General features: G+C 57.4%; 42 protein-coding genes, 1 tRNA gene, 2 pseudogenes and 1 riboswitch (1 of these 46 only partly in view). Of the genes and pseudogenes, 27 read left to right on the top strand and 18 right to left on the bottom strand.

The window, feature by feature from the left end:
• The 4 genes and pseudogenes from AC3WRD_RS17350 to AC3WRD_RS17335 all read right to left on the bottom strand — a co-directional run.
• Positions 1 to 212, bottom strand: a pseudogene (locus AC3WRD_RS17350) (methyl-accepting chemotaxis protein) (its annotated part extends 226 nt beyond the left edge of the window); the annotation flags it as partial.
• A gap of 108 nt (positions 213 to 320) precedes the next feature.
• Positions 321 to 1004 (bottom strand): annotated as a pseudogene (locus AC3WRD_RS17345) (PAS domain-containing protein); the annotation flags it as partial.
• Positions 1005 to 1278: 274 nt separating this feature from the next.
• Positions 1279 to 2331 carry a diguanylate cyclase gene (locus AC3WRD_RS17340; RefSeq protein ID WP_102621066.1) on the bottom strand — a complete coding sequence of 351 codons (1053 nt, stop codon included), beginning with the start codon at positions 2329 to 2331 and terminating at the stop codon, positions 1279 to 1281.
• A gap of 147 nt (positions 2332 to 2478) precedes the next feature.
• Positions 2479 to 3087 (bottom strand): TetR/AcrR family transcriptional regulator, encoded by a 609-nt coding sequence (locus AC3WRD_RS17335; protein WP_102621054.1) that lies wholly within the window; start codon positions 3085 to 3087, stop codon positions 2479 to 2481.
• A 214-nt stretch (positions 3088 to 3301) separates the two neighbouring features.
• Here AC3WRD_RS17335 and AC3WRD_RS17330 point away from each other — a divergent pair, with 214 nt between their 5' ends.
• Positions 3302 to 4375 carry an MBL fold metallo-hydrolase gene (locus tag AC3WRD_RS17330; RefSeq protein ID WP_102621053.1) on the top strand — a complete coding sequence of 358 codons (1074 nt, stop codon included), beginning with the start codon at positions 3302 to 3304 and terminating at the stop codon, positions 4373 to 4375.
• A gap of 112 nt (positions 4376 to 4487) precedes the next feature.
• Positions 4488 to 6005 carry an amidase family protein gene (locus AC3WRD_RS17325; protein WP_102621052.1) on the top strand — a complete coding sequence of 506 codons (1518 nt, stop codon included), beginning with the start codon at positions 4488 to 4490 and terminating at the stop codon, positions 6003 to 6005.
• A 49-nt stretch (positions 6006 to 6054) separates the two neighbouring features.
• Here AC3WRD_RS17325 and AC3WRD_RS17320 read toward each other — a convergent pair whose 3' ends face one another.
• The 4 genes from AC3WRD_RS17320 to AC3WRD_RS17305 all read right to left on the bottom strand — a co-directional run bounded on the left by AC3WRD_RS17320 (position 6055) and on the right by AC3WRD_RS17305 (position 7952).
• Positions 6055 to 6375 carry a helix-turn-helix domain-containing protein gene (locus AC3WRD_RS17320; RefSeq protein WP_102621051.1) on the bottom strand — a complete coding sequence of 107 codons (321 nt, stop codon included), beginning with the start codon at positions 6373 to 6375 and terminating at the stop codon, positions 6055 to 6057.
• A gap of 2 nt (positions 6376 to 6377) precedes the next feature.
• Positions 6378 to 6731 carry a type II toxin-antitoxin system RelE/ParE family toxin gene (locus AC3WRD_RS17315; RefSeq protein ID WP_102621050.1) on the bottom strand — a complete coding sequence of 118 codons (354 nt, stop codon included), beginning with the start codon at positions 6729 to 6731 and terminating at the stop codon, positions 6378 to 6380.
• 42 nt (positions 6732 to 6773) lie between these two features.
• Entirely contained in the window at positions 6774 to 7091 is a 318-nt protein-coding gene (locus AC3WRD_RS17310; RefSeq protein WP_102621049.1) for a helix-turn-helix domain-containing protein, read from the bottom strand.
• 93 nt (positions 7092 to 7184) lie between these two features.
• Positions 7185 to 7952 (bottom strand): AraC family transcriptional regulator, encoded by a 768-nt coding sequence (locus AC3WRD_RS17305; RefSeq protein ID WP_102621048.1) that lies wholly within the window; start codon positions 7950 to 7952, stop codon positions 7185 to 7187.
• Between the two features lie 112 nt (positions 7953 to 8064).
• Between AC3WRD_RS17305 and AC3WRD_RS17300 the strand changes: the two genes are divergently transcribed.
• The 3 genes from AC3WRD_RS17300 to AC3WRD_RS17290 all read left to right on the top strand — a co-directional run bounded on the left by AC3WRD_RS17300 (position 8065) and on the right by AC3WRD_RS17290 (position 11435).
• A complete protein-coding gene (locus tag AC3WRD_RS17300; protein WP_102621047.1) occupies positions 8065 to 8880 on the top strand; it encodes a sulfite exporter TauE/SafE family protein in 816 nt (271 codons plus the stop codon).
• The gene (locus AC3WRD_RS17295; RefSeq protein WP_256580629.1) at positions 8868 to 10118 is read left to right on the top strand and encodes a hypothetical protein; all 1251 of its coding nucleotides are present in this window, start codon (positions 8868 to 8870) and stop codon (positions 10116 to 10118) included. Before AC3WRD_RS17300 ends, AC3WRD_RS17295 begins: the two co-directional genes overlap by 13 nt.
• A gap of 126 nt (positions 10119 to 10244) precedes the next feature.
• Positions 10245 to 11435 (top strand): hypothetical protein, encoded by a 1191-nt coding sequence (locus AC3WRD_RS17290; RefSeq protein ID WP_102621045.1) that lies wholly within the window; start codon positions 10245 to 10247, stop codon positions 11433 to 11435.
• A 3-nt stretch (positions 11436 to 11438) separates the two neighbouring features.
• Here the strand turns inward: AC3WRD_RS17290 and AC3WRD_RS17285 are convergent, their stop codons facing one another.
• The 6 genes from AC3WRD_RS17285 to AC3WRD_RS17260 form a co-directional block, all read right to left on the bottom strand.
• The gene (locus AC3WRD_RS17285; protein ID WP_102621044.1) at positions 11439 to 12425 is read right to left on the bottom strand and encodes a hypothetical protein; all 987 of its coding nucleotides are present in this window, start codon (positions 12423 to 12425) and stop codon (positions 11439 to 11441) included.
• 133 nt (positions 12426 to 12558) lie between these two features.
• Positions 12559 to 14634 carry an AIPR family protein gene (locus tag AC3WRD_RS17280; protein ID WP_102621043.1) on the bottom strand — a complete coding sequence of 692 codons (2076 nt, stop codon included), beginning with the start codon at positions 14632 to 14634 and terminating at the stop codon, positions 12559 to 12561.
• On the bottom strand, positions 14631 to 15614 hold the full coding sequence (locus AC3WRD_RS17275; protein ID WP_158243862.1) for a PD-(D/E)XK motif protein: 984 nt from the start codon (positions 15612 to 15614) through the stop codon (positions 14631 to 14633). The genes AC3WRD_RS17280 and AC3WRD_RS17275 overlap by 4 nt, the downstream gene beginning before the upstream one ends.
• Positions 15604 to 18294, bottom strand: coding sequence for a Z1 domain-containing protein (locus AC3WRD_RS17270; RefSeq protein ID WP_102621041.1), 2691 nt, complete (start codon positions 18292 to 18294; stop codon positions 15604 to 15606). Before AC3WRD_RS17270 ends, AC3WRD_RS17275 begins: the two co-directional genes overlap by 11 nt.
• Before the next feature lie 3 nt (positions 18295 to 18297).
• The gene (locus AC3WRD_RS17265) at positions 18298 to 19752 is read right to left on the bottom strand and encodes an ATP-binding protein (protein WP_158243861.1); all 1455 of its coding nucleotides are present in this window, start codon (positions 19750 to 19752) and stop codon (positions 18298 to 18300) included.
• Between the two features lie 369 nt (positions 19753 to 20121).
• The gene (locus tag AC3WRD_RS17260) at positions 20122 to 20631 is read right to left on the bottom strand and encodes a BRO-N domain-containing protein (RefSeq protein WP_102621039.1); all 510 of its coding nucleotides are present in this window, start codon (positions 20629 to 20631) and stop codon (positions 20122 to 20124) included.
• A gap of 574 nt (positions 20632 to 21205) precedes the next feature.
• On the opposite strand from AC3WRD_RS17260, the gene dcm reads away from it, so the two are divergent.
• The 3 genes from dcm (at position 21206) to AC3WRD_RS17245 (ending at position 24588) form a co-directional block, all read left to right on the top strand.
• Positions 21206 to 22642 (top strand): DNA (cytosine-5-)-methyltransferase, encoded by a 1437-nt coding sequence (dcm, locus tag AC3WRD_RS17255; RefSeq protein WP_102621038.1) that lies wholly within the window; start codon positions 21206 to 21208, stop codon positions 22640 to 22642.
• Between the two features lie 54 nt (positions 22643 to 22696).
• On the top strand, positions 22697 to 23188 hold the full coding sequence (locus AC3WRD_RS17250; protein WP_102621037.1) for a very short patch repair endonuclease: 492 nt from the start codon (positions 22697 to 22699) through the stop codon (positions 23186 to 23188).
• A 71-nt stretch (positions 23189 to 23259) separates the two neighbouring features.
• Positions 23260 to 24588, top strand: coding sequence for a type II restriction endonuclease (locus AC3WRD_RS17245; RefSeq protein ID WP_102621036.1), 1329 nt, complete (start codon positions 23260 to 23262; stop codon positions 24586 to 24588).
• 95 nt (positions 24589 to 24683) lie between these two features.
• Here AC3WRD_RS17245 and AC3WRD_RS17240 read toward each other — a convergent pair whose 3' ends face one another.
• Both AC3WRD_RS17240 and AC3WRD_RS17235 read right to left on the bottom strand, forming a co-directional pair.
• On the bottom strand, positions 24684 to 25931 hold the full coding sequence (locus AC3WRD_RS17240; protein ID WP_096818122.1) for a ribonucleotide-diphosphate reductase subunit beta: 1248 nt from the start codon (positions 25929 to 25931) through the stop codon (positions 24684 to 24686).
• Between the two features lie 561 nt (positions 25932 to 26492).
• Positions 26493 to 26753: a DUF2790 domain-containing protein gene (locus AC3WRD_RS17235; RefSeq protein ID WP_102621035.1), complete on the bottom strand. Its 261-nt coding sequence runs from the start codon at positions 26751 to 26753 to the stop codon at positions 26493 to 26495.
• 463 nt (positions 26754 to 27216) lie between these two features.
• Between AC3WRD_RS17235 and acs the strand changes: the two genes are divergently transcribed.
• The 7 genes from acs (at position 27217) to argR (ending at position 35133) form a co-directional block, all read left to right on the top strand.
• Positions 27217 to 29172: an acetate--CoA ligase gene (acs, locus tag AC3WRD_RS17230; protein WP_102621034.1), complete on the top strand. Its 1956-nt coding sequence runs from the start codon at positions 27217 to 27219 to the stop codon at positions 29170 to 29172.
• A gap of 717 nt (positions 29173 to 29889) precedes the next feature.
• Complete coding sequence (locus AC3WRD_RS17225) at positions 29890 to 30663, top strand: ABC transporter substrate-binding protein (protein ID WP_096818116.1); 774 nt, start codon at positions 29890 to 29892, stop codon at positions 30661 to 30663.
• A 91-nt stretch (positions 30664 to 30754) separates the two neighbouring features.
• A complete protein-coding gene (locus AC3WRD_RS17220) occupies positions 30755 to 31444 on the top strand; it encodes an ABC transporter permease (RefSeq protein WP_096818114.1) in 690 nt (229 codons plus the stop codon).
• Entirely contained in the window at positions 31441 to 32139 is a 699-nt protein-coding gene (locus tag AC3WRD_RS17215; RefSeq protein WP_102621033.1) for an ABC transporter permease, read from the top strand. Before AC3WRD_RS17220 ends, AC3WRD_RS17215 begins: the two co-directional genes overlap by 4 nt.
• A 1-nt stretch (position 32140) precedes the next feature.
• Positions 32141 to 33253, top strand: coding sequence for a succinylglutamate desuccinylase/aspartoacylase family protein (locus tag AC3WRD_RS17210; protein WP_102621032.1), 1113 nt, complete (start codon positions 32141 to 32143; stop codon positions 33251 to 33253).
• A gap of 23 nt (positions 33254 to 33276) precedes the next feature.
• Complete coding sequence (locus AC3WRD_RS17205) at positions 33277 to 34041, top strand: ABC transporter ATP-binding protein (protein WP_003227281.1); 765 nt, start codon at positions 33277 to 33279, stop codon at positions 34039 to 34041.
• A 111-nt stretch (positions 34042 to 34152) separates the two neighbouring features.
• Positions 34153 to 35133: a transcriptional regulator ArgR gene (argR, locus tag AC3WRD_RS17200; protein WP_102621031.1), complete on the top strand. Its 981-nt coding sequence runs from the start codon at positions 34153 to 34155 to the stop codon at positions 35131 to 35133.
• A 48-nt stretch (positions 35134 to 35181) separates the two neighbouring features.
• Here the strand turns inward: argR and AC3WRD_RS17195 are convergent, their stop codons facing one another.
• Positions 35182 to 42888 carry a dermonecrotic toxin domain-containing protein gene (locus AC3WRD_RS17195; RefSeq protein WP_102621030.1) on the bottom strand — a complete coding sequence of 2569 codons (7707 nt, stop codon included), beginning with the start codon at positions 42886 to 42888 and terminating at the stop codon, positions 35182 to 35184.
• 307 nt (positions 42889 to 43195) lie between these two features.
• Here AC3WRD_RS17195 and AC3WRD_RS17190 point away from each other — a divergent pair, with 307 nt between their 5' ends.
• The 7 genes from AC3WRD_RS17190 to astE all read left to right on the top strand — a co-directional run bounded on the left by AC3WRD_RS17190 (position 43196) and on the right by astE (position 50906).
• Positions 43196 to 44416, top strand: coding sequence for an aspartate aminotransferase family protein (locus AC3WRD_RS17190; RefSeq protein ID WP_102621029.1), 1221 nt, complete (start codon positions 43196 to 43198; stop codon positions 44414 to 44416).
• Between the two features lie 131 nt (positions 44417 to 44547).
• On the top strand, positions 44548 to 45567 hold the full coding sequence (aruF, locus tag AC3WRD_RS17185) for an arginine/ornithine succinyltransferase subunit alpha (RefSeq protein ID WP_096818103.1): 1020 nt from the start codon (positions 44548 to 44550) through the stop codon (positions 45565 to 45567).
• 51 nt (positions 45568 to 45618) lie between these two features.
• Positions 45619 to 46644 (top strand): arginine N-succinyltransferase, encoded by a 1026-nt coding sequence (gene astA, locus AC3WRD_RS17180; RefSeq protein ID WP_096818101.1) that lies wholly within the window; start codon positions 45619 to 45621, stop codon positions 46642 to 46644.
• Positions 46641 to 48110, top strand: coding sequence for a succinylglutamate-semialdehyde dehydrogenase (gene astD / locus AC3WRD_RS17175; protein WP_173861371.1), 1470 nt, complete (start codon positions 46641 to 46643; stop codon positions 48108 to 48110). The genes astA and astD overlap by 4 nt, the downstream gene beginning before the upstream one ends.
• Before the next feature lie 73 nt (positions 48111 to 48183).
• Positions 48184 to 49530, top strand: coding sequence for an N-succinylarginine dihydrolase (astB, locus tag AC3WRD_RS17170; protein ID WP_096818097.1), 1347 nt, complete (start codon positions 48184 to 48186; stop codon positions 49528 to 49530).
• A 62-nt stretch (positions 49531 to 49592) separates the two neighbouring features.
• A complete protein-coding gene (locus tag AC3WRD_RS17165; protein ID WP_102621065.1) occupies positions 49593 to 49883 on the top strand; it encodes a topoisomerase II in 291 nt (96 codons plus the stop codon).
• Positions 49884 to 49895: 12 nt separating this feature from the next.
• Entirely contained in the window at positions 49896 to 50906 is a 1011-nt protein-coding gene (gene astE, locus AC3WRD_RS17160) for a succinylglutamate desuccinylase (protein ID WP_102621027.1), read from the top strand.
• Positions 50907 to 50951: 45 nt separating this feature from the next.
• On the opposite strand, the gene AC3WRD_RS17155 is transcribed toward astE, so the two are convergent.
• Positions 50952 to 51461 (bottom strand): 6,7-dimethyl-8-ribityllumazine synthase, encoded by a 510-nt coding sequence (locus AC3WRD_RS17155; protein ID WP_102621026.1) that lies wholly within the window; start codon positions 51459 to 51461, stop codon positions 50952 to 50954.
• Between the two features lie 102 nt (positions 51462 to 51563).
• A riboswitch (FMN riboswitch) is annotated at positions 51564 to 51735 on the bottom strand.
• 197 nt (positions 51736 to 51932) lie between these two features.
• Here AC3WRD_RS17155 and ltaE point away from each other — a divergent pair.
• The 5 genes from ltaE to AC3WRD_RS17130 all read left to right on the top strand — a co-directional run bounded on the left by ltaE (position 51933) and on the right by AC3WRD_RS17130 (position 57563).
• Positions 51933 to 52937 (top strand): low-specificity L-threonine aldolase, encoded by a 1005-nt coding sequence (gene ltaE / locus AC3WRD_RS17150; protein ID WP_102621025.1) that lies wholly within the window; start codon positions 51933 to 51935, stop codon positions 52935 to 52937.
• Positions 52938 to 53083: 146 nt separating this feature from the next.
• On the top strand, positions 53084 to 55702 hold the full coding sequence (alaS, locus tag AC3WRD_RS17145; protein ID WP_102621024.1) for an alanine--tRNA ligase: 2619 nt from the start codon (positions 53084 to 53086) through the stop codon (positions 55700 to 55702).
• Positions 55703 to 55792: 90 nt separating this feature from the next.
• Entirely contained in the window at positions 55793 to 57034 is a 1242-nt protein-coding gene (locus AC3WRD_RS17140; RefSeq protein WP_096818090.1) for an aspartate kinase, read from the top strand.
• 187 nt (positions 57035 to 57221) lie between these two features.
• Positions 57222 to 57410 (top strand): carbon storage regulator CsrA, encoded by a 189-nt coding sequence (gene csrA / locus AC3WRD_RS17135; protein ID WP_002554426.1) that lies wholly within the window; start codon positions 57222 to 57224, stop codon positions 57408 to 57410.
• Between the two features lie 62 nt (positions 57411 to 57472).
• Positions 57473 to 57563, top strand: a tRNA-Ser gene (locus tag AC3WRD_RS17130).
• Positions 57564 to 57671: the final 108 nt, after the last annotated feature.

Here is a 57671-nt window from a genome sequence, read left to right as displayed (position 1 = left end):
AGTTGCCGCACTTCATCGGCCACTACGGCAAAACCGCGACCTTGCTCGCCGGCCCGTGCCGCTTCGATCGCGGCGTTCAGGGCCAGCAGATTGGTCTGATCGGCAATCGCACGGATGGTGTTGACGATGGTGGTGATCTGTTCGGAGCGCTCGCCGAGTTGTGCGATCAGGTTCGAAGATTCGGCGATGTCATCGGCGATCTCGCGCATTTCGCTGGCCGTTTGCTGGATCACTTGCGTGCCTTGCTCGGCGACTTTTCGGGTGGCGACAGAGATGTGATAAGCGGCGCTGGCACTGCGTGCATCCTGCTCGTGCTGCTCGACCCGGGCGGTGACGTCCGAGGCAAACTTCACCACTTTGCACAAGCGGCCGGCGGCGTCGTAGACCGGGTTGTAGTTGGCTTCCAACCAAACGGTTTGCCCGCGCTTGTCGACGCGTTCGAACTGTCCGTGGAAGAACTCACCCTGATTGAGCCGGCGCCAGAAGTCATCATAAGCACTGCTGTTGACCAGCTCTGCAGTGCAGAACAAGCGGTGATGTTTACCTTTGAGTTCGGCGAGCGTGTAACCCATGCGTGTCAGAAAATTCTGATTGGCTGTAAGAACATTGCCATTGAGGTCGAACTCAATCACCGCCATGGCACGGTCGATGGCTTGCAGTTTGGCGTTGGCTTCACTTTCTTGCTGCACCTTGGCGGTGACGTCCATGGCGTACTTGACCACTTTCACCACACGACCCGAAGCATCCTTGATCGGGTTGTAACTGGCTTCGAGCCAGATCGGCCGGCCCTGGCTGTCGACGCGCTCGAAGGTGCCGGACTGGAACTGACCGTTTTTCAGCTTCGACCAAAGCTCGGTGTACTGGCTGCTGCGGGCAAATTCCGGTGGGCAGAACTGGCGGTGGGACTGGCCGATCACCTGTTCGGCGGTATAGCCCGTGGTCTTGAGAAAGTTGTCATTGGCGCGCAACACCACCGCGTCGAGATTGAATTCGATCACCGCCATGGAGCGGTCGATGGCTTCGAGCAGGCCGGTTTGCTGGGCGAGGGTGTGTTGCAGGTCGTCGACAACAGACTTCTGGCGATTGAAAAACATGCTGGGTGCGCTCCGGAAATAGGGCTAGAGGTGTTGTCCCTGTTCCCGCGGCGGCAGGCCGAAGATGCTGGCGACGTTCGGCGTTGACTTCATAGTGCCAGCATCCAGGCTGACAGCTCGATCTTATACAAAGTTTATAAAGTTGTACAAGAAAGTGGTTGATCCGGATCTTGTACAACGCTTGTCAGGCGCTGGAACGGCTCAACGCTACGCTGATCGTGTTACGGCCCGTGTGCTTGGCGGTGTACAACGCTTTGTCGGCGTCATCCAGCCAGTCGAGGGCGTCCGGGCAGGTCAGTTGGAAACGCGCCAGTCCGATGCTCAGGCTGACCCGCAACTCGGGCACCTCGGGATGGCGGTACTGATGCAGAGCCCGGCGCAGTTGCTCCATCAGGGCTTCGGCTTTGCTCAGCGGCAGGTTGGGCAGGATCACACAGAATTCGTCGCCGCCGTAACGCCCGGCCAGCTCACTTTCACCCAGCACGGATTTCAGTTCGCGACTCAGTTGTTGCAGCACCGCGTCGCCGACGATGTGCCCGTAACTGTCATTGATCACCTTGAAATGATCGATGTCGATCAGTGCCAGGGTGGCTTGGCTGTTGTGGTCGCGGCACTGCTGGAACTTGAGGTGCAACAGGTCTTTCCAGGCGCCGTGGTTGAGCAGGCCGGTGAGGCTGTCGGTGCGGCTCAGGGCGCTCAAGGTGCGTTTGTGTTCGGCGAGTTTGATCGCCAGTTGGTAACAGACCATCCCCAGTGCAAGCGGATAAAGAGTGAGCATCGGCAGGCACGCCCAGACCTGGGTTTGCGTGGTGGTCAGGTTGAACTTGACCCCGAACACTGACCAGCCCAACAGCACGCCGATCACCTGGGCGAGGGCGCCGAGCAGGAACAGCCGCCGGCCACCGGCGGCCACATTGTTCATGGTCATCATCGACAGAATGGTCACGGCGGTCAGCGGGTTGAACTGGAAACACGCGGTCCAGAAGCCGCCGCATACCGAGTCGTAAAGCAGGTTGCGACGTTCGGCGCGGTAGGGGAAGGCCGAACGGGTCGACCATTGATAGGCGACGTGGGGCCAGAGAAATCCATTGAACAGCAACAGCGCCCAGAGCCAGGTCGGCATGTTCAACGGATACAGCGCGGCGCCGACACTGAAGAAACCGACGCCCAAACCGATGGCACGTGGCAGGTAAATGCGTCTGGCGAATGACAAGCCTTTGCCGCGTTGGTTATCCATGAGGTTCTTCGCCAGATTCATTCTGAAACACTTTCCAGTGTAATTCTTCAGAGCGACCGTTCATCGGTCAATGACAGATATTGTCATTTATTCCAGCGGGAAAATTCAGTGTCCTTGTGAGCCATTTAATCGTGGCGCAGGCTCGATCTAGAGCTGATAACAGGCCAGGAACATGTCCAGCGCCGATTCGACCACGGCATTTTGCGTTGCGTTGTCGAGCGCCGGCTGGCCCATGGAAATCTGTGGCCAGAAGGCGAAAGACTTGAGCAGGCCCTGTACCTGATGCGCGGCGAATTCCGGGTCGACCGGTTTCAGCCGACCGTCTGCCTGAGCGGCGCGAATCCACACGGTCACGCTTTCCTCACGCTCGCCCATGCGCGCCACCATGTTCTGTGCGCGTTCGGGCGAGTGGATCGCGGCGGCGATGGCGACACGGGCCAGATTCATGAAATTGTCGTCAGCCATCATCTGCAGTTTGGCCAGCAGCATCGTTCGCAATTGATCGCGCAAGGGTTGATCAGGCTGATACGACACGGCTTGCTCGGTGCTGATTCGTGCCCACAACTGGTTGAGAATTTCGGCGAACAGCTCTTCCTTGCTCGGAAAATGGTTGTACACCGTGCGCTTCGACACCCCGGCAGTGGCCGCGATCTTGTCCATGCTGGTGACTTCGAAACCGTTGGCACGGAATTCGGTGATGGCCGCCAGGATGATGGCTTCGCGTTTGCGGTCGGTGAGGCGCGTTGGAGCTGTCATAAATTCGATTCGGCAGGAAATAGATGAAATTACACTCGGCAGTTTACTTGTCATCCGGTTTGATGCAACCTAGAAAGTACACCGATCAGTGTAATGTTGCGTTAATCGGTGCAACCTAAAACCAGATGTCCGGCTGATGCGTGCGTGCCTTGGCCATTTATCGTCCCACCGTGGAAAACCGTGAATTGCGCGGTTTTTCTGGAGTCATTCAGTCATGGCCAAATCAATTTCTTCCGCGGTCAGTCCTGTACCTGAAGCTTCGCGCCAGGCAGAAGGGACGTTCCGTAACCACGCTCCAGTGCAACGTGAAGGTGTGCGCAAGATGCTGCGCATCATGTGGAACATGATCTTCCACAAACCGCGCAATACCCGTCCGGCGTCGGCCATTCCGGTGCAGCCGCTGACCCGTGCCGACCTGATCGCCGCCCCCAATCACAGCGTCTTTCGCCTCGGTCACTCGACCTTGCTGCTGAAGCTGCAAGACAAATTCTGGATCACCGACCCGGTGTTCGCCGAGCGCGCCTCGCCCGTGCAATGGGCCGGCCCGAAACGCTTCCACCAGCCACCGATCAGCATCGACGAGTTGCCACCGATCGAAGCGGTGATTCTGTCGCACAACCATTACGACCATCTCGACTACGAAGCGGTGTTGAAACTGGCGGACAAGGTCAACGTGTTCCTGACCCCGCTGGGCGTCGGTGACACGCTGGTCAAATGGGGCATCGATGCCAGCAAGATCCGCCAGTTCGACTGGTGGAAGGGCACCGAAGTCGCCGGCATCCGCTTCATCGCCACCCCGTCGCAGCACTTCTCCGGCCGTGGCCTGTTTGACGGCAACCAGACCCTTTGGGCTTCGTGGGTCATCATCGATGGCGATACACGAATCTTCTTCAGCGGCGACAGCGGCTACTTCGACGGCTTCAAACGCATCGGCGAACAATACGGCCCGTTCGACCTGACCCTGATGGAAACCGGCGCCTACAACGTCGAATGGCCCCACGTGCACATGCAACCGGAAGAAACCCTGCAAGCCCACATCGACCTCAAGGGTCGCTGGTTATTCCCGATCCACAACGGCACGTTCGACCTGGCGATGCATGCGTGGCATGAACCGTTTGATCGCATTCTTGCACTGGCCTGGGAGCGCAGTGTTTCCATTACCACGCCGCAAATGGGCGAGGCGTTTAACCTGATGCAACCGCAACGTGGGGACGCATGGTGGTTGGAAGTGGAACAAGAGGTGTCAGAAAAAGGGCGTGTTGCCTGTAGCAGCTACAAGGCTGGGTGAGTTTTCCTACCAGCTCTGGTTCTTGTTGCTGACAGCCGTTTCCTGCGGCTTCGGTAGGCTTGGTCGCGAGTGAAATGACTCACTCGTGATTGGCTTAAACAAGGATTGGAAAATGAAATACCGCTTTAAACGCAACATGAATACGCTGGCGCAGGCCATCGTGTTTTCGCTGAGCAGCGGCGTCGCCCTCGCGGCACCCTCCAGTGCAGCACTTGAATACGCAAGCGCCAGCGAGCTGAGTGCGATGATGGTCAGCAACGAACTGACATCGGTCGCGCTGGTTCAACACCTCATCACGCGCATAGCGGATCTGGACAAGCAAGGTCCGACCCTCAACGCCATCATTGAAATGAATCCCCAGGCCCTCGACATCGCGACTGCGATGGACGAAGAGCGTGCGCAAGGCAACATCCGTGGCCCGCTGCACGGAATTCCGGTCCTGTTGAAGGACAACTTCGATACCGCTGACAGCCTGCAAACCAGTGCCGGGTCACTGGCCATGGTCGGGCAGCCGGCGGCTCAAGATGCTTTTACGGTTAAACAACTGCGCGATGCCGGCGCCATCCTGCTGGGCAAAGCCAACATGAGCGAATGGTCGGGCATGCGTGATATGTCTCTGCCATTGGGGTGGAGCGGGCGCGGCGGCCAAGGTAAAAATCCTCATGTACTGAGTGAAAGCACCTGTGGTTCCAGCTCCGGCCCGGCGGTAGCGGTAGCCGCAGGCTTCACACCGCTGGCCGTGGGGACTGAAACCAATGGCTCGATCACTTGCCCGGCGTCGGCCAACGGCGTGGTTGGCGTCAAACCGACGCTGGGGTTGTTCAGTCGCTCCGGCATTGTGCCGATCACTCGATTGCAAGACACCCCAGGTACGCTTACCCGCACCGTGCGGGATGCCGCGCTGCTGTTCAACGTCATGCAAGGCACCGATGCTTCGGACAGCGCCACTGCCAACGCTCCTACAGGCGTTGACTACACCGCATTGCTTGCCAATGAAGCCTTGCAAGGCAAACGGATCGGTTATCCGATCGCGTACACAGGGTCCCACGATACGGTATTGAACCCGAGTCTGGAGATGCTTGCCGCAATGGCCACCCTGGAAGAGCAGGGCGCTACGCTGGTCCCGTTGACTGTTCGTCTGCCGGACATCGATGACTACGTTAACGGCCTGATGGGCGGGATGAAGCATGAACTGCCCGAATATCTCGCCAGTCGCCAGGGCTTGCCGATCAATTCATTGCAGGCCCTGATCGACTTCAACCGGGCCAACCCCGGTGAGGAGCAACACGGCCAGCAGATGCTGGAGGCTATCAACGCGTCGGCGCTTTCCCATCAGGAGGCGAGCGCACTGATTACAACCATCAGCCAGAACTTCAAAGGCGCTATCGATGAGCAGGTGCGTGAGCACAATCTGGATGCCCTGTTCGCCGAGTCGGATGGCTTTTCCCAGTTCTCCGCTGCGGCCGCAGGCTACCCGGCAATCACCTTGCCCTCGGGCATGAGCGATGACGACACGCCGACCTCCGTGTTCTTTTACGGCCAGCAGTGGAGCGAGCCTCAGTTGTTTGCGATGGCATACAGCTACGAACAGGCTTCGATGGAATTGCGGCATCCAGGGTTCAAGGATTAAACACCTTGTTGGCACTGCGTTGTCTTCGACTATTTGATGCACTGCCGTATCACGCGAACACCACCTCAATTCGGCCCTCTTTGCGAGAGCGGGGGGCCGGTTTGACCACAATCTGCACATCTCGGCCGAGGTGGGAAAGGCATTCCATCATCTTGGCTTCACTGATGCCGCGGAATTTTCCTCTCAGCATTTCGGACAGCTTGGGTTGTGATAGCCCCAAGATTTCAGAAGCTTGAGATTGAGTGAGATGACGCGCTTTGATGATTTCACCGATCTTTGCGGCGAGTTGAGACTTGACCTGCATTTCACTGGCGTTGGGCAAGCCGAGGTCTTGATAGACGTTGCCGCTGCCTTCTTCGATTTCAATCATTTCTAAGTTCCTTTCGCATGGTCCTGAGCGGCTTGAAGTCTCTTTCGGATCAGATCGACATCGCACTGCGCGGTTTTTATGCCCGTGGTCGACTTTTTCTGAAAACAATGCAGGACGTAAATCGCATTGCCAAAACGGACCGTGTAAACGGCGCGGTAGGTATTCGTATCAAAGTCCTCAATCAACTCGAGGACGCCCGCGCCTCCAAACCCCTTCAGAGGTTTTGCATCTGGATGTCTGAGACCGCTTTGGGCCAAATCCATTGCGTAACCAAAAACATCCTGTACATCAGTGGGCATCTGCTTGAGATCTTTCTTGCTACTGCTAACCCACAGGAGTGGCTTCCTTGTACTCATGCGAAAAATATACCTATATTGGGATAATCTCAATCAATTGGTTCAGTCAGCCATCGCATAATCTCCATGAATCGCTGATTCCGGCATCGCACCTCTGACATTCCCCCCACGCCCCGGCGCAAACCCCGGAAAGAACACCAGCCCCTGCGCCTCAAACCGATAGGTCAACGCCAGCCGCGCCGAATCCGCCACTTCCTGTTGCGCCTCGAATCGCTGAATATCGTCTACCGAAACCCCTGCCTCCCGCGACAGCTGTTCCACGCTCCAGCCCAACATCCCTCGGGCCTGGGCGCAATGCGTCGGGGTGAACTGGAAAAGGGCGATACGTTCGAGGATGAGGTTCATCGCTGAAGAGGCCATGGTGTGCTCCGGGCTCGAGAGTGCTGATGGAAAATACACTGTGTTTTTGTACAGTTGTTTTCGGCCGGGATCAAACGCATTTTTTGATTTGCCCTAGCTCGCCGCCTCCAACCAGACGGACGGTGCCTGACCGAGGATCCGACGAAACATCGTCGAGAACGCCGCCGGGCTGTCATAGCCGAAGTCCAGGGCAATCCGCGTCACCGCCTCACCCGCCGCCAGCCGTGCCAGCGCCAGTACCACGCAGGCGCGCTGGCGCCATTGACTGAAACTCAGGCCGGTCTGCTGACGGAACAGTCTGTTGAAGGTGCGCAAGCTTACGTGCAGCTGATCGGCCCATTGCAGGGGCGACTGGTGGGCGTTCGGCTGATGCAGAAAGGTCTGACACAGTTCGAGCAGTCTTCCGTCAGACGGCAGCGGTATATGCAACGGCAGCGGTGCACTGCGCACCAATTCATGCAGCAACAAATCGATCAGCACGCCGTCACGCCCGGCAAGGTCATAGGTCAGCGGCAGCTCCACCGCCTCCATCAGCAAATGCCGCATCAACGGCGACACACTGATCACCTGACAACGCTCACCCAGATCCACCGCCCCCGGCTCGATATACAAACTGCGAGTGCTGACTCCCAGCATCAACACCTCATGCGCCACCCCCGGCGGAATCCATACCGCCCGCTGCGGCGGCACCACCCAGTTGCCATCGTGAGTGCTGACCTGCATCACCCCGGTCGCGCCGTACAACAATTGCGCCCGCCGATGCGTATGACGTGGCAACAGATAGCCGTGGGAATAATCCGTACCGATCGCCACCACCGGGCGCGGCGTGTCATCCAGCAGGTTGATCGAAACATTGCGCATCGAGCGGCATCCAGCGATTGGCGTAAACGCAAACATTATTGGCTGACTTGCTGAGGCAGGCCAAGCGCCGCCGCTCTATCGTCGAACGCTCCCAAGCAACGGACGACGCGCCATGTTCTACCTCCTGCTGACACTCTTCGGCTGCCTGACAGGCGTCACCGCCGTGCTCTTCGGCTTCGGGGGCGGCTTCGTCGTCGTGCCGTTGCTGTACCGCATGCTCACCGCCAGCCACGGCGTCGACGACCCCGTCGGTCAATCGGCCATGCACATCGCCGTCGCCACCTCGACCTGCGTGATGATCGTCAACGCCCTGATTGCTGCCGACAAACACCGCCGCGCCGGCAACCTGATCCGGGATTACCTGTGGCCCTTGGGCGGGTTCATCGGGTTGGGCGCTATCGTCGGCGCAATGGCGGCGGTATGGGGCAGTGGCGAAGTCATTCGCTATGCCTTCATCGCCTACCTCGGCGTGACGATTGTCGATTGCCTGCTGCGACGCGGCTTTCTCACACAGTCCGAAGGCGTCATCCCACGGCGATTGGGAACGGTGGAAACGTCCGGCGGTGGTGTAGGCATTGGCGCCATCGCGACCTTTCTCGGCGTAGGAGGAAGCGTCATGACCGTGCCGTTATTGCGGCGTTGCGGGTTGAGCATGTCGCAGGCGACGTCGATGGCGAATCCATTGAGCGTGCCGGTGGCGCTGGCGGGAACGCTGACGTACATGGTGATGGCGAGGTTCAGCGAGACAACATTCGGGCCATGGTTTATCGGGTATGTGGATCTGTTGGCGTTTGCGGTGCTGACGCTGGGCTCGATGCTGGGGATTCGACTGGCCACGCCGTGGATCGGGCGGATACCGGATCGGGTGCATGCTTGGGTGTATATCGGGTTGCTGGTGATTGTGATGATCAGTATGTGCGTGAGTTGATCCCGACTAAGCTCGATTCCCCGCTACAACATCGACATAATCCGCGGTCACTTTTTGCGGCATTTGCCCGCTTGCTCAAGGAAGAATTGATGTTTCACGGATTGTTGCGCCTTTCCGGCATTTTGGTACTCGCCGTTTTTTTCCATCCCCTGGCATGGGCGGAAAACGCTACGCAGGTTTACACGGGAACGTTGGGCAAGACGGCGATCGTTCTGGAGATGAATACCCGAACGGGAGAGGGGCGTTACTTCTACCAGAAGTACCGCAAGGATCTGGAGCTCGAAGGTTCCAGGGATGGGGACACGCTCGAACTCCGCGAAGGTTCGATGATGGACGGGGACTCCCGTCCAACGCTTCGTTTACAGGCGATCGGGAGCAATTGGTCCGGTGAGTGGAGTAATCCGGCCGGGAAAACCCTCAAGGTTGAGTTGCAGCCTGCAATGATTCCGCAAGCCCCCGTCGACTCATTGCCCAATATCGTCAGCCTGCGTGAGAAGGCTCCTTACGAGTATCTGCGGCTGCAAGGAATGAAACTGCAAAAGGGCAAAACCGAAACTTTCATGGGCTACACACTGCAATGGTGGAGCGAGCCCAAATCACAAGCTTCGCTTTTTGAAGTGGTGTCCGGTTATTCCCCGCAAGTACTTCAACGTATCAACCAACAATTGATGGGCCGATTGTGGGGGGAGGTAATGGCTTATTTCAGTTGCTCGGGTGACTACTCTCAATCCAGCCAACCTCTGTGGATGACGCCTTCGGTAATGAGTGTGCGGATTTCAACGGATTATTACTGTGGCGGCGCCTACCCGGACCAAAGCAACGACGCGCTCAACTTCGATGCCACAACCGGTCAGGCACTGACGCTCGAGGACGTCTTGTGGGTAGGGCAAGGTCAGCCGCTGCACTATGAACAACACGATGATTTCAATGCAGGTTCACCCGGTTCTTCTGATGCCTGGTCGAAATACCGGACTACAGAGTTGGCACCCTGGCTGGTCGCACAGCTGCTGAAACTGTATCCCCGGCAAATGACCGTCACCGCAGAGGGCGATAACGACTGTCACTACGACGAGAGCGATCCCTGGCAATTCATGGGTTGGTACTTCACTGAGCAGGGCATCAAGTTTGATCCGTCGTATCCGCATGTCGCGGCAGTATGCGGATTCGTCGACTGGAGTGTTCTGCCATACAGCGTCGTCAAACAGCATCCGGGTGGTGTTGCGCTGCAACTGCCATGACGCATCGTTGCATCTCGACTTACATTTCTCGATTACAGTGCTCAACCTCGCCATAATCCACCGCGAACTTTTCAGCGCCGGCAATCAATGTCCGGCGCAACTTCCGACTCATTCAGGGAATGATCCATGCTCAAGGGACTGTTACGCCTGGCGCCATATGCCGTGGCGTTGTTCACACTGATTTCCACTGCCCATGCCGAAGATGGTCGGCGCGTGTTCACCGGCAAGCTGGGCAAAACGCCGATTGTGGTTGAGCTCAATACCCAGCAACCGGATGAAGTGACCGGTCGTTACTTCTACGAAAAATACCATCGGGACCTGCCCCTCAGCGGGTCATTGCAGGACAGCACCCTGACGCTGGTTGAAGGCAACAATCGCTACGGTGACGACAAGCCACTGCCAACTTTGAAACTGGAAGAAACTGCCACTGGCTGGCAGGGCGAGTGGCAAAGTCCGAAGGGCAAGAAGCTTACAGTGCAACTTTCCGAGGCCAGGCTTCCAGCGCCGACAACTTCTACGCTGCCCTTCATCGCCGCGTTGCCAAACGGCGAGCCGTATGAGTATTTGCGACTACAGGGACTCAAGCTCAAACCGCTGAAGAAACAAGACTTCATGGGTTACACCCTGCAATGGTGGATAGAGCCGGAGTCGAAGATTTCGCTGTTCAGCGTAGAGTCCGGTCTGCCAAAAAATGATCTGCAACGGGTTAACCAGCAGTTGCTTGGGCGATTGTGGAATGAAGTCATCCGCTATCACGGTTGCCAACTACAGGGCGGGGAAAACGTCGACTTCATGCAGGACGCAGAGCCCAAAATGATTTCGCCGGCCGTGGTCAGCCTGAACATCTCGACCAGCTATTTCTGCGGTGGCGCGCATCCGGACTTCGGTGATTCGCCCCTTAACATTGATGTAAGCACAGGCCATCCGTTGTCGCTCGAAGATGTGCTGTGGGTAGGTGAGGGCAAGCCACTTCTGCATGCCGAACGAGACAGCCTGGGTGACAAGCCTTTGAGCCCGGCTGAAAGTAACGCGCGTTATCAGTATGAAAACAAGGAGCTGGTGCCTTGGCTGATCAGGCAATTCACTGCCCTGTACCCCGCAGAAATGAAGAAGCCGACGCAAGATGATGATTGCGACTTCACGGAAGAAAGCGTTTGGGGTTCTTCGCCGTGGTACTTCACTGCGAAAGGCTTATACCTGGGCGCTTACTTCGCCCGCGTACAACGTTCTTGCGATAGACCAGACTGGTCGATTCTGCCGTACTCTCTGATCAAACAACACCCCGGCGCCGTCAAACTGCAACTGCCCCAGGGCTGACCATCACGCCAGACCCGGCGCTTCACGAATGATGAAGTGATCCAGGTTCTCAATATTGGCATTGAAGACCTCGAAAGGTTTTTCGGGGTTCTTCTTGCCCGGCACCTGCTTCAACTCCGGCGTCACACCGTAGAAGAAGCAGAACAACTCCTTGTCGCTGTCGACCGCGTGCTTGATCTCTTCCAGAAACGCCTTGCGCTTGCGGTAGTTGTCGATCAGCTTTTTGTTGAGATAAACACTGACCGGATAAGGCTTCTTCTTGCTGTCATCCGGCTTCTTGAACCAGACCTTGTCCTCGAAATCGATCCGGAAACTGGCACTGTGAAAGTCCTCGATCTTCTTGATCCGGCCCCAGTAAATCAGCCCCTTGTTGTCCATCAAGTACTCGATCTTCTTGAAGAACGAACTGTACGGCGCCGTATGCTCGCCAATCTTCAACGGCATGCGCTTGAGCAAATCCTTGTCCGCGAAGTTCGACACAAAACACTCCACGGGATGGGCGAAGACACTGGTCTTGTCCGGCGCCGTCTCACGACTCGGCGATTCTTTTGAGGGAGAAGTCGCCACCCGCACCGGATCATCCCGCAACACATCCGCCGCCCCCGCGGGCGCAGCAGGCTTGCGCACATACTCACGGCGCGTCAGCAACAACTCCGACGGGAAATGCTCCTCCCGACCGTCATCCGATTCCCCCTCCGCCGCCTCAACCCCCGACGCCGACGTCTTCAAACTCACATACGGACAACCCGCCACATGCTGCGTACCGGGCAGATTCTTGAAGTGCGGCGTGCGCACGTAATTCACGTTCTTGGCGTTGAACGTACCCAACTCGTTGGAGGCATCGAACGCCGCACGACAGGCGTCGTTGGGGCACTGGAAGTGTTCCTTCGCGGAGTCGAACGCCACCGTCTCATCGAAATTGAGATCGCGAACGTCATAGATCGACAACTTGTCGTCGAGGCTGAGGCAGTAGGCGAGATCGAATTTCATGGTGGGGCTCGGGTCCTTGAGAGAAAGAGGGAGTATTTGTAGTGGTAGGTGGGTTGCGATTAGTTGCGACATATGTTCAACAATTACAGAAGCCATTTTTCCTTCTCGGCTGAATACCTAAGCGTTCGCCTTTCTATATGTCTTCGACTGGTATCCCTTCTTCCGCCATTCGCTTCACAAGCAGCTTAACGGCATTTTTATCCGGTCTTGCTAAGTTGATGTTTCCTGATCCTAGCTTTTTGAGGGCAATGTCAGCCTTTGGCGACAAAAAACGGCGCTGCTCGGCAGTTCGCCGGATAATTTCAGCCTTGGGCGCGAGCATGAGAAGGAGCAAATCGAAGTCAATTTCACGGTCAATCCTTGCCGAAGACTTAGCTTCTTTTTTATCTTGTGTTATCTCATTTGCATCGAGTAACAAATGATCAGGGATGGCTGGTACACTGAATTTTGCAGCTTTAATGTTTTCCCAGCAAAGCTCCAGCTTGCAGTACTCACCGACGTTCCGGACATTTGTCGAAGTATTTCTAAAAACGGCAGCAACCTGCGGAGTAATAAAGGCAATAAGCTCTTGAAGTTCGTCAGGTACAGATTGAGTGTTCCAAATTTGAATCCAGTTTAGGCTTGCTTTTCCTTTACGAACGATCTCCTCGGAAATCCAGGATAGCGCATAAGCAACTGTCTGGGATTTATAGCCGCGGTCCAGCTTGTACCATTCGGAACCAGCAACATGCTTGTCGGTCCAGCGGAATATCAGCCCCATTGCGCAGACGTTTCTATACCAACCTTCGTTAAATTGGGTAGGTGAGGATTTCCAAGCCTTTGCAGTTTGATCTGCGAAGGCCATAAACGCTTTTTGCGCTCCCCTGGATACAATGTAAGGCTTTCTTTCAAAGCTCAGGAAAAATTTCGCAAGGTCGGTCTTTTCGATAAGCTTATCCCTCGGATACTCCAGCTGATACTTTCTCTTCTCCGCGACGGATGCGTACGCCATGCCGTCACGGTACTGTCCTCGTGAACGCTCATAGAACCACTTATCACCCGTCATCGCACCACCCTGAGGCGGTGCGGCTATCATCCGGGAGTAACGTTCCATTTGCAGGTGGAACGGATGACTCGAGAAGAAGTCTGCCTCTGATATACGATTCTGAGTATTGGCGTACCGAGAAATTTTTGGTACGACTTGCTCGATATGGGTAGATGGAACTACGGAAAGTTTCATTTGCACATGGACACGCTCGAGCGGCGCGTCTGCGACATCCTTGGCATATAAGATAGATGCTGTTGTTTGGCCACCATTCACGATCTGAAGATTATGAATTGCTGCGATTCCAATTTGCCCGTCTTCGAGTGTTTCGAGCTCAACTGCCGATGCGGTTGCGGTTAAGCCATTGTTGTAAGCAAAAAACATCTCTGGTGTCTTCTTGATTGTTTCCAGAATCCCTTTGTTCACCTTTGTCTTAGCTTGGAGATAGGTTCGGACGTTTTGTTCGAGCAGTCGCGCCCCGTATAAACCATAGATTTCAGCAAGCACTGGGCCAGGAATGGCAAGAAGGTAGGATTGATGCTCCTCGGTGCTTGTCGAGGCTTTGAGGCAAGCAACGGGCGCTCCGGCAATGCCTGCGATATTGACTTCAATAGACTCTGGAGTTCGAAAGCTTTTCTGTATTTCGAAATAGCGAGTCGCGTCAAGAACGCTATAAACAATCGGCAGTTGACCTAAGTACTCGCCCAGCTGCGGCGGACGTTTGGTAGCCAAACGGGCATTGGAAAAAAGGATGATGCGAACTCTCTTGATGAGATCACGTGCTGAGTAGATGGGATAAGCAGCGGCAAACGCTGGGCTAGTTTCTTCGATTGAATTGATAAACTCTGATGAACAGGCATTCTCGAAGAAGGCGGTGGCCTGCTTAAATGCTGCAGTCAGACGGTCATTATGTAGAGGTTCCAGTATCGTTCCGTCTCGGTAATCGCTGACAGCGAGATAAATCGTTCCCCGATCAGAATCCAGTCCATATCCGTCGATTCGGTATGGCTTTCTTCCACCCTCCTTGTGACTGTGGGTGTATTCCAAGTCGATGGTGTCACCGTTGTCTGATGCCGCTGCTGCATAGAGCTCAAAAAAAGCCTCTTGTTGGAAGATTCCCCGTGCCTCCGCTTCTAAAAGAATATCTTCTCGTAGGGCTTCGAATGTTTGCTGCAAATCGCTCATATTTCGACTCCCTCGAATGCCTCATCATGGCTGATGATGAAGGGAACGCAATCACTCACACGAATGCTGTAGCTAACCTTCTCTATACCGGGGCGGAGGTCACTACGCTCAATACGAGGAAATTCGCTAGACACTTCATAGAAAATGCGGTCAACGAGAACCCAGCTTTCCTCGTTATATTCTGGCTCTTCCTGATATCCCACCTCTAGTAGAGCGATCTCAAAGAGTTCCAACGCTCCTGCGCCAGCCTTGTCAAACGCGTTTCGAATCTCTGAAACAATCGTGTTGAGCGTCCGAGCTGTAGTGATGGAAGCTGGTAGCGGTGCAATTCCCTGATTGCAGAGGAGGATGCGGCCCTGAACCGCATCGAGTTGATCTTCGGAAGAAATCCGGATTCGCCGGTCGGCAGTCACTACCTGCGTCTTAACCTCAAAGATATTGCCGGCGACGACAAAATCCTGCTCATGACCACTTGGACCATTCCAGCTTTTGATGGCGGCGTTCCAGCCGATGCGGTTACCTAGGATATCTCGCAGAAATAATAGTTCGCCAACTAAGCCAATCCGTTCGCTTTTGGATAGTAAGTGGTTAGCTCTATGCCGCAGCATCTGCTGCCAACGGTGAACCTCTTTGATGGCTTGCTGCAGACCTTTTTCGGACTGTGTCGGTGCGAGCTTGTCGGTCGCAAGCATAAGGCTCTTGCACATAAGGGCGAAATTTTGGAAGTTGGCAGCGTCACTCAGACTTAGCACTAATCTTGAACGCCCAGAGGTCAATTGATGGAGCTCACAGGTCACTGCCGACATCTTTGGCAGGTCGAGTATCTTAGGCTCCGCGCATTCGACATCAAGCTGGAAGATGAAATATCCGTGAAAGTCGCGACCGATTCTGAAATCGAGCGGGTGGCTACTGTCAGCAAGTCGAATGTTGCAATAACCTGGGTCACTAGGCGCCACGATCGCCTTCCATTCACTCAACATCCTGGGCCCCCATAATCGCTTCGGAGTCATCGTCTGCTTCTGCGGCAAATTGCTCAAGTTGCTGCCGATACACCGCATTTACTTGGTAGGTTCTCTCCTTGGCTGGTTTACCAGTCTCGGGCATGCAAAAGGACAGCGTGACGATGCTATCGTCAAGTTTGAGGTCATCATCGCAGTCGACTCGATCGTCGCGCAGATTCGCATTGAAGACATGTACTAACATCATTGGTCGTTCACGAACAGAGCAAGCGGCGCGTTCTTTCTTGTAAATTTCAGCCTGATAGGCAGCATCCGCTTCCGCGATTTGTAAGTTGGACAGACCGATCTGCGCGTCACCGGGGTCGGCGACACGGTTCTTGCTGCCATATACTCGATAAGTGCCTTTCTGAATTGTTCCTTGATTCCGAGACCTCAGATTTACTTTCTGGCCTGCGAATGTACTAGAGTCGCCCGACTGGCGCATGGGAAGTACCACGTCCCAATTCTCGAGCTCGTCCGTGACGCGGTCCTGAATATAGTCCGCGAGAAGAGATGTATCAGAAATTTTCGATAGATCGGGGTGATCTACGAACTGGAATTCGAGCATGAGACCAAGTATGTCTCGACCATCTGCGGCCCAGCGAATGTAGTCCTTTTTTACGTCAATAGGGTTGCCGAGCTCGATGAGAAACTGTTCCACCGCATTACGATGTTTCTGTCCAATAACTGAGTTATTAGGAAGTGCGAAACCTTCGATGTGACGGGCGGAATAGTCCTGAGCAATTTTGAGCTTCTCGGCCGTCCTCATTTTGTTTGCTGCTGTTACCCGAATTGCGAGCGGGCTCTGCCGGACTTTGAGGCCAAAATCACGCGGTGTGCGGCCTGCGGCCTTCATACGTTTGATCTCGCTCCTCAACTCTTCGGTCGCCTCGTCTACAAACTCGTAATGGTCGAAGGACACCTGCGGCAGATAGAGGCGGCAATATTCCTCATATCCCGGTCGGTAGCCAAACCAGCGCGCCATCTGCATAAGTGTGTCGCTTGCAGTAGCGTTTCGTAAGAGATAGGAGACCGTGAGGCCTTCGAGAGTCAGGCCGCGTGAAAGCGCCAGCCCGCCGATGGCAATAACATGCAAACCTTCTGATTTGCGCAGTGAATAATCTAGCTTGCCACCTCGCATATTGACAGTGCGGACATCAATGGACTGGACACCTTCATTTAGGACAGTCAGTAAGTTGTGCCAATTGAGGCCGGTCCTACCGAACTCGACCATGAAGCTATTTTTGAGATCATCCATGATCTCATCGTTTATCTGATCAATCGGCAGGGATGCATGGACCGAGGCCGCATCTTTGATTTCCGTTAGATATTCGAAAACTAGTCCGAGAATTTTTTCCTGAATGGTATTGAATCGACTGACATTGATCATCATCGAACAGTGTGTTTTGCCCTTTCCTTGGAATACTCTTATTGCCCTCGTTATGCAAAACACACGAATCGCGTGGCGGAGACTGTCGGGTAGGTCGGTAACATTATCGACACTCTTGTGTTTTAGCGGAAGTTGCGTTTGATAGTCATCGATGACCCTAACCATGCTCGGACGTAAGTCGCCTCCCTCGCGGAAAATTCGATGCGAACCTGCATAATTGGTAGGTGGATCAAGTGCCTTAATAAAGTTCCCGGGGAAAAGGTCATCGGTCTCCATTTCCTCCGTCGTTTCCGGGTCGATGAAAATATTGGCAAACGGTGTAGCGGTATAACCGATATATGCGGAGCGCGGAAAACGCGAAAGAATTTGTCGAATGACGCCGTTGATAGCGCTAGTCCGTTTGGGGTCAACGGCCGTATTGATAGACGCATTGTCTGCTTCATCATCGATCAGCAGAAGTGGTAGGTCATAGCCGCCAGTTTCGCCCTGTTTTTCTATCCAGTGTGCGAGACGTTCCAGGATGGATTTGTTTTTTTTGGTTATGAAGATCATCGGTTCCTGATGACCTGCGAGGCCGAAATAAATTCCATCGGTGCCGCTCGAGAAGTCCGCTACCCTAGTTGTGCCGTAAGAGGGGATTCGCCGTGTCTCTGCATAATTCTGAATTGGCAATGACTGCTGTGCAGCCGCGCCAAACATCGATACTTTGCCAATAAATGTCTCGTCAATTCGTTCCTGCGTCTGCGCACGCAATGAGTTGGTTATACCTGCCAGCAGGATGATGACGCGGTAGCCCGCGTCGGCTGCCTTGCATATCAGAGCAGAGTAATTGGTGGTCTTGCCCGACTGGACATTTCCCATGACCATTCCGCGAACTGCGCCATAGCGTTCATCTTTCGGGTTGCCGCATTGGTCGAGGATCTCATCTGTGTCGGAGTTGAGGGTAGCAAGTACTGGCGACGGAAGAGCTCCCGTCTCGAGATAGTATTTGCGTAAGCGGTTCCAGTAAAAGAAATCCAACCCCGGTCGTGTTGTTGCAAGCCAAGGTCGGTGGTCCTTTGTAATAACCGCTCCCCGCTTCTGAGTTACGATAAAATTCGCTTCCAGTTCTCGGATAATCGCGATGATCGCTAATTCATCAAGGTGTTGAAATGGTCCATTGCGAACTATTGTAGTGATTGCACCTTCAGGCAGTCCTTGTCCTAGAGTAATGTCTTCGCCATATTGCTCGTTGATAATTGAACGGAAATACGCAAGTTCGCTATGAAACATTTATTACCACCTTTTGTCCTTGAGGTGTTTTACAACGAGGTCGGCTTGACTAGCCCACGGTTCAGTTGAAGCAAGAAGTTCACGCAGCGCTTTCATGTCGCCGGCTGTGCGGAGTAGTAGTGAGGGGAGGGCAGTCTCGAGCTTGTCGAGGAATCTCTCCTTGTCTAGTACGCCTTGGCTCATCATTTCCGGGCGAGACGAATAGTCCTCGCCGATGCTTACGATTGGGAAACAGTCCTCGATGATTCCAAGCGCTGCGGCGAAGGCTTTACCTCTGTCTCTATCCTCGTCTTCTAGCATGCCGGCAATCAAGGGGTGCTCACGGTTGACGTAATAGCGAACCTCACCGTTTCGCACGTATTTTGCCCAGACCGAGGTTTTTCTTTCGCCTTCGCGAACTAGCCCGCCTCTTGACTGAAATACCTTTCCCGATCTGCTCTTGAGCCCAACTACGATGTCCTTCAAACGACTCTTAAGTCCTGAAGGCAACTGTGCGTCTGCCTTGTCGAGCGTGATCTTCCATATTGCATCAAGCGAGTTTGGAATGTTGACGGCAATTCTCACAAGTTGCGATAGCTCGCCGTGCCTTACTAGGCGAAACCAAGTCCCGTGTATGATGAGTCGGTGCTGCCGATAGACATAAAATCCTTGATTTCGAACAAATCCTTCTTCGCCGCTTAGCTGGTCATGCTCACCGCAAGACAACTTCGAATAGTGCGGTAGAATGAATGACTGCATTTCAATCGGCTGGCCATCGAGATTAAGGGTTTCTTTTGGCTGGGCCTGCGTCGCAGCGTGGTTGCGTAGAAAAGGATCTATCGGCTTCAGCGCACTCCCGTTGAAGCCGATCCTGAGCTTCCGAAGGCCTTCCTCGCCACTCAAATACCGATGGAAAATAAGTGAAAGTTGCTTTTGGGCATGCGCGACTAGATCATTGAATCCCTTGCCGCCAACTTGACCATATTCGGACAGACGATCGCATCTGCTCCAGATGATTTCGGTCCCGTCGCGCTCAAGCAGCCGGTGATCGACCTGAGCTTCAATCTCATCGAGCTCAAGGATCCCCATTTTCCAATCGGCGATATCATCCAGATTCCAAGAGGCGCCGGTAAGAACGCCATCCTGTCTCGTGATGACTGTCAAATGCCGGCATTGGGAAAGTGATGCCGATTTCATTCCCCACCCGAAGCGACCAAGGTCATCATGGGCCCGCGCCTCATCAGGATTGGAGCTGGCGGGTCTCATCGCCTTATGAAGCTCGACGGTCGTCATTCCTGATCCATCGTCTAGTATCCGGACCTCGGGCCCATCACCCTTCCGGATGCATTTGATATCGATACTATGGGCTTTTGCCTTGATGCTATTATCGACAATATCGGCAAGTGCACTCGACAGATCGTAATTCCCAAAGCTACGCGCTGACGTCATCAGCGCAGACGCGTCAGGAGGATTATTCATATGCCGCATATATCCCCCCCACTCAATTCGTCACCCAAAGCTGGGGAAAGTCCCACAACTTAAATATTTTTTTCTTTGAAAGCTCGATTCGATCAGAAACGTGACTGGTATCGAGAGCCCTCGAATGTAGCACCTGTCATTCAAAATCCGACTATGACTATAGTAGCGAATTGCCTTTTTTGCCGTTTGAGGGCACAAGCGGGCTCGACGGATTGAGAAAGCAGGGCGGAAGACATTCGGGTGTTGGTTTTTCAGGTACAGAGTTGGGGGATTCGATTTTTGTGGAGTGGCGATTGAGGAACCGCCACTAGCACAGAAAATCCGCTGCTTTTAAAGCCAAGAAGCGGATCGTTTGATGACATTAAATATTCAAAGTCCGCGTAGAAAACATGACGTCTTTCGCCACCAGGGCTTCTGACGATTGAGCAGATCCTCCGACAGCAAACACGGCATATCCCGTAACCGAATCCACGGCTCATCCTGCCAGTGCAGCGTGCTCAACGACATCTTCGGCCAACTCAAAACACTCAATGTCGGTCGCTCAATCGAACGTGTCGGACGGGCATCTCGCAGAGCAGGTACAACCTGATGTGTCACCCACTCACGAAGCTGCCGATACTCGGGACAGTAGTGATAGATAAGCAGCGCATACACACCTGACTCGCTCACCATCAGATGTTCTCCGGGCTCGCCGTAGGTCTCCACGCACATCATCTGCCGCTGATCGGCGTCGAGTTTGCGCAGCTGTCGCTCATCCAGATATTTGCCCATCAGGCGCCCCAGTTCATGAACGCAGAACCAGGCCTGGTTCTCCACCAGAAGGGCGTGCAGGTGGGTTTTGTTACGGACAAATCGAGTTGGAATAAGTGGTTCAGACATGGCGTGCCTCCCGAGTCGGAAGAACGGGATTCAAACGGCGGGTACAGCGATTCGCCTTCATCATGAAGGCTGAGTGGTCAGGCATTTCCATTTACCTCTGGCTGCTTTCTTAGGGCATTCGTTAAGGGTGTCGGGAGCTAAGAAACCCACCAGAGACGGGCCGGACATATTCCCCTTTCGGGTCTTGTATTCGCCCACTCCCGACATAACGGGACTTTTCGCAGGCGTAGAGAAACCGCAGACGAAAAAAAGCCGCATGACTGTCGGGTGCGGAGGACCGCTCTGGTTTGTAGAGTTTCTTAGGCTCGGAGTTGAGGGTAGGGGGATCAGGGATGGTCGTCAACCAGCGACTTTTCCTACCGATCGTGAGGCAAAACGAAATCTGGACAATGGCGTGGAGTAAATTATGCTGTGTTTATATCCAGTATATGGTCGCCGCTGTTCTTCCAATTCTCCCAGCCCGTATTGCCATGACTGATCTCACGGATTACGGGAAATTTCATTTACTTTGAAGTTTTCAGGGCTAGAATGGTGACCATTCGTCACAGCTTTGACCCAGAGGAATTTCCGGCTCATGAATCTTTTTGAAACAGCATCTTTTGAATCCTTGAGCGAAACGACCTCGGATTTTTATGAGCCTGATACCCATCCTGTTACCGACCTTGCGTTACTGCACAAGCTGTTGGAGATCTACGACCAAGGGCAGTTGGCCGAAATTCTCAACGATGTGAGCCCGAGCCACTGGTGCCGTGAAACCATCAATCGATGGATCAAGGGCAAGGCTTCGCCGAAGCTCTCCCACATTGAGTTCACCCGCCTCAAGGATCTGCTGCCCAAGCGTTTGAACCATAAACCTTCATTTACCTTTATCGATCTCTTTGCCGGTATCGGCGGTATCAGAAAAGGGTTTGAAGCCATCGGCGGCGAGTGTCTGTTCACCTCCGAATGGAACAAATACGCGGTCAAGACCTACAAGGCCAACCACTTTTGCGATCCGGCTCGTCACCGCTTCAATCTCGACATCCGTTCGGTCACTCTTTCAGACAAGTCCGAAATCAGCGACGAAGAAGCCTACAAGAACATTGATCGCGAAATTCCTGATCACGACGTCCTGTTGGCAGGTTTCCCATGTCAGCCGTTCTCGCTTGCAGGTGTTTCCAAGAAGAACTCTCTGGGGCGCAAGCACGGTTTCGAGTGCGAGACCCAGGGCACCCTGTTCTTCGACGTGGCGCGGATTATTGCCGCGAAACGCCCGGCTGCATTCTTGCTTGAGAACGTCAAAAACCTGAAAAGCCATGACAAGGGCAATACGTTCCGGATCATTTGCGAAGCGTTGGATGAGCTGGGTTATGAGGTTGCAGACGTGAATGCACCGAAAGGCTCAGACCCGAAGGTCATCGATGCCAAGCACTTTGTCCCTCAGCATCGTGAGCGAATTGTGCTGGTCGGTTTCCGTCGTGACTTGAATGTTCACCAAGGGTTCACCCTGCGTGACATCAGCAAGCACATACCAAAACAGCGACCTAGCTTCGGTGATCTGCTCGATAAGGATGTGGATGAAAAATACATTCTTACTCCAAAGCTCTGGGATTACCTCTATCGGTATGCAGAGAAGCATCGTGAGAAAGGCAATGGTTTTGGCTTTGGTCTGACTCGTCCAAACGACGTTGCTCGTACGCTTTCGGCGAGATATCACAAGGATGGTTCGGAAATCCTGGTTGATCGTGGATTTGTGGATACTTTGGATTTCAATAGTGAGTTGAATCAGCTCAATCGCCCGCGCCGACTGACACCCCATGAGTGCTCGCGCCTGATGGGTTTTGACAAGCCGGGGGAAAGCAAATTTGTGATTCCTGTGTCAGATACCCAAGCTTATCGACAGTTTGGTAACTCAGTGGCCGTTCCCGTGTTTGAGGCGGTGGCTCGGTTGATGAAGGACCGCATTCTGAAAGCTAAAGAGAAAATGGCCGATAGCGGACAGCCGCAGTTGGAGTTTGCGCTTCCAGTCTGATGATGGAGCTTAGCCCTATCTAGCGCTTCAGTTTTTAGGGGGGGGGGAGGCGATATGACTGATGTTGTGGATGTTGCTACTCGCTCAAAAATGATGGCTGGAATTCGGGGTAAAAATACCAAGCCTGAAATTTTGATCCGCAAAGCCCTGCATGCGCAGGGCTTCCGCTTCCGTCTACATGTTAAAGACCTTCCCGGTACTCCTGATCTGGTGTTGCCGAAATATCGTGCTGTTATTTTTATACATGGTTGTTTTTGGCACGGACATGCATGTCGATACTTCAAGGTGCCTCAGACCCGCCCCGAGTTCTGGTTAGAAAAAATCGGAAAAAATCAAAGACGTGACAACCAGCAGGAAGATGCTCTCGAGGCGATGGGGTGGAGAGTGCTTGTCCTTTGGGAGTGCGCTATACGGTCGATAAGAAAAGAAAAGCCTTCATTACTTGTTGACCAGATTGCAGGATGGCTAAAAAATGGATCGAAATATTTCGAGATCGACGAAAGTACGCTGGTCTTGGGAGAGAGATCCTCACATAAGGCGGGCTGAGGCTGATTGGCGATTTTCGCTAAACGACAGGATCCGCACTGCAGGCCTGGATATCCAAATAAGGAATAACGATGGGCTTCCATCCTGAATGGAATGATATTTCTCCTTTGATCACTCAGAGTCAGCGCATCTTCATCAAGAAGCTATCTCGCAATGACACATCGTGGGCAGATAGCTCCAAAAATGGGCATCAGAACGGATTTTTTATCCCTCGCCCTGTGGCTGAGTCTGACTTCTTTCCCAAGTTGAGTAATTCGAATCCGGAAAAGCCTCATATTTTCGATGTCGAGTATCCAACATTCTGGCCAGCCTCCGGTGAAGTAAAGATATCGACGATCAAATACTTTTCAATGCGTAATCCAACGGATAAGGATAAAGCAAAGCCAAGGTATGAGTGGCAGCATACGGGTATACCCAAGGAACAATTCCAGCTGCTTTCTCCAGCCTCGCTGCTCTTGATTGGAAAATTCAAGCAGGCGAGTTTTGGTTCCAGCTATTGGTTCGTTGTTGTCGATTCGGTGAGCGAGGAAGCTGAAATTATTGAGACGGCGTTTGAGTTGGGCGCCGATTTTCACTATGGTTTATTTGATCCTGCTCTGCTTGACAAGCCTGCTTCCGAAACCGATCAGCTTATTGCTGAACTGTCCCTGGCGGTCCGGGATGGAACGTTAGAGCAATTCATCAAAAATCAGGCTCTGCCGTCTCCGGAGACGTTGGCGGGAATAGCACAGGATAAATGGCTTTATGAAAATGATCTTCATGACATGAATCCATTTAGTGTCTCCCAGCCTGGTGACGCAGTAATGCGTATTAGCAGGGATATCGAATACTCGATTTACAAACAGGCTGAACTTCGTTTTCGTGCAGCTCAGGTAGCCCGACTTCTTCTTCATGGGGGAGGCGATCCTGTTGGGAATTTGGTTCGTGCCTTCTCCGAACTCGACTCAATATTTCTAAGTGCTGCGCAAACCCGAAAAAGCAGGGCGGGGCTATCGTTTGAGCATCATGTCGGAAGGCTTTTCAAAGATGGCCGAATTCGCCACGAAGCACAGGCTGTCTTTGGTGGCCGACGCCCGGACTTTGTCTTACCTGACGTTAAGGAACTCAACATCAAGGGAGATGTAGTGATCGTTTCCTTGAAGACAACGTTGCGTGAAAGATGGAAGCAGCTCGCGTTAGAGAAACCATTTGGTAAAATTTTTCTCGCTACCGTAGATGATCGGGTTTCGGGTGAGGCTATCAGCGAGATGGATAGAAATTCGATCTGCCTGATCGTGCCGGAATCCTTGAAGAAGGCTAAGGAGTCGGCATATGCGGGCTATGAAAACGTCATTACCTTCAGGCAGTTTTTTGATGAAGAGGTGAAGTTTAAACGGCCTTCAATGATTATTCCTCTCTAGCAAGAATCGGAGAGTCATAAACCGTTTCGCACATTGCGGGCAGGCAAAAAAAAGCCAGGAAGCTTTCGCTCCTGGCTTTTTCATTGCTAAAGGATTTAATCCCAGCTCAGAGCACCACCAGTCTGATACTCAATCACCCGAGTCTCAAAGAAATTCTTCTCTTTCTTCAAGTCCATAATCTCGCTCATCCAAGGGAACGGGTTAGTCGTCCCTGGGTACTCTTCCTTCAAACCGATCTGCGACAGACGACGGTTGGCGATGAACTTCAGGTAGTCCTCCATCATCGCCGCGTTCATGCCCAGTACGCCGCGAGGCATGGTGTCACGCGCGTATTCGATTTCCAGCTGAGTGCCTTGCAGAATCATCTGCGAAGCTTCTTCCTTCATTTCGGCGTCCCACAGGTGTGGGTTTTCGATTTTGATCTGGTTGATCACGTCGATGCCGAAGTTCAGGTGCATGGATTCGTCGCGCAAGATGTACTGGAACTGCTCGGCGACGCCGGTCATTTTGTTGCGGCGGCCCATGGAGAGGATCTGGGTGAAGCCGCAGTAGAAGAAGATGCCTTCCAGAACGCAGTAGTAGGCGATCAGGTTGCGCAGCAGTTCTTTGTCGGTTTCGACGGTGCCGGTGTTGAATTCCGGGTCGGAGATGGCGCGGGTGTATTTCAGGCCCCAGGCGGCTTTTTTCGCGACCGACGGGATCTCGTGGTACATGTTGAAGATCTCGCCTTCATCCATGCCCAGCGATTCGATGCAGTACTGGTAGGCGTGGGTGTGGATCGCCTCTTCGAACGCCTGGCGCAGGATGTACTGGCGGCATTCCGGGTTGGTGATCAGGCGGTACACGGCCAGGGCCAGGTTGTTGGCAACCAGGGAGTCGGCGGTGGAGAAGAAGCCGAGGTTGCGCATCACGATGCGGCGCTCGTCGTCGGTCAGGCCTTCCGGGTTTTTCCAGAGGGCGATGTCGGCGGTCATGTTGACTTCTTGCGGCATCCAGTGGTTTGCGCAGCCGTCCAGGTATTTCTGCCAGGCCCAGTCGTACTTGAATGGCACGAGCTGGTTGAGGTCGGCGCGGCAGTTGATCATGCGCTTTTCGTCAACGGCGACACGGGCGGCGGAGCCTTCGAGTTCGGCGAGGCCTTCGGCGACGTCGAGGGAATCCAGTGCAGCCTTGGCGCGGGCCACGGCGGCCGAGTCAGCGGCGGTCACGGCGCGGGCTTCGAGAGCAGCGGCACCGCCGGCGCTGTCGAGGCGGTCCATGTTGGCTTCGGTAGCGTGGCCGGCGTTGGCGCCTTTTACGGCTACTTCACTGTCTTCTTTGTCGAATTCGTCCCAGCTCAGCATGACGTGTCGTCTCCTGCGTGAGGGCCAGATGCCCGTGTGAAAACTGATGGTTGGTTTTTCACACGACCGTACTGGCCGCGTTGGATCTTAAGGAATCGTTTTTTGCAGCAGCTAAGGCAGGCAATAAAACAGAATTTTGTACGGGTTTCCGAGAGCCTCTGACGGGCGCAGGTCAGCGTTGTCGCTGCTGCGGGGCTTCAGAATGGCTTTGATCCCTGTAAGGGAATATTGCTGACCCGATTGGGCGGCATTATAGGGAAAAAAACACCGGCGTGGGGGAGGGCGAAACAGCGCAGGGCGGTTGAACGGGAGGGTGATTTCGATCGGAGCGAGGGTTTACAGGGCTTTCGCTGGGATTGTCCCGGGAGAATTTTTTTTCATTAATTTTTCTGCGTGTGATTGATTGCTCAAAAAACGAGCAAAAAACCGCGTTTTTCACTATATCTTGTGTTTTGCAACCCTTTTACGTCCCTTCAAACACAACTGAGCCCGACCGAAGCCGGGCTGGAATCGACCCTCGATGTTGCGCTGAGTGATCCGATTCGGTGCAGTCTCAAACCATCAATTGGTGCAGCCGTTACCCATCACGCTGTAACGCAGGATGTGGCGCTGGCCGGTGGAGTCGTCGTACTCCATTTTCATCGGAACCACTTCGCAGACATTCGGAACTTCGCTCATCGATACAACGTTGGCGATGTCCAGGTGAGTGGAGTAAGTGTATTCCTCGATGGCCGGTTGTTGCTGTGCGACATCAGTCGGGACCTCGTCTGCCATGGCGGTTGCGCACAGACTGCTGAGGGCCAGAACCAATAAAGCTTTCATTTGAAATTTACCTTCTTGAGGTCGAGTGGGGTCACGCAACCTTTTTGGGGTTGCGTGTGGAACTTCATCGTTTTGGTTTGTTACTTAAGAGCTGGATTAACGGCCTTCGTGGGGGCTGTAACGTTGTTAATCGCTTTGCCTTGTCGGCGAGGTGAATTCTAGGGAGGCGGGGTGGGGGTAAACAGACTCGGTTTTGATAAACACCTTTGGCAGATTTGGTAACAATCGGCGGATATCGTGATGTCGGTGATGCGACTTTCCTGAGCAATCGACTCGCCCGAATCGCTTGCAGACCAGATCCCACAAGGGTTGCAGGGTGTTTCGCAAAGGTATTGGCCGCGCGCCTCCGGGGTATCTGGATGTTTTGTAGGGGCTTGTTACTACCATCGTCGAATGGTTCTATACGGGCGCCCCGGCTACAACAGGGTCATACAAAAACAACTATTACACCGAGGTAGGAAAGATGAGTGCGGCTTCCCTGTATCCCGTTCGTCCCGAGGTTCTGGCCAATACGCTGACCGACGAGGCGACCTACAAAGCCATGTACCAACAGTCGGTCGTCAACCCTGACGGCTTCTGGCGCGAACAAGCCAAGCGCCTCGACTGGATCAAGCCTTTCACCACGGTGAAACAGACTTCGTTCGACGACCACCATGTCGACATCAAGTGGTTTGCCGACGGCACCCTGAACGTTTCCTACAACTGCCTCGACCGTCATCTGGCCGAGCGCGGCGATCAGGTCGCCATCATCTGGGAAGGTGACGATCCTTCCGAAAGCCGCAACATCACCTACCGCGAACTGCACGAACAAGTCTGCAAGTTCGCCAACGCCCTGCGTGGCCAGGACGTTCACCGCGGCGACGTGGTGACCATCTATATGCCGATGATCCCCGAAGCCGTGGTCGCCATGCTGGCCTGCACCCGGATCGGCGCGATTCACTCGGTGGTGTTCGGCGGTTTCTCGCCGGAAGCTCTGGCCGGTCGCATCATCGACTGCCGCTCGAAAGTGGTGATCACCGCTGACGAAGGCATCCGTGCCGGCAAGAAAATTTCCCTCAAGGCCAACGTCGATGACGCTCTGACCAACCCGGAAACCAGCAGCATCCAGAAAGTCATCGTGTGCAAGCGCACCGGCGGCGACATCAAGTGGAACCAGCATCGCGACATCTGGTACGAAGACCTGATGAAAGTGGCGGGCACCGTCTGCGCGCCGAAAGAGATGGGCGCTGAAGAAGCGCTGTTCATCCTTTATACCTCCGGCTCCACCGGCAAGCCGAAGGGCGTGCAACACACCACTGGCGGCTATCTGTTGTACGCGGCCATGACTCACGAGCGCGTGTTCGACTACCGTCCGGGTGAAATCTACTGGTGCACCGCCGACGTCGGCTGGGTCACCGGTCACTCCTACATTGTCTATGGCCCGCTGGCCAACGGCGCGACCACGCTGCTGTTCGAAGGCGTGCCGAACTACCCGGACATCACCCGGGTGGCGAAGATCGTCGACAAGCACAAGGTCAATATCCTCTACACCGCGCCGACTGCGATCCGCGCGATGATGGCCTCCGGCACCGCTGCTGTTGAAGGCGCGGACGGCAGCAGCCTGCGCCTGCTCGGTTCGGTGGGCGAGCCGATTAACCCGGAAGCCTGGGACTGGTACTACAAGAACGTCGGCAAGTCCCGTTGCCCGATCGTCGACACCTGGTGGCAGACCGAAACCGGCGGCAACATGATGAGCCCGCTGCCGGGCGCTCATACCCTGAAGCCGGGTTCGGCAGCGCGTCCGTTCTTCGGTGTGGTGCCGGCGCTGGTGGATAACCTCGGCAACATCATCGAGGGCGAGGCCGAGGGCAATCTGGTGATTCTCGACTCGTGGCCAGGTCAGGCGCGCACCCTGTACGGCGACCACGATCGTTTCGTCGACACTTACTTCAAGACCTTCCGTGGCATGTACTTCACCGGTGACGGTGCTCGTCGCGATGCCGACGGTTACTACTGGATCACCGGTCGTGTGGACGACGTGCTCAACGTGTCCGGCCACCGCATGGGTACCGCCGAGATCGAAAGCGCGATGGTCGCTCACCCGAAAGTCGCCGAAGCGGCGGTGGTCGGTGTGCCGCACGACATCAAGGGGCAGGGCATTTATGTCTACGTCACCTTGAAGAATGGCGAAGAACCGAGCGAGCAGCTGCGCCTGGAGTTGAAGAACTGGGTGCGCAAGGAGATCGGGCCGATTGCTTCGCCGGACGTGATCCAGTGGGCGCCGGGGTTGCCGAAAACCCGTTCGGGCAAGATCATGCGTCGCATCCTGCGCAAGATCGCCACGGCCGAATATGACGGGTTGGGCGACATCTCCACCCTGGCCGATCCGGGTGTGGTGCAGCATCTGATCGATACGCACAAGACCATGAACGTCGCGTAAGCGGCGGGTCTGAAGGCTGAAAAGCCCCGTCCGGCATCACGTCGGGCGGGGCTTTTTCATTTGTGGCGTGATCGTTCCCACGCTCCGCGTGGTAACGCCTCTCTGGACGCTCCGCGTCCGCTCGTGGGACGCAGAGCGTCCCGGGCTGCATTCCCACGCGGAGCGTGGGAACGATCAGTTACGGGGTGTGGCCGGATTCAGGGCGCGGGCGATCTTCGGCCAATAATTATCGAATTGCTCTGTCAGCCTATTCCCACTGTTACCCCTCAGCCTTCAAGTAACTGAATGTGTAACCGCCTGCTCCGCAACGGGGCGATGGGAAACGCTGCGCCCTGTTTCAGGGCCTCAAAACACCCTGTGAAAAATAAGACATCACCCCGCGCTTGCCGGATTAGAAGGGTTTGCGAATAATAGGCCCGCAATTTGCAGCATAGATCGGTTCACTGTCTTTCGCTCTTGCATGAAATTGCGGAGCTGTCAATGTGCTCAAGCGGGTTTCTCGGTGCATCTGTAATTAGTTGTCGCATTGAAGAAATATCGGCTTCGGGCCTGTCGTTAGAATGCCGATCACTCGCTCGTCGTGGCTCGTGTTGAAATCGCTGACGGTTTCAATGGGAAATTTCCCACAGATGCAGCACCGCTTTCCCGATTCACCCATTCGCATATTGGGCTGTCGCTCACTCTGCCGTTTTTGCCCTTTACCGATGGAGTCCCAAGATGAAGAAACTTGTGCTGCTTGGCGCCCTGGCACTGTCCGTGCTGTCCCTGCCGACATTCGCCGATGAAAAGCCTCTGAAGATCGGTATCGAAGCGGCTTACCCTCCATTTGCTTCCAAAGCGCCGGACGGCAGCATCGTCGGTTTCGACTACGACATCGGCAACGCCCTGTGCGAAGAAATGAAGGTCAAGTGCCAGTGGGTCGAGCAAGAATTCGACGGTCTGATCCCGGCACTGAAAGTGCGCAAGATCGACGCGATCCTGTCGTCCATGTCCATCACTGACGACCGCAAGAAGTCCGTGGACTTCACCAACAAGTACTACAACACCCCGGCTCGCCTGGTCATGAAAGAAGGCACCGCTGTCAGCGAAGGCCTGACCGAGCTGAAGGGCAAGAACATCGGCGTGCAGCGTGGTTCGATCCACGAGCGTTTCGCCCGCGAAGTCCTGGCCCCGCTGGGTGCCGAAATCAAGCCTTACGGCTCGCAGAACGAAATCTACCTCGACGTGGCCGCCGGTCGCCTCGACGGCACCGTGGCGGACGCTACGCTGTTGAATGACGGCTTCCTGAAAACCGACGCCGGCAAAGGCTTCGCGTTCGTCGGCCCGGCCTTCACCGACGTCAAATACTTCGGCGACGGCGTAGGTATCGCGGTGCGCAAGGGCGACGCCCTGAAAGACAAGATCAATACTGCCATCGCGGCCATTCGCGAAAACGGCAAGTACAAGCAAATCCAGGACAAGTACTTCGACTTCGACATTTACGGCAAGTAAAGACGTCGCTCGACCCGTCCGAAATGGCGCAAGCAACAGGATCTCTGCGGTTTGCGCCATTTTTTCATCCCAACTTTCGAGGACCTGAATCATGTTGAAAGGCTACGGGGCTGTCATCCTCGATGGCGCTTGGCTGACGCTTCAGCTCGCCTTGTCGTCCATGGCCCTGGCCATCGTTCTCGGGCTGATCGGTGTCGCATTGCGCCTGTCGCCAGTGCGCTGGCTGGCCTGGCTGGGCGATCTGTATTCCACGGTGATCCGCGGGATTCCCGATCTGGTGCTGATCCTGCTGATCTTCTACGGCGGCCAGGACTTGCTCAACCGCGTCGCACCGATGCTCGGCTATGACGACTACATCGACCTGAACCCGTTGGCCGCCGGTATCGGCACCCTCGGTTTCATCTTCGGTGCGTACCTGTCGGAAACCTTCCGTGGCGCGTTCATGGCGATCCCCAAAGGTCAGGCCGAAGCGGGCATGGCGTACGGCATGAGCAGCGTCCAAGTGTTCTTTCGCGTGCTGGTGCCGCAGATGATTCGTCTGGCGATTCCGGGCTTCACCAACAACTGGCTGGTGTTGACCAAGGCCACCGCGCTGATTTCCGTGGTCGGTCTGCAAGACATGATGTTCAAGGCCAAGCAGGCGGCCGACGCCACCCGCGAGCCTTTCACCTTCTTCCTCGCAGTGGCGGCGATGTACCTGGTGATCACCAGTGTCTCGTTGCTGGCGCTGCGTCACCTTGAGAAGCGCTACTCGGTAGGCGTAAGGGCGGCTGATCTATGATCTTCGACTACAACGTCATTTGGGAGGCCCTGCCGCTGTACCTCGGCGGTCTGGTCACCACCCTCAAGTTGCTCGCGCTGTCGCTGTTCTTCGGTCTGCTCGCGGCCCTGCCGCTGGGGCTGATGCGCGTCTCGAAGAATGCCGTCGTCAACATGACGGCGTGGCTCTTCACTTACGTGATTCGCGGCACACCGATGCTGGTTCAACTGTTCCTGATCTACTACGGTCTGGCTCAGTTCGAAACGGTGCGTGAAAGCTTCCTCTGGCCGTGGCTGTCCAGCGCAACGTTCTGTGCGTGCCTGGCATTCGCGATCAACACCAGCGCCTACACCGCCGAAATCATCGCCGGCAGCCTGAAGGCCACGCCGAACGGCGAGATCGAAGCGGCCAAGGCCATGGGCATGTCGCGCTTCAAGATGTACCAGCGCATCCTGTTGCCATCGGCCCTGCGCCGGGCACTGCCGCAGTACAGCAACGAAGTGATCATGATGCTGCAGACCACCAGTCTGGCCTCCATCGTGACCCTGATCGACATCACCGGCGCGGCCCGTACCGTCAACGCGCAGTTCTACCTGCCGTTCGAGGCGTACATCACCGCCGGCGTGTTCTACCTGTGTCTGACCTTCATTCTGGTGCGCCTGTTCAAGCTGGCCGAGCGTCGCTGGCTGAGCTACCTGGCCCCGAGGAAGCACTGATATGGAACGCATCGACCACGTTCTGCCGTGGAGCCACCTGGGCAGCGAGCGCCGGATTTCGGTATTTCGCTTCGGTAGCGGTGAGCGTAAGGCCTACATCCAGGCCAGCCTCCACGCCGACGAATTGCCCGGCATGCGTACCGCCTGGGAACTGAAAAAACGCCTCGGCGAACTCGAAGCCAAAGGCCTGCTCAACGGCGTCATCGAGCTGGTGCCCGTGGCCAACCCGCTGGGTCTTGGCCAGTTGCTGCAAGGCAACCACCAGGGGCGCTTCGAGGCCGGCAGCGGCAAGAATTTCAACCGTGATTTCGTCGAGCTCAGCGCGCCGGTGGCCGCTAAGCTTCAAGGACAACTCGGTGATGATCCGCACGCCAACATCCGTCTGATCCGTCAGGCGATGGCCGATCACCTGGCCGCATTGCCCGAGGCCAGCAGCCAGTTGCAAGGCATGCAGCGCATCCTGCTGCAACATGCCGCCACCGCCGATGTGGTGCTGGACCTGCATTGCGACTGCGAAGCCGCACTGCACATGTATGCCTTGCCGCAACACTGGCCGCAGTGGCGTTCGCTCGCTGCGCACCTGGACGTGAAGGTCGGCCTGCTGGCGGAAGATTCCGGTGGCAGCTCGTTCGACGAAGCCTGTTCGCTGCCGTGGCTGCGTCTGTCGCGCCTGTTCCCGGACGCGCAGATTCCACTGGCGTGCCTGGCGACCACCGTTGAACTGGGTGGACAGGCTGACACCACGCCTGCACAGGCCGAAGCCTGGGCAGACGGGATCCTGGCATTCCTCGCCGAACAAGGCCTGATCCGTGGCGAGTGGCCAAGCGCCGAGCGCGAACCATGCGAAGGCATGCCGTTCGAAGGCACGGAACTGCTCCTGCCGCCGCATCCTGGCGTGGTGAGCTTTCTGCGCAAGCCCGGCGAGTGGGTTGAAGCCGGTGACAAGATTTTTGAAGTGATCGATCCGCTGTCGGATCGGGTCAGCACGGTGTGTGCTGGTACGTCCGGGGTGCTGTTTGCCATTGAGCGGCTGCGTTACGCCCAACCCGGTTTCTGGCTGGCCAAAGTGGCGGGGCGCGATGCGCTGCGCGACGGCCCTTTGCTCAACGACTGACTGTTTTTGTGAGAACCGACCGCATGTACAAACTTGAAGTCCAAGACCTGCATAAACGCTATGGCAGTCACGAAGTGCTCAAGGGCGTTTCCCTGAAAGCGGCCGCCGGCGATGTGATCAGCATCATCGGCTCCAGTGGCTCCGGCAAAAGTACTTTCCTGCGCTGCATCAACCTGCTCGAGCAGCCGCACGCGGGCAAGATCCTGCTCAACAATGAAGAGTTGAAGCTGGTGGCGAACAAGGACGGCGCGCTGAAAGCCGCTGATCCGAAACAGCTGCAACGCATGCGTTCGCGCCTGTCGATGGTGTTCCAGCACTTCAACCTGTGGTCGCACATGACCGCGCTGGAAAACATCATGGAAGCGCCCGTTCACGTGCTGGGCGTGTCCAAGGCCGAAGCCCGCGAGAAAGCCGAGCACTACCTGAACAAGGTCGGCGTGGCCCATCGTAAAGACGCGTTCCCGGGGCACATGTCCGGTGGCGAGCAGCAGCGTGTGGCAATTGCCCGTGCGTTGGCGATGGAACCGGAAGTGATGCTGTTCGACGAACCGACTTCGGCCCTCGACCCGGAACTGGTCGGCGACGTGCTGAAAGTCATGCAGGCCCTCGCTCAGGAAGGCCGGACCATGGTGGTGGTGACCCACGAAATGGGCTTCGCCCGTGAAGTGTCGAACCAGTTGGTGTTCCTGCACAAAGGCGTCGTGGAAGAAAGCGGCAACCCGCGTGAAGTGCTGGTCAATCCGCAGTCGGAACGTTTGCAACAATTCCTCTCGGGCAGCCTCAAGTAATCGCTCCCGTTATGCACCAAATTAGGTCATGCTGCGCAGCGCGCCAGATGGTCTAATTTGGTTGCAGCCGATTTCGGTTTTTCCCTCTGTTTACGTTTCGGATCGCCCGCCATGACTGCCCATCGAATTGGTTTCCTGATTTGGCCCAGCACTAAAGCTCTGACTTTGGCGCTGGCAGAGGAGGCCTTGCGTGTTGCCCAGCGTGTGCATCCGGACGTGGTTTACGAATTGTCGTTCCTGCAAGCCGAGCCACCGCTTGAAGGCGAATGGCAACTGCCCGGCGAACCCTGGGCCGGCAAGCTCGAAAACTTCCAGAAACTGTTCCTGCTCGCCGATGAGCCACCGATTATCCTGGCGCCGGCACTCAGCAGCGCGCTTAAACAACTGGTGCGCGCCGGTTGTGTGATCGGCGGTCTGTCGGCCGGTGTGTATCCGTTGGCGCAACTCGGTCTGCTCGACGGTTATCGCGCTGCTGTGCACTGGCGTTGGCAGGACGATTTCGCCGAACGCTTCCCGAAAGTCATCGCCACCAGCCATCTGTTCGATTGGGATCGCGATCGCCTGACAGCGTGCGGCGGCATGTCGGTACTCGATTTGTTGCTGGCGGTACTGGCCCGTGATCACGGTGCTGAACTGGCCGGCGCGGTTTCCGAAGAACTGGTGGTCGAGCGCATCCGTGAAGGTGGCGAGCGTCAGCGCATTCCATTGCAGAACCGTCTCGGCTCCAGCCATCCGAAGCTCACCCAGGCGGTGCTGCTGATGGAAGCCAACATCGAAGAGCCGCTGACTACCGATGAAATCGCCCAGCACGTGTGCGTGTCCCGTCGCCAGCTGGAGCGGATCTTCAAGCAATACCTCAACCGCGTGCCGAGCCAGTACTACCTGGAACTGCGCCTGAACAAGGCCCGGCAGATGTTGATGCAGACCAGCAAGTCGATCATTCAGATCGGCCTGTCCTGCGGTTTCTCCTCGGGGCCGCATTTCTCCAGCGCCTATCGCAACTTCTTCGGCGCTACGCCACGGGAAGACCGCAACCAGCGGCGCAGCAGCAGTCCGTTCGAGCTGTCGTCGGTGCCGCCAGAGCGCGGTTGATCCGCTGCCAACGACGTCATGGCTTTGGCTGCCATGGCGCTGTCTCGGTCAGTCTTCGATTTCCAGATCAGGCCTCATTTCCGGCAGTCTCGGCGTACCGTCGATGCCGGCAACGTTCAGGTTGTTACCCGTTTCCAGGTAGTAAGCCCGTACCCGGGCCAGGCTTTGGGGTGACAGTGGATTGTTGTGCAGGTCATAGCGGTCACCGACTGTCGCGGGCACATCCATAATTTCTTCCGGTATGTCAGTGATCGCATTGCCGGACAGGTCAAGCTCGTTCCAGTGCAGGTTTTCCAGCGTCCCTTTTGGTATCTCGGTGATCCCGGTATCGCTCAAATCCAGATCGGTCAGGGAGTGCAGGTTGCTGACGTCCGGCGTCAGCCCCAGCGGGTTGTCGCGCAGATTGAGCACTTCGAGGTTGTCCATTCCCGCCAGTGCCGCGACTGACTCGGGCGTCAGGCTGATCTCGCAGTCCGGCAGGCTCAGCGCCGTCAGTCGGTTCATGGTGAAAATATCCTTGGGAATATCGCCCAGATTGCATTCGCGAATGGCCAGGCTGTCGAGGCCGGGAAAGGCTTCGAGGAAGCGACCGAGGCGTGATGAGTGGCCGTCACCCACCAGAAACAGGTCCGGCACGTAGGGGAATGGGGCGCCCAGTGTTGGCAGTTCGCCGATGAAACTCACGGTATGGCTGAACCCGTAACTGTCGAGACTTGAATCCTCGATCGGGATCTTGCGCCAGCAGGTCAGCAGCGCTTCGGCGAACTGTGAGCGCAGTTGCTCCTGTCGCAATCGTGCGGTTTCCGACAGTGGCTGGCCGTTGAGCGGATTCGCCGGAATGTCGTCGCTCCAATGGGCGAGGCTGCGGGTGAGATCACTCAGCGCCGTTTCCCGACGTGCCACTTCCTGGCGACCGTCGGCCAACGTTCCGCTCAGGCGATAGAAGAAGGTGCTGGCCTGATCGTTGTCCATCGCGGGGTACAGCGTTTGCACCCGTGCGCGATCCGCCTCATCGGCAAGTACACCGAGATCACCGCCGGTGCGCCTGAAGTAGTCTTTGACCCGTTCACGAGTCGCAGGGGTCAGGGGGTTGTTGCCGAAGTCGTAGCCATTGCCGATTTCCGCCGGCAAGTTGAAAACTTCGTCTGGAATCTCACTGATGCGATTGTTGTTGAGGATGACGATTTCCAGCTCCGGATGATTGATCATCCCGATGGGTACCTCGGCAATCGCGGTACCGGCCAGATCGAGAAAATCCAGTGCCGGCAGGGAACGGATGTCCGGAGCCAACCCCAGCGGATTGTTGTACAGATCGAGTTTCTTCAAGCGCGTCAACGAAGCAAGAGTGGCGCGACCTTTGGTATCCAGCACCACCGCGCAGTTGCTCAGTACGAGACTTTCCAGGGCAGGCATGCGCCGGAATGAATCCGGCATTTGTTGCAAGCCCAGGTCGCGCAGTTCCAGGGTTTTCAGCCCTGTGAAAGCGCCGAAGAATCCGTCGCCGGCACGCAGTTGGGCATTGCCGGTGATCGACAGCGTAGTGACATGGCTGAAGTCTGCGCTCAGTGCCGGAAGTTCGCCGATGAAGGGGAGATTGAGAACCAGCCTGTCCGGTCGCACCTCGGGTTGGGCTGTTGAGCGGGCGCGCCAGAACGCTTGCAGATCCCGGCGATACTGATCGCGGCCGGAGCGCTCAACGACGTTGTCCTCGGCTGTGAGCAGTGCGCCAGTTGACGGATGTTGATCGGGCGTCTCCTCGACCCAGCGGTAAAGCGTCGCCTCCAGCTGTTGCCATTCCGTTTCCCACTGACCGATTCGAAGGCGGCCGTGATCGATCGTCCCCGGCAGCAGATACAACAATCGACTGGCTTGATCGGTATCCAGCGCGGGAAACAGCGCGAGCACGCGCTCGATATCAGCCTGCGGCATCGATACCCCGAAGTTTTGCCGGTTGCGCTGGTAGCTTGCCTTGATACGTTCGCGCGTGGCGGGGGACAACGGGTTTTCGCCAAGGATGAATTGGTTGGGCGAAAGCACGGGAAGGTCGAACAGGCTGTCGGGCAGTTCGCTGATCCGGTTGTGATCGAAGTTGGCCATGATCAGTGTCGGGTGTTCGACCAGGCCTTCCGGCAGGTGGGTGATTCCGGTGTCGATCAGGCGCACATGGGTCAACGCCGGCAATCCCTTCAACTCCGGTGTAGCGCCCAACGGGTTATGGCTCAGGTTGAGGAACTGTAATCGGGTCAGCGATGACAGGCGAGCCTGGGTTTCATCCGTCATGACCAGCTCGCAATACTCCAGCACCAGCCGTTCCAGCGAAGGCATGCGCTCGCAAGCCTCTGGCAGGTGCTCCAGTTTGAACTCGTGCAGTTCCAGATGACGCACGCCGGTAAAGGATGAAAGGAAGGCATCGGCGCCGCTCAGGGTAGGGTTGCCGTCGAGGGTCAGTTCGGCGATATGACTGAAGTCTGCCGACAACACGGGCAACTCGCCGACAAAGGGCAGATCCGTGATCAGCACATTGCCTCGTTCTGTGGGTTTCTCGGTAAACCGGAAGCGCCACAGTTCTTCGATCCGCTGAGCGAACAGTCGTCTGTTCGCCTGCATCACGAAGATCTGCCGTGGATTGAGTAACTGCCCCGTGGTCGGGTGAATGCTCGGCCCTGCCGCAGCCCATTGCGCAAGGTCGGCGTTCAGTTGACGGATTTCTGCCTGCCAGTGCCGCAGTTGGCTTCGGCTATTCTCCAGTGAGCCCGGCAAGCTGTAGAACACATCGCTGGCGTCCTGCACGTCGAGGTCGGGAAACAGCTGCTGGGTGGTTTCGATATCGGCCGCGTCGGCGAGGACGGCGAAATCCTGGCCGGTTTCACGGCAGTACTGTTTGATCCTTTCTCGAGTGGCGAGGGTCAGCGGGTTGTTCGACAGGTCGTAGCCATCACCGGCCTGGGCCGATAGCTCAAAAAGAGCCTCGGGCAATTCGGTGATCTGGTTTTCACTGAGGATCGCGGTCTTGAGGGTTGGGTGATCGATCAGACCGGGCGGGATTTCCAGCAGGCCCGTACGCGACAGGTCAAGGTAGGACAGCGTGTTCAGGGTTTGCAGGTCGGGCACCAGATCCAGCAGATTGCGTGGCAGTTCCAGTGACTCGAGTTTCGACATGGCAGCAAGCGCCGTCAGCGACTCGGCGTTGAATCTCACCCCGCAGTTGTCCAATACCAGTACTTCCAGCATTGGCAGTCCGGTGAGGGTTTGGGTCAATTGATCAAGCTCGCCATTGCGTAAAAACAAGCGCTTGAGTCGGGGGAAGCTTCTGAGGAATGGCGCGTTGCCGCGCAGGCCTTTGTTGCCGTTGAGGGTCAGCGCGGTGATGTGGTTGAAGTCAGCGCTCATTTCCGGCAGGTCGCCGATGAACGTGGCCTCGGCAGTGAAGATATCGGCCCTTGCGTGCGGGTGGATTCTCGAGCGGTGACGCCAAAGCTGTTGCAATTTGCCGGCGAAAGTCTCGCGTGCGTCTTGCTCGGTGAAGCGCTCGTTGGCCTCCAGTGTTGTGCCGCTGTCCGGGTCGCGGTCTGGAATGTCTCGGGCCCAGCGAGTCAGATCATTGCTCAGCGTAGTTATCTCGGTTTCCCACGCCGTCAATTGCAAGCGGCCCTGAACCAGTGAGCCGGGCAAGCGATAAATCAGGCTGCTGGCCTGGCCTTCGTCGACGTCCGGAAACAGTGCTCGGGTACGGACGATATCGGCCTGTTCGGCGCGAACGCCGAAATTGACGCCCGTGCGAGTGAAATAGGTTTTCACACGCTCGCGCGCGGCGGCGGAGAGCGGGTTGCCGGAAAAATCGTATCCGGCTCCGGCAGTGGGTGAGAACTCGAACAGCGCTGCGGGCAGCGTGGTGATCTGGTTGTCGGTCAGCCAGGCGCTCCTGATCTGCGGGTGATCGATCAAGCTGACGGGCACTTCGGCAATTCCGGTGCGCGACAGGTTGAGGTAGGTCAGCGAAGGCATGAAGGTCACGTCGAAGCTCGGTCCCAGCGGGTTGTCCTTCAGATCCAGCTCCACCAGTTCGTTGAGTGATGTCAGCAGCGCCTGGTTTTCCGGGGTCAGGGTGATTCCACATTTACGCAGCCGCAATTGGCGCAGAGCGGGCATGACCGAGATGCCTTGCGGCAGGTTGTGCAGGTCAAAGTTCTGCAGGTCGAGACGGGCCAATCGAGGGAAGCGACCTATGAAAGTCTCGATGCCTGCGGATGTTCCGCTGCCGCTCAATTCCAGGCTGATGACATGGCTGAAGTCAGCCGTCAGCACCGGCAGATCGCCCAGCAGCGGTTCGATAAAACGCATGCGGTAGCCAAAGCGTTCCGGGGTTTCCCGGCGCCAGCAACTGAGCAGGGTTCGGGCAAAAACCTGTCGATCGCGAGCCGCCGCTGCTCGTCGTGCCAGGGAAAGTGGCAGACCGGTTGCTGGATCGATCCGCACTTCCCTGAACCGCCATTGATCAAGGCTGTTTTCAAGGTTCGAATATTCGAGTCGAAGACGCGACAGCTCGGCAATCGGATTCTCCAGATGGCTTTGCAGGTGTTGCACCATTGCCCGTTGACCGTCCTGGGTGATGCCGGGAAAAACATCGCGCACCCGCGTTTCCAGGGTTGGGGGTGCCTCGTCGGCCGACACATTACGTGCGTAACCGTCTGTACCCAGCAGACGCAAGGTATCGACGCCAGATGCCGGCACAGATGCGTCCATCGATGTCAGACGCAGGTTGGCGCGGGGCAGGGGATTGTCGCGAATGAGCTGGCGGAGTTTTTGGCTTTCACCGATTTGCAGATTCAATGCCTGGCGCTGGGCATCGGGCAAGGCTTGCAGCACGCTGGTGTAGAAATCCGTCGGGCCGTGCAGTTCCAGTCCGGCCTGGTCGAACGGTTGCCAGGTGCCATCGGCCCGGCGCACCAGAACTTTCTCGATGGCCGCACCCACAGGACCGGTGGTGTCGAGCCTGTTCCCTGCAAACGACTGGTTTCGGACTTCGAGACTCACCGCGTCTGACCAACCCGGTAGCAGCGGCAGACTGTGCAGTGCCAGGGTTTCGGAATCCGGGTTGTGCACCGAATCGATTTCCAGTCCTTCATAGGCACGGGTGATCCGCAATTCGTGCAGGGCGTTTTCAGAGAGTCGCTGCTGACGCTCTGGAAACGCGCCTTCGCCCAGTTGCAGCAGCTCGGTGCCGGTGGCGGTGTGAATGAGTTCTTCGGTTATCCTGACAGGCAGTTGCGGTACGTGCCGGGCCACTTGTTTCACCAGCGGGGTATCGTGATGCTGGAGTGATTGATAGCGTTGTTCGAACAGAGCAGGGCGCTGCTGTTCTGCGATCTGCGCGAGCCGGATCCTGAGTTGACGACTGCGTACCTCGAGGGCGATTTTCTGCCCGAACTCTTCATTGAGCAGGGCGTGGACTTCGGCTTCGCCGAGGGTTTGCAGCAAAGTCTTGAGCAGGTCGCTGTCGATAAGCCGGTCGGCGTGAATGTCTGTCAGCGGGAGCTGCGCATTGTCGGAGGACTGCCAGACCGTTTCGCCCAGGGCATTGATCAGGCGCAGCCGTTTGGTGTCCGGCCACAAGCCCTGCTCGTTGAGCAATTGAAGCTGGATCAACGGATCGGCCTTGCGATAAATCGCTGGATCGTCGCTGGTCAGTTGCTCGATGAACGTCTGCAGATCCTGATCGATCCTGAAGCGCTCGATGGTGTCGGCCAGCAACGGTGGCACGCGCTCCTGATTCACGTGCATCTTGCGCAGGCCGCCTTCGGTGTAGCCGCTGACTTGAAGTATTCGCTCGCGCCGGGCCGGTGTGAACGGCTCCATGCGCGGGCCGATACGTCGCAGCACGGTAGCGCTGTCCCACTGCAGCGGGTTTTCCAGTTCGGTATGAAACGCCCCTTCGCCGTTATGCCGCACGATCGGTTCATAGGCATCGGTGCGCGCCGGGTGTTCGATCCGCAACTTGCCGGGTGTCTCGTGATCGTTGACGACGAAGTGCGCCTGCTCCAGCGGGAGCAGTTTTTTACCCTGATGCCAGTGCAAGCCTTGCGCGTCGGGTGTGGAGCCAGCCGCAGGCACGATGTCACGGGCGTAGCTTTGCAGATCCGGCTTCCAGTACAGGGTTTTGCCGTTGCGCAGCTTCACCGGCTGGAAGCGATCCATGAACGCCACCACCTCGGCCGGCAACACCTTGGGCAATTCGGCCATGGCGATACTGGTACCGATCCCGAAAGCGCCGAGCTGGATTAGCGATTCGAGTGCTGCGAAGAAATGTTCGCAGGCTTCGGTCGTTTGAGCTTCAGTCCAGTCGATGACCGATTCAAAGACCTCATCGAGCAGTTGGTAAGCGATGTACGCCATCATCATTTCGCCCAGAAACGGTACGAACGGCAAAACGACGAACGCGGCGATTTTCAGGATCGACGCTGCGACACTGACAAATGAATCCCAGCGCCTCCAGCGTGCATTGCGATCGACCATTGCGGTTGGAACTGCAATCACCGCCCCATCGTTGAGGATCTTGTTCAGCTTGCCCTGATAAAGATGTTCCCAAAGATCGCCGACGATGGGCGTGACAGCGAGTTGCAGGTCAGGCTTTTCGATGGGCGTCTCGCGCCAGGACGGCAATTGACTGCCGACCTGGGGCGGGTGCCATTTCACTTCGCTCAGGCGTTGCTTGAGCTGGCCGAAAAATTGTCCACGCTGCTCGTGAGCGATGAAGCGGCTGAAGAATCGTTGATAGTCGGCCCCGCGCAATTGCCGGATCAGTTCTTTTGCGAGGTCTGCGGTGGAACGGTATTCCTTGATCGAATGCTCCGGGTCATCCGGTAAGTAAGCCACCACACTGACTGCGGTTTTCGTGCGTTCGAGGTCTGGCGCAAATATCACGATCCCGGTCAGGGCGACCGACATCATCGTCAGGTCGTGGCACCGCATTGGCTGGCCGTTCATCAATACGGTGGTTGCGCCATCCAGCAGGCTTTCAATCGACAGCAGATTCGCTTCACTGATATCGCCCTTCATCCGGGCCATCTTCAGTGCGACTCGCAGTGCGGTTTTTTGCGTCGCGTTGACTTTGTGTCTCAGCACAGCAGCCGCCACCGGATTGGAGATCGCGAGGTTTTCCTCGAGATAGATTTTGTAGCGGGCGCCGATATCCAGCTCCCGGCACAGGCGGGTAAAGGCCTGGATACCGGGTTTCGCATTGAGCGGCGCCAGCGTTTCGAATTGCCCCGTCGCCGACGGGCGGGTGATGAACGAGGAGCCGCTGGCATACGCCCCGGCTTCTGTTTCGCTAACCTCGAAGTTATGCAGCGCCGCCTCCAGCAGAGACACCGTCCACGTCCGGGTGCCGGTGGTCATGCCAGCCGCTGTGACGGGGATATACAACTGCAAAAAGGTTTCCCTGACATTCACGTCCAGGTCGAAGCGCGACTTCAGCGCCTCGGTCAGCAGAGGCTCGGCGAAGGTGCTGGCGTTTTGCACGCGGTCGAGCATTTGATCGACAGCATTTTGTGCCGTCATGTGCTGGGTGATGGCGTTTCTGAGGGCGTCGTGCTGCGGTCGCGGGGCTGACTTGAGCGAGTCGGTGAGGGTGCGACGGCTGTTCTTCAATGCAGAGCGCCGGGCGGGTGAGGCCTTGCCCAGCCATTCGGGGATCGCTTTGGCCAGCGGTTCATAGTGAGAAGCGGGGTTGAGCGATTGCCCGGTGGTGGAAGACATCGTTGGCGTCCTTGAGCGTCGATAAGGAGCTCAAGCAGAGCAAAATGCGGTCGCCGCCAAGTGGTACATATGTACGACAGGCATCGCCTTCGTAATTGATAAGCTCGCAGGAGTGCTGCAATGGCCGGCGGCAGTTTAAACTGCGCCTTTGCGACGCTATATGTCGCATTGCCGTAAACCCGGGAAAATCCGGGGTTTGCGCTATAAGAAGTTGTCGCTTGGCGGCAAGGCCGGGCTGAAAACTGTCCTTACAATCCCCCCCATCGCTCGCCAGTTTCAGGCGGGTGGCCCTCATCAGGAGACTCCGATGTCCGTTGAGCACGCTGCGGTACAACGCGCCGATTTCGACCAGGTTATGGTTCCCAACTACGCGCCTGCCGCTTTCATTCCGGTGCGTGGCGCCGGTTCCCGCGTCTGGGACCAGGCCGGCCGCGAGCTGATCGACTTCGCCGGCGGCATCGCCGTCAACGTATTGGGCCATGCGCATCCGGCGCTGGTCGGTGCCTTGACCGAGCAAGCCAACAAGCTGTGGCACGTGTCCAACGTGTTCACCAACGAACCGGCCCTGCGCCTGGCGCACAAGCTGATCGACGCCACCTTTGCCGAGCGCGTGTTCTTCTGCAACTCCGGCGCTGAAGCCAACGAGGCTGCTTTCAAGCTGGCCCGTCGCGTTGCGTTCGATCGTTTTGGCACCGAGAAGTACGAAATCATCGCTGCGCTCAACAGCTTCCACGGCCGTACTCTGTTCACCGTGAACGTCGGTGGCCAGTCGAAGTACTCCGACGGTTTCGGCCCGAAAATCACCGGCATCACCCACGTGCCGTACAACGATCTGGCGGCACTGAAAGCCGCTGTTTCGGACAAGACCTGCGCGGTCGTTCTGGAACCGATCCAGGGCGAGGGCGGCGTACTGCCGGCCGAGCGGGCTTACCTGCAAGGCGCCCGTGAACTGTGCGACGCGAACAACGCGCTGCTGGTGTTCGACGAAGTGCAGACCGGCATGGGCCGCACCGGCAACCTGTTCGCCTACCAGCATTACGGTGTGGTTCCGGACATTCTGACCAGCGCCAAGAGCCTGGGCGGCGGTTTCCCGATCGCGGCGATGCTGACCACCGAAGCTCTGGCCAAGCACCTGGTCGTCGGCACGCACGGCACCACTTATGGCGGCAACCCGCTGGCGTGCGCCGTGGCCGAAGCGGTGATCGACGTGATCAACACCCCTGAGGTGCTGAACGGCGTCAACGCCAAGCACGACAAGTTCAAGACCCGCCTGCAACAGATCGGCGAGAAGTACGGCCTGTTCACCCAGGTGCGTGGCCTCGGTCTGCTGATCGGTTGCGTGCTGAGCGATGCCTGGAAAGGCAAGGCCAAGGACATCTTCAACGCCGCTGAAAAAGAAGGCCTGATGATTCTGCAGGCCGGCCCGGACGTGATCCGTTTCGCCCCGAGCCTGGTGGTTGAAGACGCGGATATCGACGCCGGTCTGGATCGCTTCGAACGTGCTGCAGCGAAACTGACCCAAGCCTGATTCATGCAAGACCGCCCGGCGCCTGTCGTTATCGGCAGGCGCCGGGACAATTTTCCTGTGCCGGGCCTGCCCGGCATTTTTTTCCCGAGTCGGCGCTTTCGCCGACCTGAAGTAGAGAAAGGAGTGACACCATGCTGGTGATGCGCCCCGCGCAAATGGCTGATCTGGGCGAGGTACAGCGTCTGGCTGCGGACAGCCCGATTGGTGTCACTTCCTTGCCGGATGACGTGGAACGCCTGAGCGACAAGATCGCCGCGAGCGAAGCCTCGTTTGCCGCCGAAGTGAGCTTCAACGGTGAAGAGAGTTACTTTTTCGTCCTTGAAGACACCGCCACCGGCAAACTGGTGGGCTGTTCGGCGATCGTCGCTTCGGCCGGTTATTCCGAGCCGTTCTACAGCTTTCGCAACGAGACCTTCGTGCATGCCTCCCGCGAGCTGAAGATCCACAACAAGATCCACGTGCTCTCGCAATGCCACGACCTGACCGGCAACAGTCTGCTGACCAGTTTCTACGTGCAGCGCGAGCTGGTGGGTTCGCCGTTCTCGGAACTCAACTCCCGTGGCCGTCTGCTGTTCGTCGCCAGCCACCCGGAGCGGTTCGCCGATTCGGTGGTGACCGAGATCGTCGGTTACAGCGACGAGAACGGCGACTCGCCATTCTGGGACGCCATCGGTCGCAACTTCTTCGACTTGAACTACGCCGAGGCCGAGCGTCTGTGTGGCCTGAAAAGCCGCACGTTCCTCGCCGAACTGATGCCGCATTACCCGATCTACGTGCCGCTGCTGCCGGACTCCGCTCAGGAAGCGATGGGCCAGGTTCACCCGCGTGCGCAGATCACCTTCGACATCCTGATGCGCGAAGGCTTCGAGACCGATCACTACATCGACATTTTCGACGGTGGCCCGACCCTGCATGCGCGTGTCTCGGGGATCCGTTCGATCGCCCAGAGCCGTGTGGTGCCGGTGAAGATCGGTGAGCCGGTCAAAGGTGCCGGGCGCCAGTATCTGGTGGCCAATGCCCAGTTGCAGGATTACCGCGCGGTATTGCTGGAACTGGATTACGCGCCGGGCAAACCGGTGACCCTGGATCTGGAAGCGGCCGAAGCCCTGGGCGTCGGTGAAGGTGCCAGCGTGCGCCTGGTGGCGGTTTAACGCCTTAGCGAGTTTCACGGGTGGCCACGGCGGCCCGTTTGAGGAGATAGCATGATTGTTCGTCCCGTACGCAGCAGCGATTTGTCCGCTCTGATCGACCTGGCCCGCAGCACCGGCACCGGCCTGACCACGTTGCCGGCCAACGAAGAGCGCCTGACCCACCGGGTCGGCTGGGCCGAGAAGACCTTTCGCGGTGAAGCCGGCCGTGGCGACGCGGACTACCTGTTCGTGCTCGAAGACGACAACGGTCGCGTGGTGGGGATTTCCGCCATCGCCGGCGCCGTCGGTCTGCGCGAGCCTTGGTACAACTTCCGCGTCGGTCTGACCGTCAGCGCCTCGCAGGAGCTGAACATCTATCGCGAGATCCCGACGCTGTTCCTGGCCAACGATCTGACCGGCAACTCCGAACTGTGCTCGCTGTTCCTGCACGCCGACTACCGCACCGGCCTCAACGGTCGCATGCTGTCCAAGGCGCGGATGCTGTTCATCGCCGAATTCCCGCAGCTGTTCGGCAACAAGATCATTGCCGAGATGCGCGGTGTGTCGGATGAAGCCGGTCGTTCGCCGTTCTGGGAAAGCCTGGGCCGTCACTTCTTCAAAATGGAATTCAGCCAGGCCGATTACCTGACCGGCGTCGGCAACAAGGCGTTCATCGCCGAACTGATGCCGAAATTCCCGCTGTACACCTGCTTCCTGTCGCCGGACGCGCGCAACGTCATCGGCCAGGTGCACCCGGACACCGAGCCGGCGCTGGCGATGCTCAAGAGCGAAGGCTTCAGCTATCAGGGCTATGTCGACATCTTCGATGCCGGCCCTGCCATCGAGTGCGAGACCAGCAAGATCCGCGCAGTGCGTGACAGCGAGGCGCTGGTGCTGGCCATCGGCACGCCGGGCGAAGACGCCACGCCGTTCATCATCCATAACCGCAAACGCGAAGACTGCCGCATCACGGCTGCGCCGGCCCGTCTGGCCGCCGGCACCCTGGTGGTCGATCCGCTGACCGCCAAACGTCTTCAACTCAACGCTGGCGATCAGGTTCGCGCCGTGGCGTTGTCCGCTGCCCGGGAGTCGAAATAATGAATTCGCTATACATCGCAGGTGAGTGGCTGGCCGGTCAGGGCGAGGCCTTTCAATCGCTGAACCCGGTGACCCAGCAAGTGCTGTGGTCGGGGGAGGGCGCCACTGCCGCTCAGGTCGAGTCCGCCGTGCAGGCTGCGCGTCAGGCGTTCCCGGGCTGGGCCCGTCGTACCCTGGAAGAGCGCATCAGCGTGCTCGAGGCTTTCGCCGCCGCGCTGAAAAACCACGCCGACGAGCTGGCCCGCACCATCGGTGAGGAAACCGGCAAACCGCTGTGGGAAGCTGCGACCGAAGTCACCAGCATGGTCAACAAGATCGCGATCTCGGTGCAAAGCTACCGCGAACGTACTGGCGAGAAGAGCGGCCCATTGGGCGACGCCACCGCCGTGTTGCGCCACAAGCCCCACGGCGTGGTAGCGGTGTTCGGCCCTTACAACTTCCCTGGGCATTTGCCGAACGGCCACATCGTGCCGGCGCTGCTGGCCGGTAACAGCGTGCTGTTCAAGCCAAGCGAGCTGACGCCGAAAGTCGCCGAGCTGACGGTCAAGTGCTGGATCGAAGCCGGTCTGCCGGCCGGCGTGCTGAACCTGCTGCAAGGCGCCCGTGAAACCGGGATCGCTCTGGCGGCGAATCCGGGCATCGACGGTCTGTTCTTCACCGGTTCGAGTCGTACCGGCAATCACCTGCACCAGCAGTTCGCCGGTCGTCCGGACAAGATCCTCGCGCTGGAAATGGGCGGCAACAACCCGCTGGTGGTCGATCAGGTCGCTGACCTCGATGCGGCGGTATACACGATCATTCAATCGGCGTTCATTTCCGCCGGTCAGCGTTGCACCTGCGCCCGTCGTCTGCTGGTGCCGCAAGGCGCGTGGGGCGACAGCCTGCTCAAGCGTCTGGTAGACGTCAGCTCGACCATCGAGGTCGGCGCGTTCGATCAGCAACCGGCGCCGTTCATGGGCTCGGTGGTTTCCCTAGGCGCAGCGAAAGCGTTGATGGATGCCCAGGCACATCTGCTGGCTAACGGTGCAGTGTCGTTGCTGGCCATGACTCAGCCACAGGCGCAGTCGGCGCTGCTGACCCCGGGCATCGTTGATGTGACGGCGGTTGCCGATCGCTCCGATGAAGAACTGTTCGGCCCGTTGCTGCAAGTGATCCGCTACGCCGATTTCGCGGCAGCGATCGCCGAAGCCAACGACACTGCTTTCGGCCTGGCCGCTGGCCTGCTGTCGGATTCCGAAGAGCGCTACCAGCAGTTCTGGCTGGAAAGCCGTGCCGGTATCGTCAACTGGAACAAACAGCTGACGGGGGCTGCGAGCAGCGCGCCGTTCGGCGGTGTCGGCGCTTCGGGCAACCACCGCGCCAGCGCTTACTACGCGGCGGATTACTGCGCGTACCCGGTGGCTTCGCTGGAAACCCCGAGCCTGGTGATGCCGGCGGCCCTGACGCCTGGCGTGAAGATGGCGTGAGGCGCGTCACGCCTCGATTGCACTCGATTGTTATTTGATGCCTATAAAAACAGATTCTCGTGGAGCCTCGCTGATGAAATCCTATGAAGTCAATTTTGACGGTCTAGTGGGGCCGACCCATAACTACGGTGGTCTGTCCTACGGCAACGTTGCGTCCCAGAGCAACAGCCAGCAGTCCTCGAACCCGAAGGAAGCGGCGCTGCAAGGCCTGGCGAAAATGAAAGCGCTGATGGAAATGGGCTTTCAGCAGGGCGTTCTCGCACCGCAGGAGCGTCCGGACGTGGCCGCTTTGCGCCGTCTGGGTTTCAGCGGCACCGACGCCCAGGTCATCGAGCGCGCCGCGAAAGACGCGATGCCGCTGCTGGTCGCCAGTTGCTCGGCGTCGAGCATGTGGGTGGCCAACGCCGCCACGGTCAGCCCGAGTGCCGACACCGCTGACGGTCGCGTGCATTTCACCGCCGCCAACCTGAACTGCAAATATCACCGCAGTATCGAGCACCCGACCACCAGCCGCGTGCTCGGTGCGATGTTCGCTGACCAGCAACACTTTGCTCACCACGCCGCATTGCCGGCGGTGGCGCAGTTCGGCGACGAAGGCGCGGCCAACCACACGCGTTTCTGCCGTGAGTATGGCGAGGCGGGCGTCGAGTTCTTCGTGTTCGGTCGCAGTGCGTTCGACACCCGTTACCCGGCGCCGCAAAAGTACCCGGCGCGCCAGACCCTCGAAGCCTCGCAAGCCGTTGCCCGTCTGCACGGCCTGCGTGACGAAGGCGTGGTCTACGCGCAGCAGAATCCGGCGGTGATCGATCAAGGCGTGTTCCACAACGACGTGATCGCGGTAGGCAACGGTGAGGTGCTGTTCTATCACGAGGACGCGTTCCTCGACACCGAGCAGATGCTGGCCGAGTTGCAAACCAAACTGGCCAAGGTCGGCGGCAAGTTCCAGTCGGTCTGCGTGCCACGCTCGGCGGTCACCGTGGACGACGCGGTGCGTTCCTACCTGTTCAACAGCCAGTTGCTGTCGCGCCCTGATGGTTCGATGCTGCTGATCGTGCCGGAAGAGTGCCGTGGCAACGAGCGCGTGTGGAATTACCTGCAAGGCCTGACCAGCTCCGGCGGCCTGATCCGTGAAGTGAAGGTTTTCGACCTCAAGCAAAGCATGCAGAACGGCGGTGGCCCGGCGTGCCTGCGACTGCGCGTCGCGCTCAACGAAACCGAGCTGGCGGCCGTCAACCCAGGGGTTATCATGACCGCCCCGTTGTACGGTTCGTTGACCGCATGGGTTGAAAAGCACTACCGCGACCGCCTGAGCGAAAGCGATCTGGCGGACCCGCAATTGCTGCTTGAATGCCGGACGGCACTGGATGAACTGACGCAAATCCTTAAACTGGGCGCGGTTTATCCATTCCAGATCAATTGATGGCCGGGGCGCCGCCTGAACGCGGCGCGCGGCTTGTCACCCCAACAGAGCGTAAAAAAGACATGAGCGATTCCCTGCGGCTGATCCTTGAAGACACCGACGGCAAGCAACTGGAAACTTCCTGCACCCGCGTCGCGGTCATGTGGCAAGGCAAAGAGCTGTGGATCCAGCAGGACGGCCGCGGCCAACTGTTGATCGGCGTGGACGTCGAAGAAGGCGATGCTGAATACGCCAACCTGCTGCTGCGCCCATTGGCGACTAATCTGGTAAGTCTGCAGCTGGAAATGGAACCGGCCGACGTCGGCGACGACGAAGACCACGTGCACGGCCCGGATTGCAACCACGACCACTAAGGAAACCGCTCTATGCTCGCCCTCGGCAAACTGCTTGAACTGACCCTCGCCGGCCGCGAACCGGCGGAGAAGACTCAACTGACTGTCGAAGGCGTGCGCATGCGCTGGTTGAGCGAGGGTGCGCTGGAAGTCCGGCCACCCGAAGCACGCGACAATGGCCTGGATCTACTGCTGTCGGCAGGCATCCATGGCAACGAAACGGCGCCGATCGAATTGCTCGACCGGTTGCTGCATGACATCGCCCGCGGCGACTTGAAGCCGCGCGCACGCATTCTGTTCCTGTTCGGCAACCCGGAAGCGATTCGCAAGGGCGAGCGTTTCATCGAGCAGGACGTCAATCGGCTGTTCAACGGCCGTCATGAACAAAGCAGCGGTTCCGAAGCCCTGCGCGCCTGCGAGCTGGAGCGCCTGGCGGCGAGCTTCTTCAGCGTGCCGGATCGTCAGCGTCTGCACTACGACTTGCACACGGCGATTCGCGGTTCGAAGATCGAGCAGTTCGCTCTGTATCCGTGGAAGGAAGGTCGCCAGCATTCCCGTCTTGAACTGTCCCGTCTGCGTGCGGCCGGCATGGAGGCGGTGCTGTTGCAGAACAAGCCGTCGATCGTGTTCAGTTCCTACACCTACGACAAGCTCGGTGCCGAGTCCTTCACCCTGGAACTGGGCAAGGCGCGGCCGTTCGGGCAGAACGCCGGGGTCAATGTGTCGCTGCTGGAAACCCGTCTGAAGCAGATCATCGAAGGCACCGAGCCGGAGATGGCCGAGCAGGGGCTGGACGGTCTGCAACTGTTCAGCGTGGCCCGGGAAATCATCAAGCACAGCGATGCGTTCCGTCTGAACCTGCCGGCGGACATCGAAAACTTTTCGGAACTGGATGTGGGTTATGTGCTGGCCGAAGACCTGGCCAATACCCGCTGGATCATCGAGGAGCAGGGAGCGCGGATCATCTTCCCCAATCCCAAGGTCAAGAACGGCCTGCGGGCGGGCATTTTGATTGTGCCGACCACTGACGAGCAGTTGGCCTGACACTGAATCTCCCCCGCGCAGCGCACGGGGGAGATCGTTATTGCATCAGACCGCTACGGCGCGCGGCTCGGTGCGGCGCAACGCACGCACTTTCTGCAGCGTATCCGCGCAAGTCTTCGCCGCTTCCTGACCCTTGTGCACGAAATGCTCGAAGAAGAACTTCTGGTGTTCTTCGCCGGCATGGAAGTGGTGCGGGGTCAGCGATACCGAGAACACCGGCACTTCGGTTTCCATCTGAACCTGCATCAGGCCGCTGACCACCGACTGGGCGACGAATTCGTGACGGTAGATCCCGCCGTCCACCACCAGGGCGGCCGCGACGATACCGGCATAACGGCCGGTCTTGGCCAGCAGCTTGGCGTGCAGAGGCATTTCAAAGGCGCCGCCGACTTCGAAGAAATCGATGTCCGATTCCTGATAGCCCTGGGCGATCATTTCGGCGAGGAAGCCTTTACGGCTCTGGTCGACGATTTCCTTGTGCCAGCAGGCCTGGATGAACGCGACGCGCTCGCCGTGCGTGTGTTTGCTTTTGCTGTCGATAGCGGTGGGTTGCATGTTCTGACTCCTGTTTGTGTGAAAAACAGGGCGTTATGAATCGAAAGGGATTCAAGGGTACGCACGCTCGCGCGAACACGGCGGACGGCCCTTTGGCGTCAATCCCGTTCTCTCTTCATCCGGACTATGACCGTCGGCCCCGGAATCACACCGGGTCTGCTGACCTTGCCGCCGCTCACGGCTTTTGCCGTGCCCGTCACCAAGCGCTCGCGGGCTATGCGCATTGCGCGCAATTACCGCCGGTGGGGAATTGCACCCCGCCCTGAGAACGTTTCGCCACCCTTTTTCGGGCGGCGCAGCGTTTTTAACACAGATCGGCGGGCTGTGCATTGCGCCTTTGTGATGATTGCCATCGGATTTTTCGAAGCGTGGAAACGACTTTTCCTTGCGCGAGGGTTGATTAATCCGCGCCATGCCCGCAGTAATTCCTCTACGAAAAGGGATTTCCCCTGCTGACTAGAGGCCAGGTTCATGAGTGTTATCGATCTTCGCAGCGACACCGTCACCCAACCGACTCCCGCCATGCTCGACGCGATGACCGCTGCGGCCACCGGTGACGATGTGTATGGCGAAGATCCGACGGTCAATCGTCTGGAAGCCGAACTGGCAAAACGGCTGGGTTTTGCTGCAGCGCTGTTCGTCCCGACCGGCACCATGAGCAACCTCTTGGGGCTGATGGCGCATTGCGAACGCGGTGACGAGTACATCGTTGGTCAGCAGGCGCACACCTACAAGTACGAGGGTGGTGGCGCAGCGGTACTCGGTTCGATCCAGCCGCAGCCGCTGGAAGTGCAGGCCGATGGCTCGCTGGACCTGGATCAGGTGGCGGCGGCGATCAAGCCTGACGACTTTCATTTCGCCCGCACCCGTCTGCTGGCGCTGGAAAACACCATGCAAGGCAAAGTGCTGCCGCTGGAGTATCTGGCCCGGGCTCGCCAGTTCACTCAGGACAACGGACTGGCCCTGCATCTAGACGGCGCGCGGCTGTACAACGCGGCGGTCAAGCTTGGGGTCGATGCCCGGGAAATCACGCAACATTTCGATTCGGTGTCGGTGTGCCTGTCCAAAGGCCTCGGCGCACCGGTCGGCTCGGTGCTGTGCGGTTCGGTCGAGTTGATCGGCAAGGCGCGGCGCCTGCGCAAGATGGTCGGCGGCGGCATGCGCCAGGCCGGCTTGCTGGCGGCGGCGGGGTTGTATGCATTGGATCACCACGTCGAGCGTCTGGCGGATGACCATGCCAACGCGCAATTTCTGGCCGAAGGCCTGCGTGCGGCCGGTTTCACCGTCGAGCCGGTGCAGACCAACATGGTTTACGTGCAGATGGGCGACCGTGCCGAGGCGATCAAGGCGTTTGCCGCCGAGCGCGGGATCAAATTGAGCGCTGCCGCCCGTCTGCGGATGGTCACGCACATGGACGTCAATCGTTCGCAAATCGAGCAAGTGATCGCGACATTCGTCGAGTTTTCGCGCAAGTGACAGCGTTAGCCCCTCAATTGACCGTTTCTATCGTATAAACACGCTGTACCCCGCGCGCAGGGCCGATATAATGCGGCCCTTTGCCGTCGTTTCGTCTGTTGACGTTTCGTACAGGCCTTTGGCCGCAGCCTCCGTGGAAGAACCTAATGAAAAGCGCAGAAATCCGTGAAGCCTTCCTTCGCTTCTTCGAAGAGCAAGGCCACACCCGTGTAGCCTCCAGCTCTTTGATTCCGGGCAACGACCCAACCCTGCTGTTCACCAACGCGGGGATGAACCAGTTCAAGGACTGCTTCCTGGGCCAGGAAAAGCGCGCGTACACCCGTGCGACCAGCAGCCAGAAATGCGTGCGTGCCGGTGGCAAGAACAGCGACCTGGAAAACGTCGGTTATACCGCCCGTCACCACACCTTCTTCGAAATGCTGGGTAACTTCAGCTTCGGTGACTATTTCAAGCACGACGCGATTACCTTCGCCTGGACGTTCCTGACCGGTGTCCTGAAACTGCCGAAGGAAAAGCTCTGGGTCACCGTCTACGCCTCCGACGACGAAGCGTATGACATCTGGACCCAACAAGTCGGTGTGCCGGTCGAGCGCATGATCCGCATCGGCGACAACAAAGGCGCGCCTTACGCGTCCGACAACTTCTGGACCATGGGTGATACCGGCCCGTGCGGCCCATGCACCGAGATTTTCTACGATCACGGCGACCACATCTGGGGCGGCCCTCCGGGCTCGCCGGAAGAAGACGGTGACCGCTACATCGAGATCTGGAACAACGTGTTCATGCAGTTCAACCGCACCGCCGACGGCGTGTTGCATCCGTTGCCAGCGCCGTCGGTGGATACCGGCATGGGCCTGGAGCGGATCAGTGCGGTGATGCAGCACGTCAATTCCAACTACGAAATCGACCTGTTCAAGAACCTGCTGAGCGCATCGGCCGAAGCAATCGGCTGCGAAAATGGCGATCAGTCGTCGCTCAAGGTTGTTTCGGACCACATCCGTTCGTGCGGTTTCCTGATCGCCGACGGCGTGCTGCCGTCCAACGAAGGCCGTGGCTACGTGCTGCGCCGGATCATCCGTCGTGCCTGCCGTCACGGTAACAAGCTGGGCGCCACCGGCAGCTTCTTCTACAAGATCGTTGCAGCGCTGGTCGCCGAAATGGGCGAAGCGTTCCCGGAACTGAAGAAGCAGCAATCCAACATCGAACGCGTGCTCAAGGCCGAAGAAGAGCAGTTCTCGAAGACTCTGGATCACGGCTTGAAGATCCTCGAGCAGGATCTGCTGGAGCTCAAAGGCACCGTGGTGCCGGGTGACGTGGTGTTCAAACTCTACGACACCTACGGTTTCCCGATGGACCTGACTGCGGATATCGCTCGCGAGCGCAGCCTGACCATCGACGAAGTCGGTTTCGAACGCGAGATGGAAGCCCAGCGTGTTCGTGCACGTTCGGCCAGTTCGTTCGGTCTGGACTACAACACGCTGGTCAAGGTCGATGTGGCCACCGAGTTCACCGGTTACACCGACACCAGCGGTTCGGCGAAAATTGTCGCTATCTATAAAGATGGCCAGTCGGTCGACGTCTTGAATGAAGGCGAAGAGGCGGTGATCGTTCTGAATCAGACGCCGTTCTACGCTGAGTCCGGCGGCCAGGTGGGCGACTGCGGTTATCTGCAGGCCGGCAACAGCCGCTTCGATGTGCGCGACACCACCAAGACCGGCGGCGCGTTCCTGCACCACGGCGTGCTGGCGTCCGGCAGCCTGCTCATCGGCGCACCAGTGGAAACCCACGTGGATGCCGAAGTGCGTCATGCGACTTCGTTGAACCATTCGGCCACCCACTTGCTGCACGCTGCATTGCGTCAGGTGCTGGGTGAGCATGTTCAACAGAAAGGTTCGTTGGTTGATAGCCAGCGCCTGCGTTTCGACTTCAGCCACTTTGAAGCGATCAAGCCTGAGCAAATCAAAGCGCTGGAAGACATCGTCAACGCCGAGATCCGCAAGAACTCCGCTGTTGAAACCGAAGAAACCGACATCGAAACCGCCAAGCAGAAAGGCGCGATGGCGCTGTTCGGCGAGAAGTACGGCGACAACGTGCGCGTGCTGAGCATGGGCGGTGATTTCTCCGTCGAGCTGTGCGGCGGTATCCACGCCAACCGTACCGGCGACATCGGCCTGCTGAAAATCATCAGCGAAGGCGGTGTGGCATCGGGTGTGCGTCGTATCGAAGCGGTCACCGGCGCTGCGGCGCTGGCTTACTTGAACGCTGCTGAAGAACAACTCAAGGAAGCGGCCAGCCTGGTCAAGGGCAGCCGCGACAACCTGATCGACAAGCTGTCGGCTGTGCTGGAGCGCAACCGTGCGCTTGAAAAGCAGCTCGAGCAGTTGCAGGCCAAGGCCGCTGCTGCCGCAGGCGACGATCTGTCGGCCTCGGCCGTGGACGTCAAGGGCGTGAAGGTCCTGGCCGTGCGTCTGGATGGTCAGGACGGCAAGGCGCTGCTGGCGCTGGTCGATCAGCTGAAAAACAAACTCGGTCGCGCAGTGATCCTGCTCGGCAGTGTCCATGAGGAAAAGGTCGTACTGGTCGCTGGCGTGACCAAGGACCTGACTGGCCAACTCAAAGCCGGTGATTTGATGAAACAGGCTGCTGCGGCAGTGGGCGGGAAGGGCGGTGGTCGTCCGGACATGGCGCAGGGCGGCGGTATCGACGCCGGCGCACTGGATGGCGCACTGGCGCTGACCGTTCCATTCGTCGAGCAGGGTTTATAAGACGGCCCGTCGGGCCCGCAGTCTAGTGGCGGGCCCGGCGGCTGTTTGAGTGATTATTGGGCGCCCTTCATGGGCAGAGGCGGCTTTGAAATGGCTTTGATCGTACAGAAATTTGGAGGCACCTCGGTCGGCACTGTCGAGAGAATCGAGCAGGTCGCCGACAAGGTTAAGAAATTCCGCGATGCCGGCGATGACCTGGTGGTTGTGCTGTCTGCAATGAGCGGCGAAACCAACCGTCTGATCGATCTGGCCAAGCAAATCAGTGGCGAAGATCAACCGGTTCCGCGTGAACTGGACGTGATCGTTTCCACCGGTGAGCAGGTGACGATTGCCCTGTTGGCCATGGCGCTGATCAAGCGCGGTGTGCCAGCGGTGTCGTACACCGGTAATCAGGTGCGGATCCTGACGGACAGTGCGCACAATAAAGCGCGTATCTTGCAGATTGATGACCAGAAGATTCGCGGCGACCTGAAGGCCGGCCGCGTGGTTGTGGTCGCCGGTTTCCAGGGCGTCGACGAGCACGGCAACATCACGACCCTGGGTCGTGGTGGTTCCGACACCACCGGCGTGGCGCTGGCCGCTGCGTTGAAGGCTGACGAATGCCAGATCTACACCGACGTCGATGGTGTCTACACCACTGACCCGCGTGTGGTATCGGTCGCTCAGCGTCTGGACAAGATCACCTTCGAAGAGATGCTGGAAATGGCCAGCCTCGGTTCCAAGGTGCTGCAGATCCGCGCGGTGGAGTTCGCCGGCAAGTACAACGTTCCGCTGCGCGTACTGCACAGCTTCAAGGAGGGTCCGGGCACCCTCATTACTATTGATGAAGAGGAAACCATGGAACAGCCGATCATTTCCGGCATCGCTTTCAACCGCGATGAAGCCAAGCTGACCATCCGTGGTGTGCCAGACACCCCGGGCGTGGCGTTCAAGATTCTCGGCCCGATCAGTGCCGCGAATATCGAAGTCGACATGATCGTGCAGAACGTCGCGCACGATAACACCACCGACTTCACCTTCACCGTGCACCGCAATGACTACCAGGCCGCACAGACCGTGCTGGAAAACACCGCTCGCGAGATCGGTGCCCGTGAAGTCGTCGGCGACACCAAGATTGCCAAGGTCTCGATCGTCGGCGTCGGCATGCGTTCCCACGCAGGTGTGGCCAGCCGCATGTTCGAATCCCTGGCGAAGGAAAGCATCAACATCCAGATGATCTCGACTTCGGAAATCAAGGTTTCCGTGGTGATTGAAGAGAAGTACCTGGAACTGGCCGTGCGCGCCCTGCACACGGCTTTCGAACTGGACGCTCCGGCCCGTCAGGGCGAGTAATCCTGGTCAATGAAGGGCGCGGTCTGACCGCGCCCTTTATTTTTTGAATGGCGCGAGCCCTGAACTGTTCTTTTGCTCGCGCTGGTCAATACTCAGGCATGTAGGGCTACGATCGCTCCGGTTGTAGGTCGGGTGCCTTTTTTTTGCAGACTGTTGTCCCTGAAATGATTCGCGTGAGGAGAAAGGTATGCTGATTCTGACTCGTCGGTGCGCAGAAAGCCTGATTATCGGTGATGGCGAAATCACCGTGACCGTGCTCGGCGTCAAAGGAAATCAAGTGCGTATCGGCGTCAACGCCCCGAAAGAGGTCGCCGTGCACCGTGAGGAAATCTACCTGCGTATAAAGAAAGAGAAGGACGAAGAACCAAGTCATTAATTTTTATTGATTTTTATGTTTGCAAACGGGGAAAAGGTTGGTTAAGATACGCCCCGTGTTGCGGAGAGCTGGCCGAGTGGCCGAAGGCGCTCCCCTGCTAAGGGAGTACACCTCACAAGGGTGTCGGGGGTTCGAATCCCCCGTTCTCCGCCATTATTTGCTTAGTACGTTGTAATCTGGCTTTTTCTGTAAGTTGTTGAAATTTATAGAAAAAGTGGTTGGAATAGAGATTAAACGGGCTATAATGCGGCGCAACAAATG

It is taken from the genome of Pseudomonas sp. FW215-R2, from assembly GCF_058789255.1.
Note: the sequence above shows the minus strand (reverse complement) of the source record. Positions and strands in the feature narration are given on the sequence as shown.

Excerpts from the sequence above, each read along its gene's own strand:
- AC3WRD_RS17340 (WP_102621066.1), bottom strand. The coding sequence starts at position 2,331 with ATGGATAACCAACGCGGCAAAGGCTTGTCATTCGCCAGACGCATTTAC.
- AC3WRD_RS17335 (WP_102621054.1), bottom strand. The coding sequence starts at position 3,087 with ATGACAGCTCCAACGCGCCTCACCGACCGCAAACGCGAAGCCATCATC.
- AC3WRD_RS17330 (WP_102621053.1), top strand. The coding sequence starts at position 3,302 with ATGGCCAAATCAATTTCTTCCGCGGTCAGTCCTGTACCTGAAGCTTCG.
- AC3WRD_RS17325 (WP_102621052.1), top strand. The coding sequence starts at position 4,488 with ATGAAATACCGCTTTAAACGCAACATGAATACGCTGGCGCAGGCCATC.
- AC3WRD_RS17320 (WP_102621051.1), bottom strand. The coding sequence starts at position 6,375 with ATGATTGAAATCGAAGAAGGCAGCGGCAACGTCTATCAAGACCTCGGC.
- AC3WRD_RS17315 (WP_102621050.1), bottom strand. The coding sequence starts at position 6,731 with ATGAGTACAAGGAAGCCACTCCTGTGGGTTAGCAGTAGCAAGAAAGAT.
- AC3WRD_RS17310 (WP_102621049.1), bottom strand. The coding sequence starts at position 7,091 with ATGGCCTCTTCAGCGATGAACCTCATCCTCGAACGTATCGCCCTTTTC.
- AC3WRD_RS17305 (WP_102621048.1), bottom strand. The coding sequence starts at position 7,952 with ATGCGCAATGTTTCGATCAACCTGCTGGATGACACGCCGCGCCCGGTG.
- AC3WRD_RS17300 (WP_102621047.1), top strand. The coding sequence starts at position 8,065 with ATGTTCTACCTCCTGCTGACACTCTTCGGCTGCCTGACAGGCGTCACC.
- AC3WRD_RS17290 (WP_102621045.1), top strand. The coding sequence starts at position 10,245 with ATGCTCAAGGGACTGTTACGCCTGGCGCCATATGCCGTGGCGTTGTTC.
- AC3WRD_RS17285 (WP_102621044.1), bottom strand. The coding sequence starts at position 12,425 with ATGAAATTCGATCTCGCCTACTGCCTCAGCCTCGACGACAAGTTGTCG.
- AC3WRD_RS17280 (WP_102621043.1), bottom strand. The coding sequence starts at position 14,634 with ATGAGCGATTTGCAGCAAACATTCGAAGCCCTACGAGAAGATATTCTT.
- AC3WRD_RS17275 (WP_158243862.1), bottom strand. The coding sequence starts at position 15,614 with ATGTTGAGTGAATGGAAGGCGATCGTGGCGCCTAGTGACCCAGGTTAT.
- AC3WRD_RS17270 (WP_102621041.1), bottom strand. The coding sequence starts at position 18,294 with ATGTTTCATAGCGAACTTGCGTATTTCCGTTCAATTATCAACGAGCAA.
- AC3WRD_RS17265 (WP_158243861.1), bottom strand. The coding sequence starts at position 19,752 with ATGAATAATCCTCCTGACGCGTCTGCGCTGATGACGTCAGCGCGTAGC.
- AC3WRD_RS17260 (WP_102621039.1), bottom strand. The coding sequence starts at position 20,631 with ATGTCTGAACCACTTATTCCAACTCGATTTGTCCGTAACAAAACCCAC.
- dcm (WP_102621038.1), top strand. The coding sequence starts at position 21,206 with ATGAATCTTTTTGAAACAGCATCTTTTGAATCCTTGAGCGAAACGACC.
- AC3WRD_RS17250 (WP_102621037.1), top strand. The coding sequence starts at position 22,697 with ATGACTGATGTTGTGGATGTTGCTACTCGCTCAAAAATGATGGCTGGA.
- AC3WRD_RS17245 (WP_102621036.1), top strand. The coding sequence starts at position 23,260 with ATGGGCTTCCATCCTGAATGGAATGATATTTCTCCTTTGATCACTCAG.
- AC3WRD_RS17240 (WP_096818122.1), bottom strand. The coding sequence starts at position 25,931 with ATGCTGAGCTGGGACGAATTCGACAAAGAAGACAGTGAAGTAGCCGTA.
- AC3WRD_RS17235 (WP_102621035.1), bottom strand. The coding sequence starts at position 26,753 with ATGAAAGCTTTATTGGTTCTGGCCCTCAGCAGTCTGTGCGCAACCGCC.
- acs (WP_102621034.1), top strand. The coding sequence starts at position 27,217 with ATGAGTGCGGCTTCCCTGTATCCCGTTCGTCCCGAGGTTCTGGCCAAT.
- AC3WRD_RS17225 (WP_096818116.1), top strand. The coding sequence starts at position 29,890 with ATGAAGAAACTTGTGCTGCTTGGCGCCCTGGCACTGTCCGTGCTGTCC.
- AC3WRD_RS17220 (WP_096818114.1), top strand. The coding sequence starts at position 30,755 with ATGTTGAAAGGCTACGGGGCTGTCATCCTCGATGGCGCTTGGCTGACG.
- AC3WRD_RS17215 (WP_102621033.1), top strand. The coding sequence starts at position 31,441 with ATGATCTTCGACTACAACGTCATTTGGGAGGCCCTGCCGCTGTACCTC.
- AC3WRD_RS17210 (WP_102621032.1), top strand. The coding sequence starts at position 32,141 with ATGGAACGCATCGACCACGTTCTGCCGTGGAGCCACCTGGGCAGCGAG.
- AC3WRD_RS17205 (WP_003227281.1), top strand. The coding sequence starts at position 33,277 with ATGTACAAACTTGAAGTCCAAGACCTGCATAAACGCTATGGCAGTCAC.
- argR (WP_102621031.1), top strand. The coding sequence starts at position 34,153 with ATGACTGCCCATCGAATTGGTTTCCTGATTTGGCCCAGCACTAAAGCT.
- AC3WRD_RS17195 (WP_102621030.1), bottom strand. The coding sequence starts at position 42,888 with ATGTCTTCCACCACCGGGCAATCGCTCAACCCCGCTTCTCACTATGAA.
- AC3WRD_RS17190 (WP_102621029.1), top strand. The coding sequence starts at position 43,196 with ATGTCCGTTGAGCACGCTGCGGTACAACGCGCCGATTTCGACCAGGTT.
- aruF (WP_096818103.1), top strand. The coding sequence starts at position 44,548 with ATGCTGGTGATGCGCCCCGCGCAAATGGCTGATCTGGGCGAGGTACAG.
- astA (WP_096818101.1), top strand. The coding sequence starts at position 45,619 with ATGATTGTTCGTCCCGTACGCAGCAGCGATTTGTCCGCTCTGATCGAC.
- astB (WP_096818097.1), top strand. The coding sequence starts at position 48,184 with ATGAAATCCTATGAAGTCAATTTTGACGGTCTAGTGGGGCCGACCCAT.
- AC3WRD_RS17165 (WP_102621065.1), top strand. The coding sequence starts at position 49,593 with ATGAGCGATTCCCTGCGGCTGATCCTTGAAGACACCGACGGCAAGCAA.
- astE (WP_102621027.1), top strand. The coding sequence starts at position 49,896 with ATGCTCGCCCTCGGCAAACTGCTTGAACTGACCCTCGCCGGCCGCGAA.
- AC3WRD_RS17155 (WP_102621026.1), bottom strand. The coding sequence starts at position 51,461 with ATGCAACCCACCGCTATCGACAGCAAAAGCAAACACACGCACGGCGAG.
- ltaE (WP_102621025.1), top strand. The coding sequence starts at position 51,933 with ATGAGTGTTATCGATCTTCGCAGCGACACCGTCACCCAACCGACTCCC.
- alaS (WP_102621024.1), top strand. The coding sequence starts at position 53,084 with ATGAAAAGCGCAGAAATCCGTGAAGCCTTCCTTCGCTTCTTCGAAGAG.
- AC3WRD_RS17140 (WP_096818090.1), top strand. The coding sequence starts at position 55,793 with ATGGCTTTGATCGTACAGAAATTTGGAGGCACCTCGGTCGGCACTGTC.
- csrA (WP_002554426.1), top strand. The coding sequence starts at position 57,222 with ATGCTGATTCTGACTCGTCGGTGCGCAGAAAGCCTGATTATCGGTGAT.